The following is a 56174-nucleotide window of genomic DNA, read 5'->3' as shown; positions in this document are numbered from 1 at the left end:
ATATAAATAGGAATTAATTAAAAGGAAACTTTCATGTAGAGAAGGTGAATTCTTCGTAAACCTAAGGTGGGGTCCGCTGAATCTTGTTGAGGAAAAAATTTGCAAGGTTTACAGGGGTCGTAAGTCTGTTGTTACTGGTCGAGCTGCAGAAATCCCCTAGGGCGTCACTCCACTGCTGGTATGTGTGGCGAATTCGGCGTAGAAAAGGGCAGACATTTTAGGGGCAGCTCTCTAAACTGAGATGCGGATCACCCGAGTGGAGACGCTGTATTTCAGCGCCTTCCGAGTTGAAAGGAACACAGAAGTGGCTAATCCCGCGCTTCCATCGTTCAAAAAGATTCTGGTAGCCAACCGTGGCGAAATTGCCGTGCGCGCATTCCGTGCTGCCTTTGAGACTGGGGCTAAGACCGTCGCGGTCTACCCTCGTGAGGACCGGAACTCCTTCCACCGCGCCTTCGCTGATGAGGCTGTCCGTATCGGTACTGAGGGCCAGCCGGTGAAGGCTTATCTGGATATTGATGAAATCATTCGCGCCGCCAAGAAGTCCGGGGCGGATGCCATCTACCCAGGCTACGGTTTCCTTTCTGAACGCGCGGATCTCGCCCGTGCGTGTGAGGACAATGGCATTAAGTTTATTGGTCCAACGCCAAGCACGTTGGACCTAACCGGTGATAAGGCTGCTGCGGTCAGCGCGGCGAAAGAAGCTGGCCTGCCGACACTGCAGGACTCCGAGCCTTCCACGGACCCCGATGTACTGGCCGGTTACGCCAAGGACTTCACCTTCCCGGTATTTGTCAAGGCCGTCGCCGGTGGCGGCGGACGCGGCATGCGTTTCATCGAGAACGAGGCCGAGCTCAAGACCAAGTGTGCTGAGGCTTCCCGCGAGGCAGAGGCGGCTTTTGGCGACGGCCACGTCTACCTCGAGACGGCCGTCATCAAGCCCCAGCACATTGAGGTGCAGATTCTGGCGGACTCCCAGGGCAACGTCGTACACCTCTTCGAGCGTGACTGCTCCGTGCAGCGCCGTCACCAGAAGGTCGTCGAGATCGCTCCCGCCCCGACCCTGGATCCGCAGCTGCGCGACCGCATCTGTGCCGATGCCGTAAAGTTCTGCCAGCACATCAACTATGAAGGTGCCGGCACCGTTGAGTTCCTCGTGGATGAGAAGGGCAACCACGTCTTCATTGAGATGAACCCGCGCGTGCAGGTTGAGCACACCGTGACCGAGGAAGTCACCGGCGTGGACATTGTGAAGTCCCAGATGCAGATCGCCGCTGGTGTCTCCCTTGAGGAGCTCGGCCTGCGCCAAGAAGAGATCGCCCTTACCGGCGCTGCTCTTCAGTGCCGTATCACCACTGAGGACCCAGCCAACGGCTTTCGCCCAGACACCGGCACCCTGACCACCTACCGCTCTCCGGGCGGCGCAGGCGTACGTCTCGACGGCGCAACCGCAGTCGGTGCGGAGATTTCCCCGAACTTCGACTCCTTGCTGGTCAAGATGACCTGCCGTGGCGCTTCCTTCGAGCAAGCAGTTGCTCGTGCGCAGCGTGCGCTCAACGAGTTCACCGTCTCCGGCGTGGCCACCAACATCGGCTTCCTGCGCGCCCTGCTGCGCGAGCCTGACTTCGTAGCCACACGCGTGGACACCGGCTTCATCCCGGAGCACCCAGACCTGCTCAAGGCTCCGCCGGCAGTGGATGAGTCCGGCCGCATCATCGACTACATCGCTGATGTCACGGTCAATAAGCCAAACGGCGAGCGTCCGACCAAGCTGCGTCCTTTCGACAAGATTCCTACCTTCGACAAGTCCCAGTCACTGCCGCGCGGTTCCCGCGATGAGCTGCTGGAGCTCGGTCCGAAGAAGTGGGCTGAGAAGATTCGCGCCCAGTCCGCGCTGGCTGTCACCGACACCACTTTCCGCGATGCGCACCAGTCCCTGCTGGCCACCCGTGTGCGCGGTACCGACTTGGTCACCGCTGCAGAGGCCGTCGCTCGCATGACCCCGGAGCTCTTCTCCGTCGAGGCGTGGGGCGGCGCAACGTATGACGTCGCCATGCGCTTCCTCAAGGAGGACCCATGGGTCCGCCTGGATCTGCTGCGTGAGGCAATGCCGAACCAGAACATCCAGATGCTGCTGCGTGGCCGCAACACCGTCGGCTACTCCCCGTATGCAAACGACGTGTGCAACGCGTTCGTTCAGGAAGCTGCCAAGTCCGGAGTTGATGTCTTCCGCATCTTCGATGCGCTGAACGACGTCACCCAGATGCGCCCGGCTATCGACGCCGTCCTGGAGACCAACACCACCGTGGCCGAGGTTGCCATGGCCTACTCGGGCGACATGTGCTCGCCGGGGGAGAAGCTCTACACGCTGGACTACTACCTGAAGCTGGCTGAGGAAATCGTGAACACCGGTGCGCACGTGCTGGCCATTAAGGATATGGCTGGCCTGCTGCGTCCGGAGTCCGCTTCCAAGCTGGTCATGGCGCTACGCAAGGAATTCGACTTGCCGGTCCACGTCCACACTCACGACACCGCGGGCGGACAGCTGGCTACCTACTACGCTGCGGCGCTCTCTGGCGCGGACGTCGTCGACGGTGCTTCCGCACCGCTGGCTGGTACCACCTCGCAGCCTTCGCTGTCCGCCATCATCGCGGCGTTCTCCAACTCCTCGCGCGACACCGGCATCGATCTGAAAGCCGTTTCCGATCTCGAGCCTTACTGGGAGGCTGTCCGCCAGCTCTACCGTCCGTTTGAGAAGGGCATTCCTGGCCCGACCGGCCGTGTCTACCGCCACGAGATTCCGGGCGGCCAGCTGTCCAACCTGCGTGCGCAGGCTACGGCCTTGGGCTTGGAGGACCGCTTCGAGGTCATCGAGGACACCTATGCCGCCGTCAATGAGATGCTTGGCCGTCCGACCAAGGTCACTCCGTCCTCGAAGGTCGTCGGCGATCTCGCGCTGCACCTCGTGGGTGCGGGCGTCGACGCAGCAGACTTCGAGGCCGACCCGACCAAGTACGACATCCCAGATTCCGTCATCGCGTTCCTTCGCGGCGAGCTCGGTACCCCTCCAGGCGGTTGGCCACCGCTGCGCGACAAGGTCCTTGAGGGCCGCGCGCCTGGCGACGTCTCCGTCAAACCAGTACCGGAAGAGGAGAAAGCTAACCTGGTCTCCGACAACTCTGACGAGCGCCGTGCGTCCCTGAACCGACTGCTCTTCCCGAAGCAGTTCGAGGAGTTCAATGAGTTCCGCCGCACCTTTGGCAATACTGAGGCGCTCACGGACACCGTCTTCCTCTACGGCTTGGAAGAGGGCAACGAGTACATCGTCCACTACTTCCCGGATGGCTCCAACGATCGTGCGGATCTCAAGACGATCACGCTGCGTCTCGACGCCCTCGGCGAGCCGGATGAGAAGGGTATGCGCAACGTTGTGCTCAACGTCAATGGCCAGATTCGCCCGATGAAGGTCCGCGACAAAAACGTGGAGTCCTCGGTGGCCACCGTGGAGAAGGCCGACCCGTCCAACGACGGCCACGTGGCCGCGCCGTTCGCGGGCGTGGTCAACGCCACCGTGAAGGCTGGTGACGAGGTCAAGGCCGGCGACCAAGTCGCCGTCATCGAGGCCATGAAGATGGAAGCCTCCATCTCCGCAACCAAGGACGGCAAGGTCGAGCGCGTAGCCATCGGCCAGGCCACCAAGGTTGAAGGTGGCGACCTCATCGTGGTCATTAACTAATCAGCTAAAAGCTGGCAACAGAAGAGCGCCCCTTCCGCTGACCTTTGAAGCGTCGGCGGGAAGGGCGCTCTATTCTGCGCGGTTGCAACCTAGTGGGCGAAGTACTTGACCATGGTGGGCGCCTCCGAATCACCGGGGACAGTGATGTCTTCGAAGCCTTCGGATTCGTAGAGCTTGCGGGCACCAGGGTTCTCGGGGTCGACCCACAGTGCAATCGCGGGGGCCTCTTGGGCCTCAGCGAGGTCGCAAATGTTGCGCAGCAGGCGGCGGCCCACGCCTAAGCCACGGTAGCGGTTTTCCACCGCGATGAATAGCTCGGGGATTTCCTCCGGGGCAAAACGGGTTGCCCACTGGGATTCGTCGAAAGGCTCTGCTTCCGGGTTGCCCAGGTACGCCGCACCTTTGCGCGCACCGGTGTAGTAGCGCAGCCACGCACCGCCCATCGGTACGTTATGACTGGAAACGGCGATGCAGCCGCCGTCGACAAGCGGCGACCATTCGTCGATGTACAGGCCCACGTCTGCCGTGTGGAAGTCAGGGACGGCGGCCTCTTCGTCGCCTAAAACATCAGCGAGGAAGAGCAGACGAGACAGGTAGGTCCGGTCTGGCTCCTTGGCCAGCCGGACCACATACAAAGAGTCGTTGGCGGTCATTCCACCGACTCTAGTGTGCTATTTGATCTCCAGCAATGGGGCGCCCTTGTTGATCTGGGCGCCCTGCTCGACGCGGAGGCCAGTGACGGTGCCGGCCTTGTGGGCCTTGACTGGGTTTTCCATCTTCATGGCTTCGAGGATGAGCACGACGTCGCCTTCTGCGACTTCCTGTCCTTCTTCAACGCCAACCTTGATGACGGTGCCCTGCATCGGTGCTACGACGGCGTCGCCAGACGCGGCGGTCTTAGAACTAGAGCCGCGGCGCTTCTTGGACTTCTTGCGGGGTGCGCCGCCGCCCAGCAGGAGATTGCCTGGGAGTGCTACCTCGATGCGGCGACCGCCGACTTCGACGACGAACTTCTGGGAGGCTGCTGCCTCCTCTTCCTCTGGGGTTTCAACGTCGACGTAGGCAGGCAGCTCGCCCACCCACTCTTCCTCAATCCATTTGGTGTAGACATCGAAGGAACCGTTCTCGGCGCTAAACGCAGGGTCGTTGACGATGGCCTGGTGGAAAGGAATGACGGTCGGAAGGCCCTCGACGGTGTACTCAGCCAGGGCGCGGCGTGCACGGGCAAGCGCGGTCTCGCGGTCTGGACCCCAGACGATGAGCTTGGCCAGCATGGAGTCGAACTGGCCGCCGATGACGGTGTTCTCGCGCACGCCGGAATCCACGCGGACGCCTGGTCCGGAAGGCTCGCTGTAGGAAACGATGGTGCCCGGTGCTGGCATAAAGCCTGTTGCGGCGTCCTCGCCGTTGATGCGGAACTCGAAAGCATGGCCGCGCGGGGTGGGATCCTCGGTGATAGAAAGTTCACCGCCCTCTGCAATGTTGAACTGCTCGCGCACCAGGTCCAGGCCGGTGGTTTCCTCAGAGACTGGGTGTTCCACCTGCAGGCGGGTGTTGACCTCGAGGAAGGAGATCAGTCCATCGGAGCCGACCAAGTACTCGACGGTGCCAGCGCCAAAGTAGCCAGCCTCGCGGCAAATGCGCTTGGCCGACTCATGAATGGCGGTGCGCTGCTCATCGCTCAGGAATGGGGCAGGGGCTTCCTCCACCAGCTTTTGGAAGCGACGTTGCAGGGAGCAATCGCGGGTGCCGACGACGACTACGTTGCCGTGCTGGTCAGCCAGTACCTGTGCCTCGACGTGGCGAGCCTTGTCGAGATAGCGCTCGACAAAGCATTCGCCGCGGCCGAATGCGGCGGTGGCCTCGCGGGTAGCAGACTCGAAGAGCTCTGCTACTTCGTCACGCTCATAGGCGACCTTCATGCCGCGGCCGCCGCCACCGAAGGCGGCCTTGATGGCAATTGGCAGGCCGTGTTCGTCGGCGAAGGCTTCTACCTCGGCTGCATCCTTAACCGGGTCTGGAGTGCCCGGCGCCATCGGGGCGTCGGCACGCTCAGCGATGTGGCGAGCGGTGACCTTGTCGCCCAAGTCGCGGATGGATTGTGGGGAAGGGCCGATCCAGATAAGTCCGGCGTCGATGACCGCTTGCGCGAAGTCGGCGTTCTCAGACAGGAAGCCGTAGCCTGGGTGAATGGCGTTGGCGCCGGACTTGGCGGCGGCGTCGAGAATCTTGTCGAAGACAAGGTAGGACTCGGCGGAGTTTTGCCCACCTAGGGCGAAGGCTTCGTCGGCAAGCGCAACAAATGGTGCGTCGGCGTCTGGCTCTGCATAAACGGCGACGGAGGCGATGCCAGCGTCGCGCGCGGCACGGATGACGCGGACTGCAATCTCACCGCGGTTAGCAACAAGCACCTTGGTGATCTTCTTGGTTTCAACTGCCACGGCAGGAACCCTCCTGATAAAAATCGTATTGGACTGTTCACTATTCTTGCACACAAAAACATGAGTAAACCATCAAGTTCCGGTTTTGCTCTCAAAAATACTCCCGCACCAGCGAGGATACGGGAGTAAATCGGCGTGTTGAACGGAGAAGTTACTTCTCGATTGGCATGCGAACCATGTTTCCCCACTCGGCCCACGAACCGTCGTAGACCTTCGTGGACTTGAATCCCAGCAGGAAGGTCAGCACGAACCAAGTGTGGGCGGCCTGCGCGCCAACATGGGAGTAGAGGATGGTCTCGGTTTCTGGCTCGAGGTTGCCATAGTTGACGCTGAGCTCAGAAAGCGCGCGGAAACAGCCATTCGGGTAAACGGAGCGATCCCATTCCAAGTTGGCGGCGCCCGGAATGTGTCCGTGGCGCATGGTGGTGCCATATGTGGACTCGCCGGTGGAAGGCTCGCCGCCGTACTCCTCAGGCGTGCGGGTGTCGACGAGCTTTGCTGCGGTCTCGCGCATCTGGTCTACAAAGACGCGGGAGGTGGCGTCGTCGCGTTCTACCTCTGGGTAATCGGACTCTGGGAAGTCTGGAACCGTGAAAGAGGTATCGCGCTCTTCGGTAACCCACGCGTCGCGGCCGCCGTCGAGCAGGCGGACGTCAGGGTGGCCATAAAGTTCAAATACCCACAGGGCGTAGGCTGCCCACCAGTTGGCTTTGTCGCCGTAGATAACAACGGTGTCTTCCCGCTTAATGCCCTTGTCTCGCATGAGCTGGGAGAAGGAGGTTGCATCGACGACGTCGCGGGTGAGGGGATCGAGCAGCTCGGTTTGGAAATTAATGCGCGAGGCGGTCGGGATGTGTCCGATGTCGTAGAGGAGGGAATCCTCGTCTACTTCGATAACGCGCAGGCCCTTGGTGCCGAGCCTAGCGGAGAGCCAAGGTGCGGAAACGAGGCGCTCTGGGTGCGCATATTCCTGGAATGGGGGATGTGGATCGAACTCGGCCACGGTCCGGTTTCCTTTCTAAATGGGGTTTATAAAAGAGATCTCTCTAAACACAACAACTCTAACGCTTGAGCCCTTAAATTGGTCACCTTGAGCTGAACATTGTGGCGTTGCATACATTTTCTTGCCGATTGTCGTGCCTCACAATCACTGGTTATAACAAGCCTGCAGGTCAGGTGCCTAAAATGTGTCTTGAGCGGCGAAAACGTATCGGGGTTAATGCGGGGTTAACAACCCAGCGAGGAGGTGCAAACCTGCGTTATTTTTAAGGTGTGGTGCGGTACAAAACGCTTCGTAAATCGCTCAAATACTGTCTGAAACACGAAGTGTCCACAGAAAGCCGCTGGCGTACCGGACCATCACCCACAACCCCCAAACGAAAGGGAATTGCTGTGCACAAGGCAATCGTCGTCTTCGAGGTCGAGGGCGGATCTGACAAGCAGCTCAACGGCCACCGCAAGGACACCATGCCCATCGTCGAGTCCATCAAGGACGCAGGCTGGCACTCTGAGGTCGTCTTCTTCCGTCCAGAGTGGTCGGAGCGCATCTTCGAGTACGTCACCGAAAACTTCGACGCTTATATCTCCCGCGTGAACCCGGGTAATATCCCAGGCGGCGAGAAAGGCTACTTTGATCTGCTGACCAAGCTCTCTGAAGCTGGCCTGGTTGGCATGTCCACTCCGTATGAGATGATGGCCTACGGTGCCAAGGATGCATTGGTCAAGCTCAATGACACTGAGCTTGTACCTTCCGATACTGCGGCATATTACGACGTTGAGTCGTTCCACGACACTTTCCCCACCTCGCTGTCTTACGGCGAGCGCGTGCTGAAGCAAAACCGCGGTTCGACGGGCGAAGGCATCTGGCGTGTCCAGCTCGAGGACAAGTCCCTCGAGGTAGAACCTGGCACCGCACTGCCGCTAGAGACCAAGCTTAAGTGCACCGAGGCAGTGGATAACCACACCGAGGTTCGCGAGCTCGGCGAGTTCATGGATTTCTGTGACCAGTACATTATCGGTGACAACGGCATGCTCGTTGATATGCGCTTCATGCCGCGCATCGTCGAGGGAGAAATCCGTATCCTCCTAGTCGGCCCTGACCCAGTCTTCGTGGTGCACAAGAAGCCGGCTGAAGGCGGCGACAACTTCTCCGCCACATTGTTTTCCGGCGCTAAGTACACCTATGACAAGCCCGAAGCTTGGCAAGAACTTGTAGACATGTTTGCCGAGGTTCGTCCGGTCATTGCAGAAAAGCTTGGCGGTGACAACATCCCGCTGATCTGGACTGCTGATTTCATGCTTGCCGACGGCGAGAATGGCGAGGACACCTATGTCCTTGGCGAGATCAACTGCTCCTGCGTGGGCTTTGCTTCCGAGCTTGACATGGGCATTCAGCAGAAGGTTGCCGCTGAAGCCATCAAGCGCGTTGAGGCAAAACACGCTTAAGGTCTCCTCTTACATTTACAGACCCTGTTTCCCCGAAGGTGGTGGAAGCAGGGTTTTTATATGCCCCTTATAAAGGGAGTATTTCCCATTGGGCTGCCGAATCGTGCAGCGTGTTGTAGTTTCTTTTGTGCGTACTTAATAAATTGAAAGGAACGTCTCTCATATGACCAACCCAGACAAGTTCGGAGAAAACAACTCCGACCAGAATCCACAGCACGCTGCTGAGGACGCAATGAGCTCCTCTTCCTTCGGTAATTCCGACTTCGGCAACTCCGATTTTGGAAACTCTGATTTTGGCAAGTCTGACTTTGGCCAGTCCGATTTCGGTGCCTCTTCCTTCGGCGCTTCTGATTCCTCCGAGGCATCGAGCTTCGGCGGCGCGCACAGCACCGGCAGCGAAGAAACCGTGAACTTCGGTGAGACTTCCTCTGATTTCGGCCAGTCCGACTTCAACCGAGCCTCCTACAACAGCTCCGACTATGCCCAGGGCTTTGGCTCTGAGAACGCTCAGGCTGCCAGCGCTTCCGCCGAGCCCGCAAGCTCTGCATTGGGCTCCCACAGTCACAGCGCTGATAATGCAGGTAGCGCAAACGGCGTGAACAACACAGGCAATAACAATGCAGGCAATGGTTTTGGCCAATCCAGCTTTGGTCAGCCAGTTCCGCCGGCCGGCAACTTCAACCAGGGTGGCTTCAACCAGCAGTTCCAGCCGCAGAACCAGCCGCAGAACCAGCCGGGCCAGCAGAACCAGCAAGGCTTCGGTGGCTTCCAGCCACAGGGGCAGCCAGGTCAGCAGAACCAGCAAGGCTTTGGTGGCTTCCAGCCACAGGGCCAGCCAGGCCAGCCGGGCTACAACCCACAGATGCAGGGCTTCAACCAGTACCCGCAGGCGCCGAAGGATAACTTCTTTAAGTCCCTGTTTGACTTCAAGTTCTCCAGCTTCATCACCGTGAAGTTTGCATCCATCATCTACGTGATCGCAGTTGTGGTCGGTGTTCTGTCCTGGATTGGTGGCCTCATCGTGGCCGTCACGGGCGGCTCCTTAACCGGCATCATGGGCGATCTTGCAGGCTCGTCCTCTGCTGGCGGTGGCATGGCTGCAGTGATGATCCTGGGCCACCTCATCTTCGGCACCCTGGGTCTGCTGATTTACCTCATTCAGGTTCGCCTCGTGCTTGAGTTCTTCGTCTCCAACATCCAGACCACGGAGAACACCAAGAAGCTCGTCGAACTGGCAGAAGCGGATAAGTAAGCCCTTCACCTGCCAGCTAAAAAGCCTCGGCCTCATGTGCTCTTTTCAAGAGCCGAGACCGAGGCCTTTTAAGTTTTAGGTATTCGATTTAGTCGAGGAGGCGGGCTACGCAGTCTGGGTCGGCGTCGGAAAGCATTTGGCGGAGGCGGTCGTACTCGTCTTGCTCACCGATTGCCTGTGCAGCGTGCGCGAGAGCCGCGATGGCGCGCAGAACGCCCCGGTTTGGCTCGTGGGCAAAAGGAACTGGGCCCCAGCCCTTCCAGCCGTTGCCGCGCAAACGGTCGAGGCTGCGGTGGTAGCCCGTGCGTGCGTAGGCATAAGCGGTGATGTAGGCAATCGGCAGGGCCTCGTCCTCGCGCAGGCGGGTTAGCTCCTGCTCCGCCAGCAGCGCCCACAGCAGTGGGGAATTAGGGTGTGCGACGATTCCGGCCTGTAGGTCGGAAACGGAATCCGCGCCAGGATCGGCGGGCAACTGGATAGGGGCAGGGGCTAGCATGTCTTTCATTTCCATGCCCGCAACCCTACCGCCAATCCGTTTGGTGGTGCAGATGGCTAGGGAATCTAAGCCGCGTTCCAGAAGTCCGAGACGTGCAAATCAAAGGAATAGAGCGCGCGGCGGACTACCGGCAGGGAAAGCCCAATGACGGAGGAGGGATCGCCCTCGATGCGGTCAATGAACCAGCCGCCGAGAGCCTCTAAGGTGAAGGCGCCGGCGCATTCCAAGGGTTCGCCCGTTGCCGCATAGGCGGCTATGTCACGCTCGGTGGCAGATGCAAAGAAGACCTTGGTTCGGGAGGTCTCCACGTGGCGCTTTTCGCCATGAATGATGCAGTGACCGGTTAACAGCTCGGCGCAGTGGCCGGCTTGGGCGCGCCAGCGCTCCACGGTGGCCTTTTCGGTGTGTGGCTTGCCTTGCAGCTGGCCATCCAAAAGCAGCATCGAGTCGCCGCCGATGACAACGTCTGCGGGGTAATCGGGCGCTATCTTTTCAGCCTTTGCGGTGGCAAGGGCTGCGACGACGTCGGCAGGCGGGGCGCTGCTTAGCGACGCCTCGATGGCCTTTTCGTCGACGTGTGCTGGGGCTAAAACGGGCTCAACCCCGGCCCCGCGCAAGATGGAGGCGCGGGACGGGGATTGAGAAGCGAGGACAATTCGCATGAATTCGGCTTCAACCTTGGCGCTTAGTAGTAGCGCACGTTACGGAACGCGGACGGGTTATAGGTCTGTCCCGGCTGGCCCCAGAGATCGCGGGTAGCGCGGGTATCTGCGGCCTTGGCGCGGGCATCGGCATCCAGCTGGGTCAAAACTGCGGAAAGCGCTGCGACTTCTTCGTCAGAGGGGTTACCCTTGAGGACCTTAATCAGAGGAGCAGTCATGGTGTTCTCCTTATTACAAGACGATGTTGCCGTGCTTCTTCGGCAAAGTAGGGACAATTTTACGTTCCAGAAGACGCAGTGCTTCGATGATGGAAGCGCGGGTCGCGGCGGGAGTGATAACCGCATCCACCAGGCCGCGCTCGGCTGCCTGATACGGGCTTAGATACTCGGCTGCTTCTTCCTCAGAAATCTCGAGCTCCTGGGCCAATGCAGCGGCGTCAGCAACTGCGATTTCGGCGGTCGGCCAGGCGTAGGACAAGTCTGCGCCCAGGTCCTTGGACCCGAAAGCGATGTAGCCGGTACCGTGCGCGCGGCCCACGATGATGCTGAGCTTGCCGACGCTCGCGGCGGAGTAGGCATGCACGAACTTCGCCAGCGCTGCGGTTTCCAGCTGCAGGGCAGGAGCATCCACGAATTCGAGGATTGGCGTATTGAAGGCGTCGCAGAGGCGGACAAAACGTGCGGCCTTGGCGGAGGCGGCGGCGTCGAAAGTTGCACGGTTGGCGAGGATGCCCACGGTGCGGCCCTCGACGCGGCCGAAGCCGGTAAAGACGCCTTCAACTTTAGCTTCGAGCTCGAAGACATCGTCGCAGACAGCTTCGACGACTGCGTGCAGGTCAACTTCGCCGGAATCGCCGACGATGCTGTTGAGGGCTTCGTCATCCGCAGACATATTTTCTTCGACGGAGCCCACCATGAGCGGGGCATCCGTGCGGGGGGCCTCAGCGCGGTTATTCGCCGGCAGGTAGCTCAAAACCTGCTGGATCAAGGCGATCTCATTGGCTTCGGAGCTGGCGCTGAGATGACCGTCGGGTGCAATGGTGACGTCGGCAAGCGCGGCGACCAGCGAAGCATCCTTGGAATCGGCGTAGACCGCGGTGACCTGCGGGATAAGGCCAGACGCCGTGGTGGCGCGGGCCAGGATGCGCGCCTGCATTGCGGAGGAAACGATGCCTTCCTGGGCGCGGGGCTTATCACCGGCGATCATGGCTACGATGGGAACGCCGGTCTTAATGGCAAGGTCATAAAGCTTGGTGATCTTCTCGCCGTAAACCTCGCCCATGGTGCCGTCAAAGATGGTCGCGTCCTGTGCATAAGCGCATACCTTGCGGCCGCCTACCGTGCCATAGCCGGTGATAACGCCGTCGGTATAAGGGCGGTCATACTCGCGGCCGAAGTCGGTGGAGCGGTGACGCGCCAGTGCGTCAGTTTCGACGAAGGAGCCGGCATCGAATAACGCGGTAATCGCGCTACGTGCGGCAGGGACCTCGCCCTGTGGCGCTCGGGACTCGGTGAGTTTATTGCTCAGGTCCTCAATCTTGCCAGCGGTGGTCTTCATGTCAGTCATAGATATGCAGTCTACAAGCTTGGGCGCCATACGCTCACCTCGCGGTGAAGGCATGGCGCGAAATCATATGGCGCCCAGTGCTAGTCCCCAGTGCTAGTCCCCAGTGCTAGGAAGAACTCGAGCTTAGGCTAGAAAGCCCCCACGAAGATTGCGAAGATCCGTTTTCTTCAGGTTCGCCTGGGGAAGCGGAAGCATCATCGACTTCCGGAAGTTCCACGTATTCCGGAAGCGCCGCTGGTTCTTGAAGCGGCTGCTTGGCAGGGGCCATGTCAATTCCAATGTCCTTGGCAAAGATTACTCGGGTGCCGGTATAGACAGACTCAGCATTGGCGGAAAACTCAAACACGCGTGCGCCACGCAGTGAGTGCTGCGCTATTGTGCCGTCGCGGAGACCGTAGGCCCCAAAACCGGTGCCCGGGCCGTAGCCCAATTCGATGCCGTAATAGTTGCCCATGTAGGTGTTGATGTGGTCGTGGCCGCAGTAGATTCCGCGAATGTCGCCACGGGCCTGGGCCGCGGCATAAATACCAGAATTGAAGGCGCCTACATAGCAGTCTTCGTTCTTTTCTCCTTTGATTCCATGCTTCTCTACCGCTTTCGCGTGGTCAAGCAGACCGTTCTTGAGCGGGCCGCCGAACCACATGTCGCGGTGCTCATAGGTAGGAATATGGAAGAACATAAGCCCTTCGACCTGAGAACCTGTCGCCGCGGCCAGCGCATCCGACTGCTGTGCGTACCACGCAATCTGCTCTGGGTGAATGTAATCATAGGCCGGCAGATCTGCTGCATCTTGTCCACCGATGATCTCCGGGTGATAGCGGCCAGAATCGAGAAGCCAAAAGCTGAAGCGAGCAGTCGCGGCGTCGTAAAGCGCAAGATGCGTATTCGAAGCACCATAGCCGCCGGACGAGGCAGGCGCATTCCGGTTGTGGCGGTAGGAACGCACGAACTGTGTCATGTGCTGGTGGCGCACACCAGTGCCGCCCTCCTCTGCGGAATCTTCGTCGTGGTTGCCAAAGGTAACGGCCCACGGGATATCACGGCTTTCCATAGGCAGCACCACGTTATTGATGGCTTGGTAGACCTGCTTTGGGGTGGTTGGGCCGGCGGAAATGACATCGCCGTTGATAAGCACAAACCCTGGCTGTTCTGCGTCGAGAACGTGCTCCATGAACTCGATTGTGCGCTTATCGGTTAGGTGATCATCTTGAGTGTCATTGAACTGAATGACTTTAAAGGATCCGTCGGAATTGAATTCCAGACGAGATGGCTTTTGATCGTCTTGCGAGGGGCTATCCAAGGGAAGCGAAGCATCTTGCGCGACTGCTGTGCTCCGGTTTGAAGCTACGGCGCCAAGCCCGAGAAGAGAGGCACCTGAGAGGAAATTGCGGCGTTTAATCTTGGACATAGCGCTTTCCTAGTCTCCTTATTAAATAAGAAATTTTTGAAATACAGTTGGAGACTAGGGCGCTTTGGTATCCGGGCAATGGCCGCCAGATGAAGAATAGGAGAATGGAGAGAAACTATCTAGAGCGGGACGTTGCCGTGCTTGCGCGCCGGACGGGGGACGTTCTTGTCAGCGTAAAGGCGCAGGTTCCGAGTGATAGCACTGCGGGTTTCAGAAGGGAGGAGCACTGCGTCTATTAGTCCGCGTTCTGCCGCCTTGTAGGGGTTTAGCATGTGGTCTTCGTACTCGCGTTCAAAGGACTTGGCGAGCTCTTCGACGTCGAGGCCTTCTTCACGGGCCTTCTTGAGCTCCTTGCGGTAGATGAAGCCGATGGCGCCGGCGGCGCCCATGACCGCGATTTGGGCGGTCGGCCACGCGAGGTTGACGTCAGCACCAAGGCCCTTGGAGCCCATCACGCAATAAGCGCCGCCGTAGGCCTTGCGCATGGTGACAGTGATCTTTGGGACGGTGGCTTCGCCGTAGGCGTAGAGAAGCTTGGCGCCGCGGCGGAGGATGCCGTCGTGTTCTTGGGAGGCACCGGGCAGAAAACCCGGGACATCGACGAGCATGACGATGGGGATGTTGAAGGCGTCGCAGGCGCGGACGAAGCGCGCCGCCTTCTCGGAGGAGTCGATATCAAGGCAGCCAGCGAAGACCTGCGGCTGGTTGGCCACGAAACCGACGGTTTGGCCTTCGACGCGGCCGAAGGCTACGACGACGTTTTCGGCGCGTTCTGCCTGGATTTCGAGGAATTCGCCGTCGTCGGTGATGGCTTCGATGACGTGCTTGACGTCGTAGGGCTGGGTAGGGGAATCAGGGATGATCTCGTCGAGAATGAGGTCATCGGCGGTTTCATCGCCGAGTTCTTCATAGGGCTCAAAAGGTGCGCGCTGGCGGTTATTGGAGGGGAGATAGGTCAAAAGGTCGTGGACCCAGTCGAGGGCTTCTTCATCGGTGGCGGCGGTGAAATGGGAGTTACCGGCGGATTGCATGTGAGTGGAGGCGCCGCCGAGTTCCTCCTGGGTGATTTCTTCACCGGTGACGGTCTTGATGACGTCGGGGCCGGTGACGAACATCTTGGACTTTTCCTCGACCATAACGACGAAGTCAGTCAAGGCAGGGGAGTAGGCGTTGCCACCGGCACAAGCGCCCATGATGACGGAGATCTGTGGGACCACGCCGGAGGCCTTGACGTTTTGGTAGAAGGTGCGCGCGATCCAGTCGAGGGAGACTGCGCCATCTTGGATGCGGGCACCGGCACCTTCATAAAGGCCGATGAGCGGGCGGCCGGTGGTTACAGCAAGCTCCATGATTTTTACCATCTTCTCGCCATAAACCTCGCCGAGCGCGCCGCCGAAGACGGTGCCGTCTTGGGAGAAGATGCAGACCTCGCGGCCATCGATGGTTCCCCAGCCGGTAACGATTCCGTCGGTTAATGGTTTTTTCGCGCCCATGCCGAAATCGGAGGTGCGGTGCACGGCGAGCATATCGGTTTCGACGAATGAGCCTTCATCGAGCAGGTAGTCAAGGCGCTCGCGCGCCGTCAAACGGCCAGCGGCGTGGACTTTCTCGTAGGCCTTTTTGCTGAGCGGAGCGGCGGCTTGCTCGCGGCGTCGCTTAAGTTCGGCGATTTTTCCGGCAGTGGTGGCAGCTTGCTCATCCTCGAGGGAGGTCAAATGTGAGGAAATAGTCATGTTTTCAGAGTTTAAAGAATGCCCTCGTGGTTTTACACCTCGAAACACAGGTGATTTCCCTCACAAAACTAGTTTGTGCTGCTAAGTGATGTGGGGCAAAGAAAAGTGCCTAGCTTTCCTTCGTAGAAAAGCTAGGCACTTTACGGTTTGGGGCTGGGGGGATTTAGGCTGCGAGGCCGAAATCCATGAGGAAGAGCTCCACCTCGTAGACCTCTTCGGTGCGCGGTGCGCGGCCGGCGATGGAGTTGAATACGGAAATGATGTCATCCGTCGTGGCCGGTGTGGTGCCACGGTTGACGAGCTCCTCGGTGACGAGGGCTTCCATAGGGGTTGCGTCCAAGGCGTCAAGGCCCGTGCCGGTGGCGCTCTTGAATGTGGTTGCGAACGAGTTAATCAGTCCGTTGATGGTATTCATTGATGCTCACCTTCTTTCGATCTGGACAATGAATCTTCGGCCGCTAGGGGTAGGGAAAATAAATGTAGGTAAAAACAAAGAAACTAGCGGACGAGCTGATAAGTACTCGATGGTACGCTCGGTCCGCTAGTTTAGCAACCTTTAGTTCCGTGTTAGTTAACTTTTCGTTAACTTAACGCTTGAGGAACTTTGTTTTAAGTCCTGTCTTAATGCTTGCTGGAAAGACCCGGGAAGAGCTCAATTCCGAAGTAATTGTGAATCGAATCCTTAGCAATCCAAGAGATGGCAATCAGGATGATTACGCCCAAGACTGCGTAGACGGTCCAGCCCAAAACCTTCATCTGGGCGGAGGCCTCGGTGTCGCCGACGATGACGCCGTCGCTGTTGCGGATTGGGTCACCGGTCATACAACGCATGCCCAAGGCGAAAAGGAGCGGGATGCCAGCGCCGAAGGCTAGTGCCAAGCCGGCGACGCGGGTGATAGCGACGAGAATTTCCATTGCGGTCATGGCGATTCCTACTTTCCTTGGGAGACTTCGTGGGCGGAGCTGGAAGCGTCGTCGACGACGCCGTGTGCGCCATTCGCGGCGCCCGGAGCGTTGCCGGTGGCAACGCCGGCGGCAACCTTGTCGTGAGCCTGCATGGAGGAGTCAACAGACTCAGCGTCAGCGTCCCAGTCATCGTTGACGTTGGATGCATCCACTGGGTTGCGGCGAGCGCGCAGCAGGATTACGGCGACCATGGCGAGCAAAATGATGGCGTCGACGATGGCGCCAGTCAGGGTGTTGGTTGCACCGCTAACCAGGCGTGCAATCCACCAGGTGGCGAAGCCGACTGCAGCAGCGCAAGGCAGGGTGATTAGCCATGCGGAAACCATGCGCATTGCAACGCCCCAGCGGACCTGTGCGCCCTTCTTGCCCAGGCCGGTACCGAGGATGGAACCGGTGGAAACGTGGGTGGTAGACAGTGCCATGCCGCCAGCGGCGGAGGTGAGGATGATGGCTGCGGAAGAAGCCTCGGCGGCCATACCCTGTGGGGACTCGATTTCCACCAAGCCCTTGCCCAGGGTGCGGATGACGCGCCAGCCGCCAGACATGGTGCCGGCTGCGATTGCCACTGCACAGGCAATGATGACCCAGGTTGGGATGCGCTGATCGGCATTTGCCTCACCAGCTGCGACGAGGGCCAAGAAGATTACGCCCATGGTCTTCTGTGCGTCGCCTGCGCCGTGTGCCAGGGAAACTAGGCATGCGGTGACGATCTGGCCGTGGCGGAAGTGCTCGTTCTTTACGCGCTCCGGGATGGTGTTAGTAACCCAGTAGACCAGCGCGGTGCCGCAGGCCGAAACCATGGCGGCGATGAAAGGGGATGCGATTGCTGGGATGATGATTTTGCCGGCGATGGAAGACCATGCAACGCCGCCGCTGCCGAGGGCAGCAAAGGCTGCACCGATGAGGCCGCCGAAAAGGGCGTGGGAAGAAGAGGATGGCATTCCGAGGAGCCATGTAAATAGGTTCCAGAAGATGCCGCCAATGAGGCCGGTGAATACGACCATTAGGAGTGCTTCTCCATCGGTTGCGACAGAGAGATCGTAGGAATCAAGGTTGACGATGCCTTTTGCCACGGTTGCGGCAACATGAACGGAAAGAAAGGCGCCGAGCAGGTTGAGCAATGCGGAAATGGTGACTGCGGTAAATGGCTTTAGGGCGCCGGTGGCAATGGAGGTGGCCATTGCGTTAGCGGTGTCGTGGAAGCCGTTGGTGAAGTCAAAGGCAAGGGCAGTGACGATCACGATGGCCAAGATGATTAGTGTCGCTGTCACGGGCGCGACCCCTTTCCAAGGTTCTTCGGTTCTTCTCGAGCGAGGGAGCGTGGCGTGACGGCCGAGATCAAACTCGGCGACAGTGTCGCAACCGCGTTCCTAACTAACAACGGTATAGAGTAAACCCCTCATGGGATTGGGTCTAATCTCTCAATGGTTGCCATGACCTTGGGTTTTGCGCTTTATGTTCGGTATTTAAGTCATTAGATAGTCGGTCTTTGGTGAAGATTCCCGCTGTATACATATCGCGTTAACCTATTGTTTACCTAAGGCGGGGGAGTGCACCCCCGACTGATATTCATTTTCCGTTTAGGTCCTATTTATTCAGTCCTATTTATTCACTGGCTTATTGGTCCTCGATGGGCAGCCAAGCGTAGCCAAATGGCCCTAATTCCACCGGGCCCAGATCGACGGTGTCCGCGGTGAAGTTGTGCAGACACAGAAGGCCGCCCCGCTGGAACGCAAAGATGCCTGCTTCGCCCGTTTCAACCGCCTCGAAGGGGGCGCTTGCTAGCTCGGGGAAGGCCTTTCGCTGGGCAATGAGTTCGCGCACGGTATTGAGCAGCGATGTCGGATCCGTTTTTTGCTCTTCGACGTTGATCTTCGTGCCGCCCACGATTGGGCGGCGCGGGTGCGGGGCCGTGGTGAAGCCAGTGCCGTCGCCAGGGGCCCATTGCATAGGGGTGCGCACTGCGTCGCGGTCTGGAAGTGAAGGAGAATCCGCCATGCCGATTTCATCGCCGTAGTAGAAGAAAGGCGAACCCGGCATGGAAAGCAAAAGCGAGAAGAAAAGCTCAATCTTGCGCCGGTCATTTCCCAGAAGCGGAGCCAAGCGGCGGGCAATACCCACGTGGGCACGCATCTGCTCATCCGGAAGGTAATGGCGATACATTAGCTCGCGGCTGGCATTGTCGACCATTTCGAGCGTTAGCTCGTCATGGTTGCGCAGAAAGGTGCCCCACTGGCAGCCGGCAGGTAGCTCGGGGATTTCATCCATGATGGCGTAGAGGGGGGTGGCGTCGCCAAGCGCAAGTGCCTCATAGATACGCGGCATCAGGGGGAAGTTGAAGACCATGTGGACGCGATTGCCGGTGCCGAAGAACTCCATGGTTTCTTTCGGCGGCTGGTTGGCTTCGGCCACCATGACAGCCTCCGGATAGTTCTCATCCATGAAGGCACGTAGCTTCTCGACGAACGCGATGGTCTCCGGAAGAGATTCGCCTCCCTGGCCATCACGCTCATAGAGATAGGGGATGGCGTCCAAGCGGAAGCCGTCTAGGCCCTTGTCCATCCAGAAAGAAACGATGCGGAAGACTTCCTCGTGGACTGCAGGATTGTCATAGTTGAGATCCGGCTGGTGCGAGTAGAAGCGATGGAAGTAGTACTGCTCGCGCACCTCATCCCAGGCCCAAGTGGAATCTTCGACGTCGGTGAAGATGATGCGGATTTCGGGATACCGGTTCGGATCGTCTCCCCACACGTAGTAATCGCCGTAAGGGCCCGCAGGATCGCGGCGGGACGCTTGGAACCATTCGTGCTCGGTAGAAGTGTGATTGAGAGCGAGGTCCGTCATTAAACGCATGCCGCGCTTGTGGGTTTCGGCTACGAGCTGTTCGAAGTCTTCCATCGTGCCGTAATCGGGGTGGATGGCGTAGTAATCGGCGATGTCGTAGCCGTCATCCTTCAAAGGGGAGGCGTAGAAAGGCGAAAGCCAGAGACAATCGACGCCGAGCCACTGTAGATAGTCAAGCTTTTCGATGACGCCTTGGAGCGTGCCGACGCCTTGGCCGCCGCTGGGACCCGCGTCCTTAAAAGAGCCGACGAGGGCCTGGTAGAAGATGGCGTTTTCGTACCAATTCATGCGAGGTCCTTTCTTTTTGCGCGCCAGAGTAGATATTCAATGGTGCATAGGCCGCCGGCCAATAAACCGGGCCAGATGGCGGGAGAGACAGAGAAGAGATTGATTACTGCTTGGATTAAGGCAAGGAAGGCAAAGAAGCCAACAAAGCCTAGAGCAGTGTCCCACAATAAAGCCCGACGCATTAGCTGACTTTGAGGTTGAACGCGGTTCCGTCGGACAATTGGATGGCGGTAGCGCCTTCCTTTAATGCGCGAACGCTGGCGTTGTGTTCCGTGGCGCCATCAGTGTGTGCCGGGGAAAATTCAGCGACTTCGGGATTGCTAACCTCGGCATCGAGACCTGTGGACTCGGTGATGACGAGGAACTCATCGATTTTTAGGTCGATGGTCTGACCAGATAGCTCCTCTGTGCTCAAGATGAGTGGGGCAGGCATGCCCGCGGACTCAGCTTGGCTTGCTGCGACTTGTTCCTCCTCCGAAGGCGCGCACGCAGCGCTGGCCAAAGCTAGACAAGCAGAAATAGCGGCAAACCCTAAGTTTTTAAGCATTAGGCCTTCACACCTCCGGCGGTGAGACCGGCGACGATGCGATGCTGGAAGATGAGCACCATGATGATGAGCGGGATAGTGACAAGCGCGCCGGCGGCCATGGTAGCGGCATAAGGGTATTCGAACGCGGAAGGGCCGGAGAAGCGGGCGATGGCCACGGTGACCGGCTCAGTGGAATCATTCGAGAGCTGGCGCGCCAACATGAACTCATTCCACGTGGTGATGAAAGCAATGATGGCGGTGGTAAACAGTGCCGGTGCCGCGAGCGGGAGCAGAACCAGGCGGAAAGCCTGGCTGCGGGAAGCGCCGTCGACGCGGGCGGCTTCCTCTAGCTCCCAGGGCAGCTGCCGGAAGAAGCTTAGCAAGGTATAAACCGTCAGCGGCAGCGCGAAGGAAATATTCGGGATGATCATCGCGCGGTAGGTGCCGATCCAGTCGAGGTTGCCAAACATCTGGAAAAGCGGGGTAACCAAGGCGATGGCGGGGAACATGGAAGCCGCCAGAATTATGCCGGTAACGATGCCCTTGCCGGGGAAGTTATAGCGCGCCAAAGCATAAGCAGTGAATACGCCTACTGCGACCGCGATGGCGGTGGTGGCCAGCGAAATGACCATGGAATTTCCGAGAGCGGCAGGGAAGTTATTGCCCTTATCAGTAGCCAGTGCATCCTGGAAATTCTCCAAGGTGACATGGGTAGGCCACGGCGTGGTGTCGAAAGTGTGGTCTTTATTGCGAAGCGCAGTAATGACCATCCAGTAGAAGGGCGCAAGCCCCCAGAACATGATGAAGATGATGCCTGCGTAGTGTCCGAACTTTTTCATTACTTGGCCGCCTTCCTATTCGCACCGCGCTTACTGCCAGAAACATCGGCCCCCAAGAAGCGAACCAGAATGAAGGCCACGACGAAGATGAGCAAGAAGATGAGAGTGGACAGCGCAGAAGCCGAGTTGAAGTTGCCTTGGCGCATATCCTCAACCACTAGCTGGGAGATAGTGGCAGTAGGGGCGTTGGAAGAAGCCGAAATCATGATGACAGGAAGGTCGTACATGCGCAGTGCGTCGAGCGTGCGGAACAAAATCGCAACCATCAGCGCCGGGCGCACCAGCGGCAGCGTGATCTTGAAAAAGGTTTGTACTCGGCTTGCGCCGTCGACGCGGGCTGCGTCGTAGACATCCCGCGGAATCATCTGTAGGCCTGCCAAGATAAGCAGGGCCATGAAAGGGGCAGTCTTCCACACATCAGCGATGATGACTGCCAGACGTGCGTAGAAAGGATCGGTGGTCCAAGCGATGTCGGTGCCGAGCAGGGAGTTAACGATGCCATCTGGTGCGAACATGAACTGCCACAGCTTTGCTGTAACGGCAGTAGGAATAGCCCACGGCACTAGGACTGCGGCGCGCACTAGGCCGCGGCCCTTGTACTCGCCATTCATGATGATGGCCATGAACATACCGAGGATGGTCTCAAGCAGGACGGTGACCACGGTGAAAAACAGCGTGATCTTCAGCGCCGGCCAGAAATCCGTGGCAATCACGCCCGGAGGACATTGCGCTATCTGCCCAGTGCCGGAAACACACCGGTTATTGATCCAGTACAGGTAGTTCTCAAGGCCTGCAAAGCCGCCTTCTTCAAAGATTCCCGTCTTGGGGTTGAGGTGGCGGTTTCCCTGGAAAGAAAGCCAGATGGCACGCAAGATTGGGTAACCGATGACGACGGCGAGCACAAGGAGAGCCGGCGCGATAAGTCCCGCGGCATGCAAATTCTGCTTGCGCTTCATGGCGGTGGGCGTTGTTACTGCCACGCTGGGGACGCCTTTCTGCTGGAGATTAACTGGTTGGGTAAGAGTCTAACTGGTGTGCCTGACATCAAAGACAATGCGGGGCGTGCGCGAGCACACAAGCTCACCCACGCCCCGCATGGCACCTCCTTCTTGAGCCTTCCTACAAGAAGAAAGGAGCTGCAAGGAGCTTAAAATTTATCCCTGGGAAGCAGCCTCGATGGCGGCCTTCATGTCCTTGGTTGCATCGTCCACGGACTTGTCAGCGGTCAAAGCTGCATAAGCGTTATCCTGCACGGCCTTGGAAATAGCGGTGTAGAACGGGGAAACCGGACGCGGCGCTGCGTTCTCGAGGGATTCCTTGAGAGCTGGCAGGTACGGGAACTGCTCAATGAGGGCTGGGTCATCGTAGACGGAAGCCAGAACCGGCGGGAAGGAAGCCTCAGCGAAGGACTTCTGGTTTTCCTCGTTGATGATGAACTTCATGAAGTCCAGCGCGGTGGCCTTCTTCTCAGAGTTGATGTTGATGCCGTTGTTGTAGCCACCCAGGGTGGAACCACCGACGCCGTCCTTGCCCACCAGCGGCTGGACTTCGAACTTCACGCCCGCATCTTCAGCGTTGGTGTACATATAAGGCCAGTTGATTGCGAAAGCAGACTTGCCCTCGGTGAAGGCCAGATTGGTCTCCTCCTCGGTGGCGGCGGTGGAGTCCTTGGAGATGACGCCGTCCTTATAAGCGTCGACAAGCGCCTGCAGGCCGGCCTTGGACTCTGCGGAATCCACGGAAGGAGCGCCATCATCAGAAAGAACGGAGCCGCCCCAGCCCTCCATGAAGCCGGCGGTGTTAACGGTCAGTCCCTCGTACTGCTTGAGCTGGGTGGTCAGGCAGGAGGTGTCCTTCTTGAGCGCCTCACACGCGGACTTCAGATCAGCGAACTTCTCCGGAGCTTTGTCTGCCAAGTCGGTGTTACGGAACAGCAGCTGGCCGTTGGTGTTCTGCGGCAGTGCGTAGAGGGTGTCGTTGTAGGTTGCAGACTCAATGGTGGAATCCAGCAAACCATCGGTATCAACCTCAAGGTCATCGGTCAGCGGCGCGAGCCACTGGTTGGCTGCGAACTCTGCGGTCCAGACGACGTCGAGTGCCATGACGTCGTAGTCAGAGTTGCCTGCCTGCAGGGACTGAACCAAGGTGTCGCGCTGTGCGTCAGCCTCACCGGCCAGCTCCTTCAAGGTGACTTTTTCTTCTGGGTGCTCCTTGTTCCACTTTTCAATGATCGGCTGGATCTTGTCAGTGTCATTCTTACCCATCGCGAAGGTGATAGGGCCGCGGCCGTCGGCACCGTCTACGGAGCCCTGTGCGGCGGAATCGGATGAGCCTTCGTTGGAGGAGCAGCCTGCCAGAGCCAGCGCGAGAGCAGCGGTGGTTACGACGGCGCCCTTCTGGACGGTACGAAGTTGAGAGCGAAGTACGGACTTCTTCATGGGCAATAAACCTTTCGGAAAACTTCTTGTGCCTTAAAAATAAGTTACAGTGTCCACACTTCGTGGAATTTTTGACCTAATTCACTAGGTAGAAATGAGCCTTCCTGCAAAAGGCCTGCAGAAAAGGAAAAGTTGGGGGTGGCGAGTACCCCCAACAACTCTTTGCAGTTTGGATTAGCGCTCGATGCGTTCGCCCGTTTCGGGGTCGAAATGGTGTGCATTTTTCGCATCAAAGGAGAGAAGGACTTCCTCGCCGCGCTGTGGAGTGCGGCCCTTGTCAGCGCGGGCCACGAAGCGCTTCTCGCCCACATTGATATAGACGAAGGACTCGGCGCCGAGTTCCTCGACGATGTCGACGGTGCCGGGGATGCCGACCGGGCCGTCGATGATGCGCATGTCTTCTGGGCGAATACCGATGCGGCCACCGTCGTAGTCAAAGATATTCATCGCAGGCGATCCGATGAAGCCGGCGACGAATTCGTTGACCGGGGCGTCGTAAAGCTCACGCGGGGACGCCACCTGCTGCAGGACGCCATCTTTGAGCACAGCAACGCGATCACCCATGGTCATCGCTTCAACTTGGTCGTGCGTGACATAAACCGTGGTGGTGCCGAGGCGTTGCTGCAGGCTGGCTAGCTCCGAACGGGTCTGCACACGCAGCTTGGCGTCAAGGTTGGACAAAGGCTCATCCATCAAAAAGACCTTTGGATTACGCACGATGGCACGGCCCATGGCCACGCGCTGGCGCTGACCACCGGAAAGATCCTTCGGTTTGCGGTCCAGGTACTCGCTAAGGCCCAAGATATCGGCAGCTTCTTCTACCTTCTTCTTAATCTCATCCTTTGGCATCTTCGCCAGCTTTAGCGCGAAACCCATGTTCTCAGCCACGGTGAGGTGCGGATAAAGGGCGTAGTTCTGGAAGACCATTGCGATATCGCGATCGCCAGGTTCCAAACCGGTGACGTCTTTATCGTCGATCAAGATGCGGCCACTCGAGGTCGGCTCCAAACCTGCAAGCGAACGAAGCGTCGTGGACTTTCCGCAGCCTGAGGGGCCGACCAACACCAAGAATTCGCTGTCTGCGATTTCCAGGTCAAGGTCTTTGACCGTGGGGGCTGCGGCGTTGGGGTAGGTGATGTTGACCTTTTCAAAAGTGACCTTTGCCATGCGCCTACACTAGCACCCCCGCTAAATCACATATGCTGGTTGGCGCCATGAAAAAGCTTATTCCTCTCTTTGTCCCCCTTTTTGTTCTCCCCTTAGCCAGCTGCTCCGGCGCTGCTTCTGAGGACGTTGCCGCACCAATGACCACCGTCGCCGCATCCCAGACTTCTTCCGAATCCGATCAAACTTCTGCCGCGCCGAGTAGCGAGCCGACGAAAGAATCGGAAAAGCCTTCCAGCTCTGCGACACCCGCACCGCGCGATACCACTTTCAAAAAGATCTTCGGTGAGCAGGCTGACGCCAACGCTGCGCGCGGCTATTTGGAAGAAAACGGCCACTTCGATCGCGCCCTTATGAAGGACAGTCTTACTGCCGCGGGGCTTAACATCTCCGATTCTGAGGTCACTGAATATGGCCAGTGGGTTTGTGAATGGGTGGATCCTGAAATTCGCTACACCGTCGTCATGGAAGGCGATGGCCGCTCGCTGACGGGGGATAAGCGTTTTATCTACGACAAGCTCATTGTTGACACCGTGGAATGGCTGCCGGGCAACCGCGGCATAACCATCTCCCCGGAACAGGTGGAAAAGGCGCTGCCGCAGGCAGTCTTGACTAGCTGCTTGGATGAAAGGTCCGCGCAGGAAATCCTGCATAAGCCAAACTGGTTCTAGCCTTTGTGCTGCGTGTAAACTGCATGCGGCATAGTCGAGTACTCTCATAGGGCATGACAGCAGCACTTGATATTGAATGCATTCGTACCGCGCTGGCGGATGACTTTGCTCTAGTTGAATATGTTGAGCAGACCGGCTCAACCAACACCGATCTTATGAAGGCTGAAAACGTTGCCGATGGCACGGTGTTGCTGACCAACGAGCAGTTTTCCGGCAAGGGCCGGTTAGGTCGGACCTGGGTAAGCCCTGCCGGTTCGCAGCTTATTTTTTCTGTTCTTATCCTTCCGGATTCTCTCGAGCACCTAGGCACCCTGCCACTGGCATCGGGCCTGGCCGTCACCGACACCGTCGAGGGCTCCGTTCTGAAGTGGCCGAACGACGTTCACATCAATGGCAATAAGCTCTGCGGCATCCTTGCCGAGGCTGGCCCCGTGGGTGCCGCCTTCAAGTCCGCGCCCAAGATCGAAGTCAGCAAGGCTGAGGTAAACAAGGCGGAAGTAAACAAGGCTGAAGTCAATAAGGCTGAGGTCGCCCCGAAAACGCAGGCCGCGCCTGCGCCTTCCGCGCGCGTGGTTGTGGGCATGGGCCTGAACGTCACGCTTACTCGAGAGCAGCTGCCTATCGAAAAGGCCACCTCGCTCATGCTGGAAGGTCGCGATACGGATCGCACGAAATTGGCGATTGCCCTGCTCAAGAATCTGCGTCGTCGCATCACCCAGTGGGAGAACCAAGACCCACAGCTCATGGCGGATTACCGTGCGGTGTGCTCATCGATCGGCCAGGAAGTTCGCCTTGAAGCGCCGACTGGCGACGTCGTGGGTGTCGTCGAGGGCATTGGCGACGACGGCCGCATCAACGTCGGCGGCGAATATTACTCGGCAGGTGATGTCACCCACCTGCGTCCCGTGCAGTAGTGACTCGTTGCTGCGCTGAGTGGAGTGGCGGGGCGCTTTAAAGCACAATTTGCCAAATAGGGCCCGCCGCAGAGCGTGGTAGGCATTCCTATTTGGCAAATTGCGTCTATTTAGGGGCACTGTCCGCTCATCGGACCGCCGCCTATTCCCTGGGAGACCTCACCGGCAATCGCCTCAGCGACAGTGCCGCCGATGGTGACGGTGTAGGAATCGCCGTTGGTGATTTCAGCCGCGGAATAGGCCACGTTGCTGAAGTCCTTCGCCGTCTCCGGCGGGTATCATGCACCCCTATGGGACTGATGAAGATGGGGCGCGGCGAAGTAGTCCGCGTGGATATGACAGCGCCGTTTCGCGCGCTGATCTTTCCTTTCCTTGAGCTCATCCTCATTACCGGCGTGGCATGGATGGGCATCGGCTGGGCGGATGTCCACGGCCTAGATAGAAACCTGCGTAACGGCATCGTTTTAATCTGGGCGCTGCTATCGCTGTGGCGTTTCGGTATGCCGCTGTACCGCGCGCGCCGGCGCCGCTTCATCGTTACTAACCTGCGCGTTATCGCCCGCGAGGGAGGGCACATTGATTCCATCCCGCTGCAGGATATTCGCGGTGCTAGGCGGCGCCGCGGTGGGATCTCGCTGGCCATCCACGGTTATGAGCGGCCAATGTATTTCTCTTCCATCCCCAGGGCCAAACGCGTAGAAGAAATTCTCAACGAGGCTCCACTATTTTAAGCGGCCGTTGCTTTAAACGGCGGTTGCAGCCGGCTATTTGCGGATCTCGCCGTGAATCCTACTTCTTGACTTCGGTTGTATGCAGCTGTTGGTCAAGGTCAGCCGGGGCGAGGTTGGCTTGCTTGAATTCCTGGGTAAGCGGCAGCCGCATTTCAAGATCCGTGCCGGGGCAGAGCTCGATGGTGGCTTCGTCGACGACGTAGTCCAGTACGTGCCCGCCGGAGCAACGCGCGGCGTCGATAAAGTGAACGTGGCAGCCTGGCACCGAGATTCCCTTTTCAAACACTGGGGTGCGGAAACCACCGATGATGCCCTCGACGTTTTCAAAGTACAGCTCCTTATCGCCGCCCACCGCCTGCGCCATGGGCGGGTAGGGCTTGGACTGTTTGACCACGGTGCGCGTGCGCACTGACTCGAAGCGCCCCGTTATCCGCACCGCGTACATGTAGTTGGCGGAAGGCTCGACTTCATCGACGAAGGCCGAAAGCTCTTCGCGGCGCATTCCGCGCGGTGCTTGCACTTTGATGCGGGGTACGAAATTGGTGGCCACCGCAAAGGGCGTTCCCTGGTCCAGGTCCGCGATGGTGGCAGTTCCGTCGCCGCGCAGCTGGTAACAGATGCCGTCGAGAATCAACATTTCGCCGTCGAGCGCATCGAAGGTACCGATGCCAAAGTTGCCCTTGCCGAGCAGCTCACCAATGGTCATTTCGCCGTCATAAATGCCGTCCAACAGAGCGGCCAGGAGGGAGTTCTGGAAGATGGTATGCCTGACGATCATAAGGTTAAGGCTAGTATTGGATGGGTGAGTCATACAGCAAAGCCCATCGTTACCGTTTATGGCGACGGCCAGCTCGCACGCATGATGCAGCCGGCTGCCGCCGAGCTCGACATCCACCTGCGCATTCTTGCCTCCTCGCAGGAGCAGTCCGCAGCGCAGGTCATTCCAGACGTGGTCTTGGGTGATTACCATGCCTACGAGACGCTGGTTTCTGCAGCCAAAGATGCCGATGCGCTGACCTTCGAGCACGAGCACGTGCCCACCGAGCACGTGCAAGCGCTTATCGACGCCGGCTATAACGTCCAGCCGCAGCCTTCCGCGCTCCTGTATGCCCAGGACAAACTCTTTATGCGCCAAAAGCTGGCGGAGCTGGGCGCACCGGTTCCGCGTTTTGCACAAATCGCCTCTGTTGAGGATGCGCGTAATTTTGCCGAGCTTGTAGAAGGCCGCGTTTGCTTGAAGGCGCGTCGCGGTGGATACGACGGCCACGGCGTGTGGTTCCCCGCTGCAGAGGAGCTGGATTCCCTGGTCGCTGAGCTTCTGGAAGCCGGCACGCCTTTGATGGTAGAGGAGAAGGTTAACCTCACCCGCGAGCTCTCGGTTCTAGTCGCCCGCCGTCCTTCCGGTGAGGTGAAGGCTTGGCCGATTACCCAATCCGTGCAGCGTGATGGAATCTGCGCCGAGGCCTTCGCACCCGCGCCGGGCCTGAGCCCAGAGCTGGCGCAGCGCGCCGCCGAGGTCGGCGAGCTAGTGGCCACCCAGCTAGGAGTGACAGGCGTGCTGGCAGTTGAACTCTTTGCTTACTCCGTCGCTGAAGTGGACAACTGGGGTAGCGCGGCCTCGGCTGCCGCAGCCTCCGCTGCTGGTTTCCCAAGCGATGGGGCAGTAGAAGATATTGCTGTAAATGAGCTCGCGATGCGTCCGCACAACACGGGGCACTGGACCCAGGACGGTTCCGTTACCTCTCAGTTCGAGCAGCACCTACGCGCAGTCTTGGATCTGCCGCTCGGTGAGACCACAGCGCTTGCTCCCGTAACCGTCATGGCTAACGTCCTTGGTGGCCCGGAAGATCCAGAAATGCCAATGCCGCAACGCGTACGTGCCGTGATGGAGCGTTACCCGCAGGCCAAGATTCACCTTTATGGCAAGGATCACCGCGCCGGCCGTAAGATTGGCCACGTCAACGTCGTGGGTGAGGACGTCGAGCAAACCCGCCACATCGCGGCAGACGCTGCGCACTTCCTCGTGCACGCGGCCTGGCTCTAAAAGCTCTGCCTGCATAATTGTTCCGCAGATTCCCGCAACCTTCTTGCTGCCCCCAGTAACAACCACCTAGGAGAAGATATGGAACCGCTCGTTGGCCTCATCATGGGCTCTGATTCAGATTGGCCTACCGTAAAACCTGCTGCCGAAGTCTTGGCGGAGTTCGGCGTGCCTTTCGAGGTGGGCGTCGTCAGTGCACACCGCACTCCAGAAAAGATGCTCTCTTATGCCAAGGACGCGCATAAGCGTGGCCTGAAGGCCATCATCGCCTGCGCCGGCGGTGCTGCGCACCTGCCGGGCATGGTTGCTGCGGCGACTCCGCTTCCGGTCATCGGCATTCCGCGCGCGCTGAAGGACTTGGATGGCCTGGACTCTTTGCTGTCCATCGTGCAGATGCCCGGTGGCGTGCCGGTGGCGACCGTGTCTATCGGCGGCGCTAAGAACGCGGGCCTTCTTGCCGTTCGTATCCTCGGCGCAGGGGAACCCGAACTAACCGAGAAGATGGCGCAGTACCAAGAAAATATGGCCGCCGAGGTGGAGAAGAAGGACGCAAACCTGCGCGCCCAGCTGCTGGGGGAATAGGCGATTTCCTGGAGCTACCGCCCTTAGGAGAACTGCCGGGCGGTGGAAACGCGGGGGATATAAGAGGTAGGAATCTTTACCCCGGTCGGTGTTGTGTTATGCGTAATCGCCTTGGTCAGGTGCTGGACTGCTAGCCGGCCCAGCGCCGCCATGTCCTGGTCCACCACCGAGATCGGCACCGGTTGCAGGCGGAAGAGATTTAAGTCGTCGTAGCCCACCAACGCGATGTCTTCACTGATGGCCTTGCCGGCGTTATAGCAGGCGGCCAGCGCACCAGCCGTCATCATGGAATCACCCGCCACGATGGCGGTAACGCCCTTTTCAAAGAGCTCTAGTGCTCCCACGTAGCCGTCCTTGCGGCGGAAGCCGCCTTGTGCATAATGCGTGGAAAACTCGCTGCTTGCACCGCGGAAGACTTTCAGCCGCTGCCTGCCCGTAGAAGTTTGCTGCGGGCCTGGAATATAGCCGACCACGCGGTGACCCTTTTGACGCAGCTGCGTTAATGCCGCGAACATGCCCGGGCGCGGGTCTGAGGCAACGGCAGGGAAGGGCGGCAGCTCGCGGTCGATGAGCAGCAGCGGCCGGGATTTCGCGGCGTCTTTTAGCGCTGCTTCGGCGCCTTCAACCGGGACGGTGATGATGCCGTCTACCTGCCGCCATGTCAGTGCGTCGAGTGCTTTGGCTAAGTGCTTAGGTGACTCAGAGCAGGTGGTCATGATGGCGGCGATGCCAACGCGCTCGGCCTCGGCCTCAATCGCGGCAGCAATGAGTGCGAAATAAGGATCCGCCAGGTTCGGAATCACCACGCCGATAGCATCGGAGCGTGAACCGCGCAGCGCGCGTGCCTGCGCATTTGGGCGATAGCCCAGTTGCTCGGCCGCAGCCTTGACCTTTTGCGTGGTCGCCGGAGAAATCGCAGGGTGATTGGCCAGCGCGCGGGAGACGGTGGAGATGGAAACCCCCGTGGCCGCGGCGAGGTCCTTCAAAGTCGGTGTGGCCACGGAAGTCCTTTCTCAATTAGGCTTTTGCACTATGTTCGGCCCTAGCTTAGTCCCCATTTTGGTCCTTGGAGCCCGCGTGCAAGGCGGAGTGCCTGGCCCCATGCTTGAGCGCAGGCTCGAGCACGCATTTCGTATTTGGAGGGGACAAGACATCATCGTCTCCGGTTATGGCGAGGCCGAAGTCATGGCCGAGTATTTGGTGGGCAGGGGAGTCCCGCGCGAGAAGATAATCGTCGAGCCACGTGCCACGAGCACTAATGAGAACCTCGAAAATGCCTATGCGATGAGCAAGCCGCCTTACTTCGATGTAGTCACCAGTGATTTCCATGCACTGCGTACCAAGCTGTGGTCGTGGCACCTCGGAATCCCGATTCGCGTGCATCCTGCTTTCACGCCATGGGCGCTAAAACCAGAAAACTATTTGCGTGAGGTCCTTGCCACTCCGCACTCCGCGGCACGGATTATGTGGCGCCGTTTATTACCAGTCATCAGCGCTTTTGGACGTTAGCAAATTCATTATGCAAGTTTATGCAAACGTTTGACTAGCGTTTGAGCAGCGTCTTAACCTAAGCCACGTAGTGAGTTACACACGGAAAAGGAAGGCCTTAGGTTATGACCAGTCAGGCACCTACTTACCGGATAGCGCATGGCGCATACGAGGCGGAAATTGCCAGCTTCGGCGGCGGTATTAAATCGCTGACCTTCGTCGGCGAGCCGCTGGTGGAGACTTATCAGGATCTCCCGCCCATGTGCGCCGGCGTAGTTCTTGCCCCGTGGCCTAACCGCACTGCAGATGGTCGTTTTAACTGGCGGGGGAGCGTTTACTGTCTGCCCGTCAACGAGCCTGAGCGCAACAACGCCATCCATGGCTTTGTATGCGACAAGGCTTGGGAATTAAAGCGCTACTGCGTGAACCAAGTTCAGCTCACCACCCAGATCGAGGCCCCTTGGCCGTGGCCCATTCAGCTCACCGCCACTTACAGCCTCGATCAAACTGGGCTTCACGCCCGCTTTGAGGCCCGCGCGGAGCAGGATTGCCCCTTCGCGTTTGGCCTTCATACCTATCTTTCTGCCCGCGGCGCGGCTGCCGACGCCTCAATTCTTAGTCTCGGCGTCACCGAACACCACCTTCTTGATACCCGGAACTTGCCCACGGGCGTGGTGGAAAGCGTCGTCGTCAAGCAGCAGCGTATCGCTGACGTGGCTTGGGATGATTGCTTCCGCGGACAGGGGCCCCTCACGGCGGATTACGTTTCCGCAGGCAAAGGCGTTCGCCTTGCAATGGGGCCGGGCCTTGACTGGGTACAGATGTATACCCCGGACAACTACCCCGGCCGCGGCCGTGCACTCGCAGTGGAACCCATGAGCGCTCCACCGAACGCACTGCGCAGTGGCATCGACCTTGCCGAAATTAACGCACATCAACCGATTGCCTACGAGCTCCGCTTGAGCGCAATCTAGTAAAGAAAGCTCTCCACATGGAACCTTCAGTATTGAGACTCGACGCAACCTGGGTGGACTACCTGCTCGTTGCCTTGTACTTCCTCTTCGTCCTGGGAATCGGCTGGGCTGCCAAAGCCCGCGTTTCCTCCTCCATCGACTTCTTCCTCTCCGGCCGCGGACTGCCCGCATGGGTGACCGGCCTGGCATTCGTTTCGGCGAACTTGGGCGCGGTGGAGATCATCGGTATGTCCGCGAACGGCGTGGAGTATGGCTTCCAGACCATGCACTATTTCTGGATCGGCGCTATCCCGGCCATGGTGTTCCTGGGCATCGTGATGATGCCGTTCTACTACGGCTCCAAGGTGCGTTCCGTGCCAGAGTTCATGCGCAAGCGCTTCGGTAGCGCGGCGCACCTGGTCAATGCCATTTCTTTCGCCGTAGCCCAGCTGCTTATCGCAGGCGTGAACCTGTACCTGCTGGCCACCATCGTCGAGGCTCTGCTGGGCTGGCCTATGTGGGTCGCGCTCGTTGTTGCCGGCATCATCGTCCTGTCCTACATCACCCTGGGCGGCTTGTCCGCTGCCATCTACAACGAGGTGCTGCAGTTCTTCGTCATCATCGCTGCGCTGGCACCGCTGACGATTATCGGCCTGAACCGCGTCGGCGGCTGGCAGGGGCTGAAGGATTCCGTGGCGAACGATTCCCACTTCCACACCTGGCCGGGCACTGATATATCCGGCTTCGAGAATCCGGTCTGGTCCGTCATCGGCATCGTCCTGGGCCTAGGCTTCGTCCTTTCCTTCGGTTACTGGACCACCAACTTTGTCGAGGTCCAGCGCGCCATGGCATCGGAGTCGATCTCTGCAGCGCGCAAGACGCCAATCATTGGTGCTTTCCCGAAGATGTTCGTGCCCTTCCTCGTGGTTATCCCGGGCATGGTTGCCTCCGTCTCCGTCGCTGACTTGATGGAAGAGACCGCCAAGCCAAACGACGCCATCCTGCTGCTGATGCGCGACCTGCTCCCGAACGGCCTTTTGGGCGTCGCAATTGCGGGCCTGCTCGCTTCCTTCATGGCCGGAATGGCCGCCAACATCTCGGCCTTTAACACCGTTATCTCTTATGACATTTGGCAGACCTACGTGGTTAAGGAGCGCGAGGATGGCTACTACCTGAAGTTCGGCCGCATCGCGACCGTCGTCGCCACCGGCGTGGCCGTCTTTACCGCACTTTTGGCCCAGAACTTCGGCAACGTCATGGACTACCTGCAGACGCTGTTCGGCTTCTTCAACGCTCCGCTGTTCGCCACCTTCATCCTGGGCATGTTCTGGAAGCGCATGACCCCGCACGCAGGTTGGTCCGGCCTCGTTGCAGGTACCGCATCTGCAATTACCTTCTGGTACATCGCAACCTTTACTGACGCAACGGCTTCCATCTTCAACCTGCCAGGCCAGGGCACCGCATTCGTGGCCGCCGGCGTGGCATTTACGGTAGATATCATCGTCTCCATCATCGTCACCATGTTTACTCAGCCGAAGCCGGACGAGGAGCTCGTGGGCTTTGTTTCTTCCGTTACGCCGAAGGACCACTTCGAGGATTACACCGAGAAGAACCTTCCGTGGTACAAGCAGACCGTTCCGCTCGGCGTCATCTGTTTGGTCATTGCAATCGGCCTGAACGTCATCTTTGCCTAAAGGAGCAACCATCATGACTCAAAAGACTTCTCCTCAGCATGCAGGCGCTTTCGATCTCCGCAACGTTATCGGTGCCCTGCTTGGCCTCTACGGCATCGTGCTTATCATCTGCTCCTTTGCCCTCGACCCAGGCGTAAACCCGGAAACCGGTATGGCGAAGGATTCTTCCGACAACCTCTGGGCGGGCATCGCCATGGCAGCCGTAGCAGCAGGTTTCATGCTGTGGGCTAAGCTGCGCCCCATCATCGTTGACCCTTCCAAGATCGACGAGTCGAAGCTGACGGAGGCCAAGTAATGGTAGAGATCACCAAGGCGACGCTTGCCGACGGCCGCGAAATCATCTACTTCGACGACACCCCACACACCGATCGCGTCCTAGAAGACAGCCGCGATCTGCCGCAGGTCACTCCGGCCTCAGAGATGCGCCGCGATCCGCTCACTGGTGACTGGGTGGCTTTTGCCGCTCACCGCATGAACCGCACGTTCATGCCGCCAGCCAACGAGAACCCGCTCGCCCCAACGCTGCCGGGCCAGCTGCCTACGGAGATTCCCTCGCCTTCTTATGACGTCGTTGTCTTCGAAAACCGCTTCCCGTCCTTTGCCATGGGCATGGAGGATTACGAGGAAGACGTAGACGAGATGGGCCTGGTCCCGCGCAAGCCTGCCAAGGCGCGCTGCGAGGTGGTCTGCTTTACTTCTGACCCGGAGCTGAGCTTCAAGGATCTCCCGGTCAGCCGCATCCGCACCGTGATCGAGGCGTGGGCACACCGCACCTCTGCGCTGTCTGCGCTGCCTGAGGTGGCCCAGGTTTTCCCTTTTGAAAACCGCGGCGCCGAAATCGGCGTGACCCTGCAGCACCCACACGGTCAGATCTATTCCTACCCGTTCCTCTCGCCGCGCATGCAGGCTATCGTGGCCAGCTCCCAGGCCTACGAGGGCGATCTTTTCCAGGACATCTTGGACAAGGAACGCGAGGCGGGAACGCGCATCATTGCCGAGACCGAGCACTTCACCGCGTTCGTCCCAGCTGCCGCGAAGTGGCCGCTGGAGGCCATGGTCATGCCAAACGAGTACGCGGCTGATTTCACCGAGCTTTCCAGCGCGCAGCGCGACGACCTCGCCGCCCTGCTCAAGAAGCTGTATACCGCTGTGGACCGTTTCTTCGACGGCGTGGAAAAGACCCCGTACATCGCTGGTTGGAACCTCGCGCCGGCCGACCCTACGCTGCGCGGGGACGTGCGCATGCACCTGCAGCTGTTTTCGCTGATGCGCTCGCCGAACCGCATGAAGTACCTCGCCGGCTCGGAGTCCGCGCAGGCAGTGTGGATCAATGACACGACCCCGGAGCGCATCGCCGCCCGTTTCAAGGAGGTCTGGGATGCTTAACTGGATTTCCACTCGCTCCGACGCCGCGCTTGCCGACGCCGCGACCGCACTCTTCCGCTCCAACTTCGACGCTGCACCGGCTGGTGTGTGGGCCGCGCCGGGCCGCGTGAACCTCATCGGCGAGCACGTCGATTATGCCGGCGGCGCCTCGATTCCTTTCGCGCTGGAGCAGAACACGGCCGTGGCCGTGGCTCCGCGTTCGGATGGGCTCGTGCGCATCGCCTCGGAGTTTGGCGGCCAAGTCCGCCGCGTGGACGTTTTTCTGGATGAGGTTGGCCCGGGTTGGGCCAACGGTACCCCGGATGCCTGGGCGGGCTACGTCGCCGGCTCCGTGTGGGCGAGCCTCGAGGACGGCGTCATAGCCTCCTGCGAGGGCCTCGACATCGCGATTGTCTCTGACGTTCCGGTTGGCTCCGGTCTCTCCAGCTCCGCGGCGTTGGAGTGTTCGGTGGCGGTGGCGGCCTACGAGCTTTCGACAGGCCACGCGCCTGACGACGCCGCCCGCACCCGCCTGGTTCTCGCCTGCATGCGCGCGGAGAACGAAGTCGTGGGCGCCTCGACGGGTGGCTTGGACCAGAACGCGAGCCTCTTCGGGGAGAAGGGCAAAGCGCTCGTCTTGGACTTCTCCACGGGTGAGGTGCGCCGCGTGCCGTTCAACATTGCTGAGCGCGACATGGTGCTGCTGATTGCGGACACCAACGCCCCTCACTCTTTGAACGACGGCCAGTACGCTTCCCGCCGCGGCGTCATCGATGCGGTTCAGTCTGCATTGGCGGGCTCTGAGGCCCGCGGCGGAACTATCCGCGATATTCCCGATGCCGTTGCGGATGCCACCCGGTGGGCAAGGGAAGTTGGAGAGGATGAAGGCGTCGTTAAGCGCCGCGTCGCCCACGTCGTGGAGGAGACCGCCCGCACCTTGGAAGCTGCCTCCGACTTGGAGGCCGGCAACCTTGACCGTTTCCGGGAGCTCATGCGCGATAGCCACATCTCGCTGCGCGACCAGTACGAGGTCACCACGCCGGAGCTGGACTGCGCGTTCGTGGCGGCCGGTGAGGTGGGCGCGCGTATGACTGGGGGCGGTTTCGGTGGCGCGGTGATTGTGCTGGTCAAGCGTGCCGATGTGGAGTCGACGGCGGAGGCAATCGCTGCTGCCGCGGCTGAGCGCGGCTTCCCGGCGCCGACCTTCCTTGTGGCCAGCCCTGGCGACGGCGCGCGCCGAATCGCCGGTTAAGCCTCCTACTGGCGGCTGGAAAACCTTTCTGGTCGCCTGTAATAAACGCGGCGGTAGTGCAACTAACTAGGTGAACATCAACTTCCTAGTTAAGGAGTCATCATGAAAAAGACCCTCGTTGCTGCTACCGCCGCTTGCGCTATTTTGGCTGGTGGTGGCGCTGCAGTTGCTACCGGCTTCAACCCGTTCAGCGAGGATGCGAAGACCACCGCTGGCACCCAGCTGACCAGTACTGTTGACGGTCAGCTGGGGCCGGGCCAGGAGCTGCTTATCGCGGCAAACTGCCCGGGCACTCGCGCGAACCTGACCACGTCGTGGGGTGCGACGACGGTGATGTCGCCGGCAGCTGACCTTGGCCAACTGGTGGGCTACGTAACCGCGCCGGACAACATCGGCCCCGGTCCTGCCGACGGCTACCACACCTACACCGTGACCTGCGATTCCGGTGAGACCGATACCTTCACCTTCGCGTCCGGCGGAAACGGCGGTCACTAGCGCCCCGCGCGGCCTGGCCTCCGCTCTGACCTCCGCGGCCCCGCGCGGCCTGGCTTCCGCTCTGGCCTTCACTCTGACCCTCGCCTTCTGAGGTTTCCGCACGTCCCAGACTGGTCCCATTGGTTGGCTCCCATTGGTTGGGTTTCTTTAGGGGGTAATGAAACCCAATGGGCCGTATTCGTCGCCAACGCTTCTCGTAAAGGGACCATTAGAGGGAAACCCGTAGAGGGGGACCAACACGAAAGCGTCGAAAACAGCCCCGCAAACGCAGTCTTTCCAACCAGCGCCAGTAGACGAGCCAAGCGAAGCCGTACCAGCTCAAACCGAAGCTAACGAGCCAGAGTCAACAGAGGCGGATGGCAAGTTTTACCTATTTTCTTGGTGGAAAGCTGGCCTGTCAGCGTTTTCCTTTTAATCGGATTTACTGGCTTTAGCGCGGCCCCAGGAACCAGTCTCTTCTTTATTATCCCGTCGGCGTGGTACCTGTTAATGTCCGTCATCTATCGCGATAAGCTGCACGAACGCCGTTGGCTGTGGGCGGTGGCGTTTGCCTGCCTGATCATCTTTTGGCGGCTAAGCCTGAAGCTTGGCCAGCGCCTTGGTGATGCCCTCCTGCAGCGTGGCCCGCGACTGCTTCATCGGATGCGCAATCGCACGCAGCCCCATGTACGCAATCTGGTCCGCCGCGCGGTTGAGCGGATCGCCCGCATGGCCAAGCACGCGGCGGATTTCCACCTCGCATTCGCCCTCGACGTCGTTCCAGGCCTGCTGGAAACGCGACCGCGCACCTGACGTTACGCCGCGCCACGTCCGCCGCGAGCGCACCGCCTTCGACTGCTTATTGCGTAACTGCTCCACTGCTTCGAGCGCCGCGACCGAGTCGCTTTCAATAATCGCTTTCTTTGCACCCACCTTGAGCAGGTACTTCAGCGCTAAGGTCAGCGACTCCAGCTCGAGCTCGTCAGTACCCGCCTTAGTCTCGCGGGTGCGCAGCCGGTAGTCGCCATTGCCCGCCACGAAGCACATGGAGCCCTTGAACACGGTGTCGGAGGAGGCGTCGGTAGCAATGCGCACCGTGGCGCCCTCCGGCCATGATGACGCCTGCGAGAAGTTTGGCCACCAATGTGCCTTCGGGGTCTCTACCTGCGTGGACTCTTTCTTCCGCGGCGCCTCGCCCAACTTCTTGGCCTTACGCGCGGTCAGGCCCGCTTCTTTGCGGCGCACAGAGCTCGCGCTTTTCGACGCCCTATTTTCCTCCGCAAAGCTACCCGTCACCGTATAACCGCGCCGTTCCAGCGCCGACCGCAGCGCATTTTGCCGGCGCCCCGTGACAATCCAGACTCGGCCCTTCAGGTTCTTCGTGGCCTTCTCGAATTCGCGGATGGCAATCTCCACCACGTCGCCGCTCTTGGTCTGGCCCTTGCGTATGAAGCGCGTCTGCCTGGTGTTTACTGCGATGACCCAGCCATCAACAGTGCCGCCCGGCGCCGAGTCCCAGCGCTCGTCCCACAGTGCGATCGCCACATGGACCGGTGCGTTCACCATAGAGTCGGTGATCTTCCGGGTGCCATACGTACGGGACTGCGTGCCGGTGAGCGCGCTGAGTTCGAGCGGTTCCATCGTCTACTAGTAAACCATCTGCGCCCGACACCAAGCTGCTCGGACTCAACCCGGCGCTAGCGGTCGGCCTGCTAATGCTGATCCTCGCGAGTCAGCAGACCGACGTCGACGCTGCAGGCATGGCCGCCTCTCTGGTCAAGACAGTGCTGATTCCGGTTAAAGAAAAAGTCGCGCACTAGTCTGTAATAATTCCGAGCCTGCTGCAACATACTCTATGTGAAGTATGTTCCAGCAGGCTCGTGGAGTTTTATTTGTCCGTCTTAACCTTGCCCGGCGCGCGAAAGCGGGAGTTCTCCCGGCATTTTCGCGCGCATTATCCTGCCGTCTTGGCGTTCTTACGGCGTCGCGTGCCGCAGGAGTACGCTGAGGAGCTGGCTGCCGACGTCTTCGCGCGCGCCTGGGCCAACTTCGACACCCTGACAGGGGAGAACCCGCTGCCATGGCTCTATGGCATCGCCCGCAACGTGATGCGCGAGTTCTATCGCTCGCGCCGAGAGTTCGAAAACCTCGACGACTTCGACGGCGCCCTTTCCGACGAATCCGCCGCCGTTGACTTGTCCCTCGACATCAACCGCGCCCTGCTGCAGCTTCCTTATGCCGAGCGCGAGATCCTCACTCTCTTCGCCTGGGAGGAGCTCACGCAGGCCGAGATCGCCGAGGTCCTCGGCATCACCCCTAACAACGTCCGCGTGCGCCTGCACCGCGCCCGCACCCACCTTTCCGAGCTCACCGGAGGCCACGATGACTGATCCGCTTTCCCAATTGCGCGCCGCAAATCCGGTGCCAGACGCTGCGCTTGACGACGCCGCCCTTACCCGCTCCGAGGCGGTCCTCAGCGGCATCGTCGATTCGGGGTCACGCACGCCGTGGACGGCCGTGGCCGCGGGCGTCGGTGTCTTAGCTTTGGTCGGCGGGGTCATCCCGTTTGTGAACCGCAGCGAGCCGGTCGCCGTGGCGGAGGTGCTCACGCACGCGGGCGCGGCTGCCGCCGCGCAGCCCGACGCCGCGGACAAGGGCGTGACCTCAAAGGAGTACCTCAAGCGCGTGGACACCGATGGCTCGTCTACTGTCACGACCGAGTATTCGGTGGGCGTCGACGGCACCGTGAACATCTCCTCCCAAGGCGAGCTGCCAGGGTTCGACCCGCAGCCGGCCATCCCCGCAGAAGACCTCATGGCGGCCACCGACCGCGCTGGGCTAGAAGCTCTTGCGGATCGTTTCCCCAACCGCGCCCTCGGCGCGCTGCAGCTGCTGCTGCAGCCGGGTTTGAGCAGCGAGCAGCAGAAGATTGTCTACGACATCCTGGCCGCCACCGACGGCAACGACCTGGCTTCGACCTCGCAGGGCTCCGACGACGGCGTGGGGGAGGACGGACTCATCAGCGTCATTCGCGACGCTGACCACATCAGCTTCTCCATCCTTCCAGCAACCGGTCAGCTGGTCCGCGTGGTCGGTCTGGTCGGCCCCAACGTGACCACCACCGTGGAGGCCACAGCCATCTTGGGCTGCGTGTCCGTCACCGGCCTGGAAGGCCCCGACAGCATTTCGCTGGCCTGCGGTGATAACAACTACCTGGTCAATGACCTCAAGTGGTCCAACTGGGGCGCCGATGAGGCCACGGCTGAGGGTACGGCCGTGGAAAACGACTGCGACCCCTTCTGTGCGGAGGGCAAGTTTAAGCAGACGCCGGTGCGGGTGGTCGTCGACAAGCGTGAAGCGTGTGGCTACAACGCCAAGGTGTACTCGCGCATCCGTGTCATCTACCCGGACCACGAAGAGGTCGAGGAGATCGGCTGCGCGTAGCGGCTAGGTCAGCTGGCGGAGCGTGAACTGCCCGTACATGTCACCGAGCTCCTCGGCGGTGTACGGGCCATCGGGGCTAAACCACGTGGCCACGCCGATGCCCATGTCGATGAGCGCCCAGCAGGCAATCTTGAGGTTCTCGGCTTGGAAGCTGCCCTCGTCGACGACGTTCATCCAACGCGCCACATAGTCGCGGCGCAGCTGCAGGACCACGGACTTGTGGGGGTCTTCGAGGTTGTTGAGCTCGTTGTTGACCACGCGGACGCGCTTGGCGTGGGTGGCGTGGAAGATGACGTGTGCGCGCATCGTGGCGAGGATTTTTTCCTCGGAACCCGTGACCCCGGCGAGCGCCGCGGCGTTGGCACGAAGGAGTTCCTCCATGGCGGAGACGGTGACCTCGGCGAGCAGCTCTTGCTTGGACTTGTAGTGGTTGTAGAGGCTCGATGCCCGCATGCCCACTGCCTTTGCGATGTCTTCCATGCCGGTGCCGTGGAAGCCGCGCTGGTCAAAGAGGTCAAGGGCGGCGGTGGCGATTTGGTCGCGGCGCTTCTGGTTAGCCATGGTGGTGTGCCTTTCGCTGGGTACGTTCTCTTGACAGGCGGTGAGGCGTGTATCACAATAGCAGACTAATAGTGATTCGTTTCGGAGGCCCGCAATGTCCAATAATCTCTTTGATTCTACAACTGACTTTCTCGGCGCGTTCGACGGCATCAGTGCCCAAGACGCCGAGGTCTGGGCACGTGCTCGCTCGTTTCGTGAAGATTGCCTTCCGGTTATCAATGAGCATTGGGAGAAAAGCGAATACCCCCTCGAACTTGTGCGCCGCTTAGGCGAGCTCGACCTCATGACGGACGGCCTTGACGTTCCTGGCCACGAGTCCATGACCTCACTCGGCGCGGGTTTGGCGCTCATGGAGGTCACGCGTGCCGACGCCTCGATGGGCACTGTCGTTGCCGTGCAGGCCGGCCTGGCTATGCGCTCCATCGCGATGCTTGGCTCGGAGGAACAGCGCTCCCGCTACCTGCCAGCGATGGCGTCGTGTTCGCTGCTCGGCGCGTTTGGTCTGACGGAACCGTTGCACGGTTCTGACTCCATTGCACTGGAGACCACCGCGGTCCGCGACGGCGATTCCTGGGTTCTCAACGGCGAAAAGAAATGGATCGGCAACGGTGCTTCCGGTGGCGTGACCGTGATTTACGCCCGTATGGAGGACGGAAACGTGGGTGGCTTCATCGTTCCGCAGGACGCGCCGGGCTACTCGGCCACGGTGATTACCGGCAAGCTGTCACTGCGCGCTATCCACCAGGCGCACATCGTCTTGGAGGATTGCCGCATTCCTGCCTCCAACCGGTTGCCCGGCTGCCAAACGTTTAAGGACGTCTCCCGCGTGCTGACTGCAACGCGCATCGGCGTCTCGTGGATGGCGTTGGGCTCGGCCGTGGCTTGCTATGAAACCGCGCGCAACTACGTCATGGAGCGCGTCCAGTTCGGCCGTGAGCTGGCAAAAGCGCAGATCATCCAGCAGCGCTTGGCCAACATGGTGCTGGACCTCAACCAGATGATGCTGACCTGCCGCGAGGTTGCCGCCCGCGAGGAGGCCGGCACGCTCACCCCGCCGCAGGCTTCCGCGGCGAAGCTGCACAACACCCGCGCTGCGCGACGCATTGCTTCCGACGCCCGCGACATGCTCGGCGGCGTGGGCATCCTGCTAGAAAACGACATCGCGCGCCACTTTGCCGACATCGAGGCCATGCACACCTATGAGGGAACCGACACCGTGCAGAGCCTCATCATGGGCAAGGTCATTACGGGTTTCTCGGCCTACAAGTAGCAGCCTGCCCGCGCCCCGCTTGGCATGCGTGCCGCCTAGCGCTCTCGCACCTCGCTTGGCGCTCTCGCACCTCGCTTGGCGCTCGCTCCACCCCTTACCGGGTTTGGTCCCATTGGTTGGGTTTCTTTAGGGGGTAAAGAAACCCTTAGGAGCCATTGCGCGGGAGTCGGTTCTCGTAAAACTACCCAACCAATGGGACCGCTAGAGGAGGACCAAATCGCGGCAGCTGAAACCGCCCATTCGCCAGTAAGAGGCCAGCCGCTGAGGCACCAGCCGGCAGACGGCCTCGAAAGCGCCAACTCCCCCTAGGGAACACTGCTTCTATCTGCACAAATACAGAGTTATCCACAGGCAAAAAATTGACTCTAGACACGGGCGCACGCGCTTGGCGAACATTGTTGTATGACTCAAACACAACGACTCATTCACTTACGTCCACTGTCCAACGATCACCACGTGTGGGAGCAAATAGCCAATGGCGAGCTTCTGCGAATAGCGCCCTGGGTCGCAACCCCGCGGGATTACTTCGAGCAATTACCCACTTACGAACGCCAGCGCCTCAAAGTGATTGCCGCGGGCAAAAGCGTGCACAAAGCCATCATGATAGGAAAGTCAGCAGCCAGGCTATGGGGCCTTTGGGTCCTCCCGCCTTTCGACGAAAAGATTGAAATGGCCAGGCAGTCCAAATCTCTGCCAGTAAAGACGAAGATTCCAGCCGATTACGAATACCGCAAGACGCACCTGCCAGACAACATGATTTCCAAGCAGCTCGGCACCCGTTGCACAACTGTGGCACGAGCGTGCATCGACATCGCAAGGCACCATTCCTTCGAAGAGGGACTCGTTGCCATGGATTCGGCGCTCGCGAAGGAACTCACCACGAAGGACGAGCTGCGCCGCACGCTGATCGCCATGGGTCGCGTGCACGGTGCCCCGCAGGCGCGGAAGGCGATTGAGCACGCCATCGCGCATTCGGAATCGCCTTTCGAGTCCTACTTTCGAGGCATCGCCATCGCGGAGAAGCTGGGAGAGAAGGTGGTTGCGCAGTACTTCATTCCGCCGAACTTCCGCGCAGACACATGCATTGACGACGCCGTCGTGATCGAGATCGACGGTGCCGTCAAATACGACGGCTCGTCGTTTGGCAAGAGTGCCGAGCAAACAATCGTGGAGGAGCGACGACGCGAGAAGCTGATTCAGAACCGTGGCTTCATCGTGCTGCGATACAGCCCACGGGAGCTACTCACGGAGAGAGCCCGTGTCGTGCGGGAGGTGCGCCAGGCGCTGGAAGCTGCCCAACAGCGAGGATGGTCCCAGTCTACTGGTCCCTTTACGAGTAAGAAGGCCGGCTAAAACCCGCTAGGTGGTCCCTTTACCCCGTAAAGGGACCCAACCTATGGGACCAATCCGAAAGAATGGTTGGGACGGGCCCCGGCTGACCAGCGGCCCGACCGGTGGGGGACAGGTCCGCGGGCTAGTTGTGCAGCGGCTTACGCGTCGCCGCCATGTGCTTGGCGCGCTCGACGTTCGCGGGCAGTAACACCAGCGGCACGTCGAACTCCACCTCACGTTCGGCGAACTGGTTAAAGCTCAGCGAGCCCTCACCGGTGTACATCTGCGCCAACTTTGCTGCGATGACGTGGTCGTTTTCAGTGGCATTCTCCAGGGGCCACTCGCGGTCGAGGGCAGGGCCGGAGTAAAGGTCAATCGCGTCATCGGCAGGTGGGGCGTAGCCCTCAATGAGCGACTCCGTCTCCGCGATGGCACGCGCCAGGACGTGGTCAGGGGACATCAATACGACGTCGTCTGCCGCGAGGAAGCCCTGTTCCTTGGCCACGAAAGCGTTGGGGAAGGGCTTGGTCGAGGTGATGAAGTCGAAGGCTTTCTGGTGGTAGTCGGCCACGCCAGCTGCGCGGAGACGCTCCAGCGCGGATATGGTGCCCGACCAGCCCGGATAGAGACCCACGTTGAGCTCTGGGAAAGCCAGCTGGCTATCTGCGTGCGCCACGATTCGGTCGCAGGAAAGGGCTAGCTCTAAGCCGCCGCCCAGGGCAACACCGCGCACCGCCGCGACCACGGGAACCGACGCGAACTTCAGCTGGCGCAGCGTGTTTGAGCCGTCTGCAATGAGCTCTTTGACGCGTTCAGCAGAGCCGGACTCACCAGCCGCGGCAATCGAAGCCAAGTCCGCGCCCGCGCAGAACACCGGTGCATCGTTGCCCACGACTAGCGCCTGCAAGCCGTGTTCGTCTACCGCAGAGACCGCAGCACGAATGACCTCAAGAGCGGTGGAAGGCAACGAGTTCATCGGGGTATGGAAATCCACGATGCCGATTCGTCCCGCTTCGGTTTCTAAAGCATGCACCGCGCCGGCGGGCAACGACACCACGGTCTCCAGCGGCAGCGAACGCAGACTCTCGACGCCCTCGCGGGCAGGCAGTGGCTGCAGCTTGCCGTCAGCGCTAAGCACCTGACCGTCAGCAAAGAATCCACCTGCCTTGGCTGCCGCGTCTACCAACGCCGGCACGTCGTCACCGTAGGCGGAGGCAACCCACTCGATGCCGATGGCGTCGGCAAGCGCGAAGATGCCCTTCTTCCAGCCGAAGCCGAGGGTGAGGCCGTCGTCGATAAGCCCGACGTGCGCGGCGATTTCCGGCGCTACCTCGCAGCAATAGCGCAGCGTATCGAGGAAAACCGCGCGGGCAAAGCGGCCGCCCGGCGAATCTGTGTCCATGACCTCGCGCGGATCCTTGAGCCCTATGACTGGGTCGTCCGGTTGGGTGCGTGCCACGTACTCATAGTCGGAGTTGATGACCTCGTCGCGCCCGCGGTAGAAGCCGCCTTCGCCAGTGCGCCCGGTCAAACCGCGCTCGACCAGACCCGCGATGAAAGCATCCTTGCCGAGCGGAACCTTCAACATCGGGTCGTTGGCAGGCAGCGCGGTTTCTAATGAGTTCCAGATAGGCCCCACCAACTGCAGGCCGATGTAGTCGAGTAGCCCGAAGATGCCGGTGCGGGGGATGCCGAAGGCGCGGCCGAAGGAGGCGTCGGCAAGCTCGTAGCTCACGCCGAACTCGCGTGCAAGGGCAACGCCGGCTGCCATCCAATAGCAACCCACACGGTTGGCAATAAAACCCGGGGTATCGCGGCACTCGAGCGCAATCTTGCCCAGGGTTTGTTCGATAGTCGAGCGCAGCGTGGCCTCGGTCTCGCCGGAAGCGATGAGCTCGACTAAGCGCATGACCTTGGGCGGATTGAAAAAGTGAGTGATGGCGAAGCGCTCCTGGCGTGCGACCGGAACGCCGTCCTTGAGGCGAGCGAGCGGGAGGGTGGAGGTATTCGAGCTGAGAATCGCTGAAGGCTTCAGATGCGGCTCGATGGCTTGGTACAAGGAGTGCTTGGCTCCCAGGTCCTCGAAGATAGCCTCGATGATCCAATCGCGGTCTTCTAACAACGCATAGTCGGCGGAAACGCGCACGCGTTCGGTGTCTTGGGGGAGATAAAAGCCGCGGCGCTTCAACTGTATATCGACGCCTTTCTGCGCGGACTCGGCGTTTTGATCGAGCAGGACGACGTCGAGGCCTGCCGACGCACATAGCGCCGCGATGCCCGAGCCCATGGAACCCGCTCCGATGACGGCAACCTTTGTGATTGACATTTACTTCGCTCCTTCGTTCTCTATGATCAGCGCGATGCCTTGCCCGCCGCCGATACACATGGTGACCAGGCCATATCGCTTTTCTAGGCGGCGCAGCGCATAAGCCAAGCGGGTGACAAGTATGACGCCGGTGGCGCCAACCGGGTGGCCGTGGGCGACGGCACCGCCGTAGATGTTCGTCTTAGCCGGGTCGAAACCAAGCTCGTCCTGCACCGCGATGGCCTGGGCAGCAAAGGCTTCGTTGGACTCGATGAGATCGATATCGTCCAGCTTTAGGCCGGCTTTGTTCAGGGCCTTCGGCGCCGCGGCGATGGGCCCCAGGCCCATGCGGGTGGGGTCGACGCCGGCGATGGACCAGCTGACGATCTTCGCCAGTGGCGTCAGCGCCCGCGACTCCAGCTCCTCTTGGCCTGTGAGCACCACTGCGGCCGCGCCGTCGTTAATGCCGGAGGCATTGCCTGCGGTTACGGTCCCATCCTTGGCAAAGGCCGGCTTGAGACGCGCCAGCTTGTCGACGCTCGTCTGCCTCACGTGTTCATCAAAATCCAGGTCGCCTACGGGGACCAGTTCCTCGGCTTGGATGTTTTCTGCTTGCGCCGCCGCGGCGCGGCGCTGTGATTCCGCTGCGAACTCGTCCTGGCGCTCGCGGCTAATACCGTAGTCACGGGCAATATTTTCTGCCGTTACACCCATGTGGCCTGTCCCGAAAGGACAGGACAGCGCGCCGGTGAGCCAGTCGTAGAGTTTGCCGTCACCCATCTTCTTGCCGCTGCGCATTCCGTCGACGGAATAGGGCGCCTGGCTCATGGACTCGACGCCGGCGACTAGGGCGGTGGTGCCGTCACCAGATTGCAGAAGCTGGGCCGCGGAGATAATTGCCTGGACACCTGAGCCGCACAAACGGTTGACTCCGAGCGCGGTTGAGGAGTCCGGCATCCCAATGCCGAGGGCTATTTTGCGGCCGATGTAGAGATCGCTCGGAACTACCGGCAGGACGTTGGAAGCCACTGTCGTATCGATGTCTGCGGCCGGAATTCCCGAACGGTCAATCGCTTCGCGAGAAGCGAGCGTGCCGAGTTCCGTCAGTGATAGACGAGAGAGACTGCCACCGAATTTACCGATGGGCAAGCGTGCCGCGCTGGCGATGTAGACATTCTTGGTCATGTGTAGCCCCTAAGAATACGAATCACTATTAGTTAAAGATGAATCCTAGGTCACAATTCTGGAATGTGCAATGGTGTATTGGAAATAAAGTTGGTGGGCTGGGGTAGAGGGGGTACCTGCCCATAAGGCTGTGAACTGCAGATTTAGAGTGAATGACCGTTTTTCTTTCCAAATTGTTCAACAACACCTTAAGATGATGCACATCACATAACGATGCGACCCGCGTCACGAAAGGACAGTCTAGTGAGTGCTGAAACAGCTGCAGCCGTCAAAAACCCGCCCAAGGGTATTGGTGCCATGGCCGGCGCCATGTTCCTCATGGCCACTTCCTCCATTGGTCCAGGCTTTTTGACCCAGACCTCCGTCTTTACCGTCCAGATGGGCGCGGCCTTCGCCTTCGCCATTTTGTTGAGCATCGTCGTGGATATCGCGATTCAGCTCAACGTGTGGCGTGTCTTGTGCGTCTCCGGCATGCGTGCAAACGAACTGGGCAACACCGTTCTGCCAGGCCTCGGCTGGTTCCTTGCGGTGCTCGTCTTCTTGGGCGGCATCGTCTTCAACATCGGCAACATCGCCGGCACGGGTCTTGGCCTTAACGCGATGCTTGGCATCGATGCCCGAATCGGCGGCGTCATCGCAGCGGCGATTGCCGTCTTCGTCTTCCTGTCCAAGCGCGCCGGCATCGCGCTTGACCGCTTGGTGGCTGCCCTCGGCGCCATCATGATTCTGCTCATGCTCTACGTTGCCATCGTCTCCCAGCCACCAGTAGGCGAGGCGCTCAAAAACACTGTGATGCCAGAAGAGATTGACTTCTTCGTCATCACCACGCTGATCGGCGGTACAGTCGGCGGCTACATCACCTTCGCCGGTGCACACCGCCTCATCGACAGTGGAATGTCTGGTAGCGAGCACATCAAGAACATCACCACTACCTCCGTCATGGGCGTCATCATCACCGGCATCATGCGTGTGCTGCTCTTCCTGGCGGTCCTCGGCGTCGTCAGTACTGGCGTAGCACTGTCTGAGGACAACACCGCGGCAGATGCGTTCCGTCAGGCGGCCGGCGAGTTCGGCCTGCGTGCCTTCGGCGTGGTGCTCTTTGCGGCAGGCCTGTCCTCGGTCATCGGTGCGTCCTATACCTCGATCTCCTTCGTGACCACACAGAAGGTCGCCCCGCGTACCCGCAACTTCCTGACCGTTGGTTTCATTGCGGTCTGCACCTTGCTTTTCCTGCTTCTAAACTCCGCTCCGCAGAAGCTGCTGATTTTCGCCGGCGCATTCAACGGCATCATCTTGCCTATCGCGTTTGCGATGGTGATGTGGGTTGCTTACCGACGCCGCGACCTCCTCGGCGATTCCAAGTACCCCACCTGGTTGCTGGTGCTGGGAACCTTGGCCCTGCTCCTAGAGTTCTACATCGGTTTTAACTCTTTCTCCGGAATCATGAAGCTCTGGGCTTAGGGGCCATAGTCGATGTCTTACACAGCGCACTCTTCCTCGATGCAGCCTGCTAACGTACGGGCGCATGCACGGCAGAATCAGATGGTGACCACGGCAGGTTTCGCTGACGGCTTCATGCAGGCGAACCTGCTCGCCGTGCCGCAGGAATACGCATTCGACTTCCTGCTGTTTGCTCAGCGTAATCCGAAGGCGTGCCCGATTGTGGGCGTATTGGAGGCGGGCCAATACAGCTCGGAACTGCTCGCCGGTGGCGACATCCGCACTGACATTCCGGGCTACCGCATCTTCCGCGACGGTGAGCTGACCGATTCTGTGGAAGACGCCACCGAGTTCTGGACTGAGGACATGGTTGCGTTTCTCATCGGCTGCTCGTTCACTTTTGAGTCAGCGCTGCAGGAAAATGGCATCACGCTGGCCCATATCGAGCAAAGGCGCAACGTCGCGATGTACCGCACGAACATCGCGACTGTGCCGGCAGGCATTTTCAGCGGACCGCTGGTGGTCTCCATGCGGCCGATTCCCGCAGATCAGGTTGCCGACGCCGTGCGCATTACCTCGCGTTACCCGTCGGTGCACGGGGCGCCGGTGCATGTGGGCAACCCTGAGGCTATTGGCATTGAGGATCTTTCGCGGCCTGACTTCGGCGACGCCGTGGACATCCCAGAGGGTCACATCCCGGTGTTCTGGGCATGCGGCGTGACACCACAAGCAGTGGTGATGAACTCGAAGCCGCGCTTGGCGATTACCCACCAGCCCGGCAAGATGCTCGTCACCGACGCGCGTGACGTGGACTACCAGGTGCCTTAAGCCCGGTCTGCGGCTGCGCTTGCGGCTTCCTCCACAACTGCTACGACCGGCCGCGCGGTTTGGTTCCATTGGTTGGGTTTTATTGGTTGGGTTTCTTTACGAGTGGCCGGTGCCGGAAAACTCGGCTTACTGGTCCCTTTACCCCACAAAGGGACCCAACCTATGGGACCAAACTGCAATGGGGGGCAGGGAAGCCGCCCCGCCAAGCCACCCCAAGCTAGATGACCGCGAGCATCTTCTCGCAGGTGCGCAGCAAGCTGTCGTGCAAGAGCGCGGCAGCTTCTTCGCGTTTTCCTTCGGCAACGAGCTGGGACAAGCGAATGTTTCCCTCAATGTGCTCAGCATGCAAGGTGGGGTAACGCGGGATGACGAGCAAGAAGCTCAGCCGCATCCGTGCGAGCAGGTTGTTCATCTGCTCGTTAAGCGTCGGGGATTTAAGCGACGCCACCAGCGTGCGGTGAAAACGCTGGTTGATGTTGGATACTTCTTGGTCCTCACCGCGTTCCTGCGCGGCGCGAGCAGAAGTGACAAGCTCAATCAACGCTGCTGGGTCGGCGAATTCGCCCCACAGCACACCGGATGGCTCGATAGCGGCGCGTGCGATGAACAGGTCGCGCACGTAATCGGCATCCGGCGTCGCAATGAAGACGCCTCGGTTAGGGATGCGCTCCACGAGGCGCTGCGCAGCGAGCTCGGTGAAGGCCTCGCGGAGAGTATTGCGGGAACAAGAGAAGCGCTCAGCGGCTTTCACCTCGCTGAGCTGTTGGCCAGGCATGAACTCGCCGGCCGAGATGCCATCGCGAATTCTCGACGCCACGGACTGAGAAAGCATGCCAGACAGCTTAACTCATTGGGTGCGGAGGCCGCTCGAAAAAGAAGGTCACGGCCACTAGTCGATAGTCGCGATAACCTTCGACGGATCCAAGCGGTCGCCTTCCTTGGCCAACAGCTTGATGGTGCCGCCGCGTGGAGCCTTTACAACAGATTCCATCTTCATAGCCTCGATGGTGGCGATGTCATCGCCTTCTTCGACGGTGTCGCCGTCGGCAACGTTCCAGGCCACGAGGTTGGCGTCGTAAGGCGCGGTGACAGCACCCTCCGTGCTGTCGCCCTCACCGGCAGATTCTGCGTTGCCTGCCGCGCCAGATGGTGCAGCGCCGGCAGTCACACCGGAAAGCAGACGCTCTGGCAGACCAACGCTAACCAGCTTGCCGTCGATTTCGATGGCCACCTGGGTGCGCTTGGCATAGATGGCTTCCACCGGCGCGATGTGGCTCGTAGCCTCTGCAGAAGGGCGGTAGTTGTGGTCCAACCAGTCGGTGTAGATACCGGCTTGTGCCTCAGCATCGCCGTGATCGGCCAAGACCTGGGAGGAGACCATGTCGCGGTGGAAAGGCAGGACGGTGCGCACGCCTTCGATATCGAACTCCTCGAGCGCGTGCTTTGCACGAGCCAGGGCGATCTCACGAGTTGGGCCCCACACCAGCAGCTTGGCAATCAGTGAGTCGTAGTATGGCGGCACGATGGAGCCGGAGCGCACGCCGGCGTCAACGCGGATGCCAGGGCCCGTCGGCGGCTCAAAGCGCACGATGGTGCCAGGGCATGGCGCAAAGCCGTTCAGGATGTCCTCGGCGTTGATGCGGAATTCGAAAGCGTGGCCGGTGGATTCCGGATCAGTCGAGATAGAAAGTGGCTCACCCGCTGCGATGCGGAACTGCTCGGCAATGATGTCGACGCCGGTGACCACCTCAGTGACTGGGTGCTCAACCTGCACACGGGTGTTGACCTCGAGGAAGGAGATGGTGCCGTCCTCAGAAACGATGTACTCCACGGTTCCAGCGCCGGTGTAACCCACCTTGGCGCAGATGGCGCGTGCGCCTTCGTGGATGCCCTTGCGCTGTTCGTCGCTAAGCGCTGGGGCAGGGGCTTCCTCGATGAGCTTTTGGAAGCGGCGCTGCGTGGAGCAATCGCGGGTGCCGAGCACGGCGACGTTGCCGTGGGTATCGGCGAGGATTTGCGCCTCGACGTGGCGTGGGTGAGTCAGGAACTTTTCCACGTAGCACTCTGCGCGGCCGAAGGCTTCCTTAGCCTCGCGGCCTGCAGAGTTGAAGGCCGCCTCAATGTCTTCCAGGTTTTCCACGACCTTCAGGCCGCGTCCACCGCCACCATATGCAGCCTTGATGGCAATCGGCAGACCGTGCTTTTCAGCGAAGGCCCGGGCCTCCTGCCAGTCATCAATCGGATCCGAGGTGCCCGGTGCCAGAGGAGCACCGACCTCCTCGGCCACGCGGCGGGCCGCAATCTTGTCACCGAGCAGCTCGATGGATTCCGGGGTTGGGCCAATCCAGGTCAGGCCCGCACTGGCGACGGCGCGGGCAAAGTCAGCGTTTTCAGAAAGGAAGCCATAGCCCGGGTGGATGGCATCGGCGCCGGCGCGAACCGCAATGTCTAGCAATGCCGGGACGTTCATATAGGTATCGGCCGCGGTGTTGCCGGGCAGGGCGTAGGCCTCGTCGGCCACGCGGGTATGTAGGGCGCCTGCGTCTGCCTCGGAGTAGATGGCGATGGAGCGAATGCCCAGATCGCGGGCGGCGCGAGCGATGCGGACGGCGATTTCGCCGCGGTTTGCAATAAGGACTGCAGAAATCATGATTAACCTTTAAATAGTTGTAGCGAGTTCGAAGCGGACCGTGGCTCCCGGTGGAAGCTGTGCGGCGATATCAATGTCTTCTTCGAGGACGGTAGCAATAACGGGGTAGCCGCCGGTGACGGCGTGGTCACGCAGGAAGACTACCGGCTCACCCGATGGCGGAACCTGGACGGAGCCGGCGACCATTCCTTCGCTCGGGAGCTCGCCGGAGCGCGCACGTGACAAGGTCGCATCGTCGCTGGCCCTAAGACGCAGGCCGACGCGGTTGGACTGTGGAGTAACTTCCCATTCGGTATTTAAGAATTTCTCGAGGGATTCCTTGGTGAACCAGTCATCACGCGGGCCCAGCACGCAGCGCAGCACGCCCTCGGTCTGGCCACGGGACCCTTCGGTCACGCGCAGCGGGTTCGTTAGCTGCGCGTCGGTCATGGCGGTAGAACGCGGCAACACGCCGATGATGTCGCCTAGGCGCACCGGCGCCGGGCCCAGCCCGGAGAGCACGTCGGTGGACGCGGAGCTCAACTCGCTATCGGCAACGATGCCGCCGCGGATGGCGATGTACGAGCGCATGCCGTAGGTGGCGGGCTCGACGCGCACGGTGGAACCCGCGGTAACTAGCACGGGTCGCGCGAGGTGCACCGGCATCTCCTCGAGGACCACGCGGGCTTGGGCGCCGGTGACGCAAATGACGGTATCGGTGAGGGCACGCAAGCGAATACCGCCGATGTTTTCCAGCACCGTCGCACCGCGCGGGTTTCCCACCGCGACGTTGGCGGTGGCCGCTGCTGCCTGGTCAGCCGCGCCCGAAGGGGTAACGCCTAAGTTGCCACGGCCCGGGCGGCCTTGGTCCTGGAAGAGGGTGACAAGGCCTGGGTCGATGACTTCCATACGTGGCAGGCGCGCCGGGGTACGGCGGCCAAACGGGGTGGTGGACACGATGTCTGGCAGGGAGCTGACGGCACGGTAGCGCACGCGGTCGCCGGGCTGCACCAGCGCCGGCGGCTGCGCATCCGATTCCCACATCGGGGTCGAGGTGGTGCCTAGCAGCTGCCAGCCGCCGGGGGAGACGCGCGGGTAGACCGCGGAGAAGTTACCGGCGATGCCTACCGCACCATTTGGCACCGCGGTACGCGGGGTAGAGCGACGCGGGATGTCGACGCCGCGGGAGGCATCTGCCGGGGTGCAATACGTAAAGCCTGGGGCAAAGCCGCCGAAGGCAGCAAGCCACTCGGTCGAGGTATGCCAGTCGATGAGCCCCTCGCGGGACATACCGAGTAGGTCGGCAGCTTCGTCCAGATCCGCGCCGTCGTAAAGCACGTCGATCTCCACTAAGCGTGGCTCCTCCACGGAGCGTGCGGAAGGGTGGAAATCCTCCAAGAATTCGGCGGCGGCATGCGCTGAGTTCGGGGTATTAAAGGTGAGCAATAGGGTAGTCGCTGCGGCAATCGCATCGACTTGGTCTTTCAGTGGCTGCGCAGTAAGTGCCTCGTGCCAGGTCATGACCTGGGAAAGGTCATCCAACTCCACGAGCAACGCGCGGGTTCCTACGGGGTGAATGTGCATTAGATAAAGCTCCGGATCTCAATGCCACGGGCATCCAGCTCGGCTACCACGCCGCGCAGCATCTCCACGGCGCCCGGGGAGTCGCCGTGGGTGCAAACGGACTGCGCATCTACGCTAAGGACGCTGCCGTCGATGGCGGTGATGGCGCCGGTTTCTGCCACCTCGAGAACGCGCCTTACGACGTCGTCTGCCGAGTGCAGCACAGCATTGTCCTGTGTGCGCGAGACCAGGGTGCCGTCGGGGTTGTAGTTGCGGTCGGCGAAGGCCTCGCGGATTACAGTCAGGCCGCGTGCCTCGGCGACCTCGACTGCCACGCCGCCCGGCAGTAGCATGACCGGGATATCTCCAAAGGCCTTGATGCCGTCGATGACTGCCTTGGCCTGGGCCTCGTGGTAAACGATGGCGTTGTACATCGCGCCGTGCGGCTTGACGTAGCTCACGCGAGTGCCGTGTGCGCGGGCCAGCGCTTCAAGCGCGCCGATTTGATAGGTGACTTCGTCTGCCAACTCAGCCGGGTTGTAGTCGATGAAGCGACGGCCGAACGCGGCTGGGTCGTTGTAGCCCACGTGTGCACCAACGACGACGCCCGCCTCTTTGGCTGCGCGGACGGTGCCGGCGATGGAGTGCGGGTCACCCGCGTGGAAGCCGGTGGCGACGTTGGCAGAGGAGACCAGTTTGAGCATCGCTGCGTCGTCTGCGACTGGATTGCCTGCGGTGGTCTCGCCGAGGTCGGCATTGAGATCAATAAAGAGCTGGCTCATACACTCAAATCCCCTTTTAAAATTGTTCAACAATCTATAGGCGGATAGTGTATCGTGCGTCACGTCACTTTGTGAAGTGGGACGCCATTTTTAAGGAAAGGCGGGGGTAGTCACGGCGCGTCGATGTGCGTGACTACCCCCCGATGATGACGGTGGTGGGGTTGGCGGGGGATGCGGCGTCAAGAGTGCGTTCTCTGCAACCGGTGACCGGGCAGGCATAAGGTGAGATCTATGACGCAGCTGTATGAATCTTTGGAAACGTATCTGGAAAAGACCAAGGCGCAGCGTGAGGAGCTTTATAAGTGGTTCCACCAGCACCCAGAGCTCTCGCTGCAGGAGGCCGAAACCAAGGCACGGATTATCAAAGAGCTGGAGACGCTTGGCGACGTCGAGGTAGTCGACGTCGGAGCCGGCGTCGTCGGAATCCTGCGCAACGGCGATGGCCAAACCGTGGCGATGCGTGCCGATTTCGACGGCTTGCCAGTCAAGGAAGACTCCGGTGTTGAGTACGCCTCGACTGCCACTCAGGTCTCCGACAAGACTGGCCAGGAGGTGCCGGTCGGGCACATGTGCGGCCACGACATGCACACCACGTGGCTTTTGACCACCATCTCTTATCTGGCGGAAAACCGCGAGCAGTGGTCCGGCACTTTCGAGGCAGTCTTCCAGCCTGCCGAGGAGATTGCCGAGGGCGGCAAGGACATGGTTGCGGCGGGAATCACGGGCAAGATTCCGGTCCCCGATGTCATGCTGGGCCAGCACGTCATGGGCGCGCTGCCGCTGGGGCATGTTGCGACCAACGAGGGCATTAGCTTCTCCCAGGCTTCCACTGTGAAGGTAACTGTGCGCGGCGTCGGCTCGCATGGCTCCATGCCGGAGAAGGGCGTCGACCCAATCGTGCTTTCCTCCTCAATCATCATGCAGCTGCAGACAATTGTCTCCCGTGAGCTACCGGCCAGCGAGCGCGCGGTGGTCTCCGTGGGCACGATTCACGGCGGCACGAAGTCCAACGTGATTCCGGATAAAGTCGTGTTCGAGCTCAATACCCGCTGTTACTCGCAGGAAGTCGAAGACCACATTCATGCCTCGATCGAGCGCATCGTGAACAATCAGGCCGCCGCGGCGGGCGCGCCGGAGCCTTCCTTCGAATACTCCGATCGCTTCCCAGTGCTGGACAATGACCGCGATGTAACTGCCAAGGTCACCGAGTCTATGCAGACCTTGTTGGGGGAGGAGCGCACGGAGACCTTCGCGCCTCTCGTGGCCTCTGAGGATTTCCCGGATATCCCGAATGCCTTTGGCACACCGTATTGTTTCTGGGTTGTCGGCGGCTTCCCAACTCCGGAGAATGCACCGGGCAATCACTCTCCGCAGTTCGTCCCTGAGCTGCACCCCACCCTGGAAGCAGGTGCCGAGGCCACGGTTGCTGCGCTTTGCCCTTGGCTGGCGGTTTAAGGAAGCTGCGCTTTTAGATCCGGGTAGGAAGGCTGGGCGCCGCGGCCCAGCGCGGCGAAGGCGCCGACGCAGGCGGCGTGATGGGCGGCGTCGGTAAGCGTGGCCCCTTGTAGGAGCTTCGCCACGAGCGCGCCTGTGAACGCGTCGCCAGCGCCCGTTGTGTCCACCGCTTTGATCTGTGGGGTGGGAATCGGCGTGGTGCCCTCGGCATCCGCCACGATGGCCCCGTGCGGTCCAAGCGTTAACACCACCGCGGCAAAGCCTTCGGCGCGCAGGCATTCTACGAGTTCTTCTGGTTCATCGCCCGGCGTCTGCGCCCCCAGTTGCTTGAGCACCAACCCCGCCTCGTGTTCGTTAACCACGAGTGGGTCTGCCTGTAGGAGCGCCTGCTTATCGACGTCCACCACC

Annotated in this window: 53 protein-coding genes (1 of these 53 only partly in view); 22 read left to right on the top strand and 31 right to left on the bottom strand. The window is 60.2% G+C overall.

Translation table 11 applies throughout. From position 1 onward, the window contains the following. Positions 1–304 precede the first annotated feature (304 nt). Positions 305–3736, top strand: a complete 3432-nt coding sequence (locus tag HMPREF3169_RS02115; protein ID WP_070455563.1) for a pyruvate carboxylase — start codon at positions 305–307, stop codon at positions 3734–3736. Between the two features lie 89 nt (positions 3737–3825). Here HMPREF3169_RS02115 and HMPREF3169_RS02110 read toward each other — a convergent pair whose 3' ends face one another. From HMPREF3169_RS02110 to HMPREF3169_RS02100, 3 genes are all read right to left on the bottom strand, one after another. Next, positions 3826–4389, bottom strand: a complete 564-nt coding sequence (locus tag HMPREF3169_RS02110; RefSeq protein ID WP_070455562.1) for a GNAT family N-acetyltransferase — start codon at positions 4387–4389, stop codon at positions 3826–3828. A gap of 18 nt (positions 4390–4407) precedes the next feature. Then, positions 4408–6177, bottom strand: a complete 1770-nt coding sequence (locus HMPREF3169_RS02105) for an acetyl/propionyl/methylcrotonyl-CoA carboxylase subunit alpha (protein WP_070455561.1) — start codon at positions 6175–6177, stop codon at positions 4408–4410. Positions 6178–6328: 151 nt separating this feature from the next. Further along, entirely contained in the window at positions 6329–7180 is an 852-nt protein-coding gene (locus tag HMPREF3169_RS02100) for a sulfurtransferase (RefSeq protein ID WP_070455560.1), read from the bottom strand. A gap of 389 nt (positions 7181–7569) precedes the next feature. Between HMPREF3169_RS02100 and HMPREF3169_RS02095 the strand changes: the two genes are divergently transcribed. Together HMPREF3169_RS02095 and HMPREF3169_RS02090 are read left to right on the top strand one after the other, a co-directional pair. Beyond that, a complete protein-coding gene (locus HMPREF3169_RS02095) occupies positions 7570–8622 on the top strand; it encodes a Cj0069 family protein (RefSeq protein WP_070455559.1) in 1053 nt (350 codons plus the stop codon). A gap of 163 nt (positions 8623–8785) precedes the next feature. After that, on the top strand, positions 8786–9874 hold the full coding sequence (locus HMPREF3169_RS02090; RefSeq protein ID WP_070455558.1) for a DUF4282 domain-containing protein: 1089 nt from the start codon (positions 8786–8788) through the stop codon (positions 9872–9874). A gap of 88 nt (positions 9875–9962) precedes the next feature. Here HMPREF3169_RS02090 and HMPREF3169_RS02085 read toward each other — a convergent pair whose 3' ends face one another. The 16 genes from HMPREF3169_RS02085 to HMPREF3169_RS02010 all read right to left on the bottom strand — a co-directional run bounded on the left by HMPREF3169_RS02085 (position 9963) and on the right by HMPREF3169_RS02010 (position 24810). Beyond that, a complete protein-coding gene (locus tag HMPREF3169_RS02085) occupies positions 9963–10385 on the bottom strand; it encodes a DUF3151 domain-containing protein (protein WP_062035760.1) in 423 nt (140 codons plus the stop codon). A 50-nt stretch (positions 10386–10435) separates the two neighbouring features. Then, positions 10436–11032: a Maf family protein gene (locus HMPREF3169_RS02080; RefSeq protein WP_070455557.1), complete on the bottom strand. Its 597-nt coding sequence runs from the start codon at positions 11030–11032 to the stop codon at positions 10436–10438. A gap of 23 nt (positions 11033–11055) precedes the next feature. Then, a complete protein-coding gene (locus HMPREF3169_RS02075) occupies positions 11056–11250 on the bottom strand; it encodes an acyl-CoA carboxylase subunit epsilon (protein WP_061920746.1) in 195 nt (64 codons plus the stop codon). A 13-nt stretch (positions 11251–11263) separates the two neighbouring features. Then, positions 11264–12598, bottom strand: coding sequence for a carboxyl transferase domain-containing protein (locus HMPREF3169_RS02070; RefSeq protein ID WP_070455556.1), 1335 nt, complete (start codon positions 12596–12598; stop codon positions 11264–11266). A 106-nt stretch (positions 12599–12704) separates the two neighbouring features. After that, positions 12705–14006, bottom strand: coding sequence for a metallophosphoesterase family protein (locus HMPREF3169_RS02065; protein ID WP_070455555.1), 1302 nt, complete (start codon positions 14004–14006; stop codon positions 12705–12707). 119 nt (positions 14007–14125) lie between these two features. After that, on the bottom strand, positions 14126–15739 hold the full coding sequence (locus HMPREF3169_RS02060; RefSeq protein WP_070455554.1) for an acyl-CoA carboxylase subunit beta: 1614 nt from the start codon (positions 15737–15739) through the stop codon (positions 14126–14128). A 163-nt stretch (positions 15740–15902) separates the two neighbouring features. After that, positions 15903–16154, bottom strand: a complete 252-nt coding sequence (locus HMPREF3169_RS02055; protein WP_061920751.1) for a hypothetical protein — start codon at positions 16152–16154, stop codon at positions 15903–15905. A gap of 206 nt (positions 16155–16360) precedes the next feature. Continuing rightward, positions 16361–16663: a hypothetical protein gene (locus tag HMPREF3169_RS02050; RefSeq protein WP_061920753.1), complete on the bottom strand. Its 303-nt coding sequence runs from the start codon at positions 16661–16663 to the stop codon at positions 16361–16363. 8 nt (positions 16664–16671) lie between these two features. Beyond that, on the bottom strand, positions 16672–17976 hold the full coding sequence (locus HMPREF3169_RS02045; protein ID WP_061920756.1) for an inorganic phosphate transporter: 1305 nt from the start codon (positions 17974–17976) through the stop codon (positions 16672–16674). A 346-nt stretch (positions 17977–18322) separates the two neighbouring features. Beyond that, positions 18323–19837 (bottom strand): maltose alpha-D-glucosyltransferase, encoded by a 1515-nt coding sequence (gene treS, locus HMPREF3169_RS02040; protein WP_070455553.1) that lies wholly within the window; start codon positions 19835–19837, stop codon positions 18323–18325. Next, on the bottom strand, positions 19834–20019 hold the full coding sequence (locus HMPREF3169_RS13330; RefSeq protein WP_061920760.1) for a hypothetical protein: 186 nt from the start codon (positions 20017–20019) through the stop codon (positions 19834–19836). Before HMPREF3169_RS13330 ends, treS begins: the two co-directional genes overlap by 4 nt. Beyond that, positions 20019–20384 carry a hypothetical protein gene (locus tag HMPREF3169_RS02030; RefSeq protein ID WP_070455552.1) on the bottom strand — a complete coding sequence of 122 codons (366 nt, stop codon included), beginning with the start codon at positions 20382–20384 and terminating at the stop codon, positions 20019–20021. Before HMPREF3169_RS02030 ends, HMPREF3169_RS13330 begins: the two co-directional genes overlap by 1 nt. Continuing rightward, the gene (locus tag HMPREF3169_RS02025) at positions 20384–21205 is read right to left on the bottom strand and encodes a carbohydrate ABC transporter permease (protein ID WP_070455551.1); all 822 of its coding nucleotides are present in this window, start codon (positions 21203–21205) and stop codon (positions 20384–20386) included. Before HMPREF3169_RS02025 ends, HMPREF3169_RS02030 begins: the two co-directional genes overlap by 1 nt. Continuing rightward, positions 21205–22161, bottom strand: a complete 957-nt coding sequence (locus tag HMPREF3169_RS02020) for a carbohydrate ABC transporter permease (RefSeq protein ID WP_061920767.1) — start codon at positions 22159–22161, stop codon at positions 21205–21207. The genes HMPREF3169_RS02025 and HMPREF3169_RS02020 overlap by 1 nt, the downstream gene beginning before the upstream one ends. Positions 22162–22359: 198 nt before the next feature. Continuing rightward, the gene (locus HMPREF3169_RS02015) at positions 22360–23643 is read right to left on the bottom strand and encodes an ABC transporter substrate-binding protein (RefSeq protein ID WP_070455550.1); all 1284 of its coding nucleotides are present in this window, start codon (positions 23641–23643) and stop codon (positions 22360–22362) included. 174 nt (positions 23644–23817) lie between these two features. Beyond that, a complete protein-coding gene (locus tag HMPREF3169_RS02010) occupies positions 23818–24810 on the bottom strand; it encodes an ABC transporter ATP-binding protein (protein WP_070455549.1) in 993 nt (330 codons plus the stop codon). 47 nt (positions 24811–24857) lie between these two features. On the opposite strand from HMPREF3169_RS02010, the gene HMPREF3169_RS02005 reads away from it, so the two are divergent. Further along, a complete protein-coding gene (locus tag HMPREF3169_RS02005) occupies positions 24858–25478 on the top strand; it encodes a hypothetical protein (protein ID WP_070455573.1) in 621 nt (206 codons plus the stop codon). Between the two features lie 53 nt (positions 25479–25531). After that, positions 25532–26392, top strand: coding sequence for a biotin--[acetyl-CoA-carboxylase] ligase (locus HMPREF3169_RS02000; protein ID WP_070455548.1), 861 nt, complete (start codon positions 25532–25534; stop codon positions 26390–26392). A gap of 110 nt (positions 26393–26502) precedes the next feature. On the opposite strand, the gene HMPREF3169_RS13495 is transcribed toward HMPREF3169_RS02000, so the two are convergent. Further along, complete coding sequence (locus HMPREF3169_RS13495; RefSeq protein WP_256381211.1) at positions 26503–26637, bottom strand: hypothetical protein; 135 nt, start codon at positions 26635–26637, stop codon at positions 26503–26505. A 45-nt stretch (positions 26638–26682) separates the two neighbouring features. On the opposite strand from HMPREF3169_RS13495, the gene HMPREF3169_RS01995 reads away from it, so the two are divergent. Continuing rightward, the gene (locus HMPREF3169_RS01995; protein WP_061920775.1) at positions 26683–27123 is read left to right on the top strand and encodes a hypothetical protein; all 441 of its coding nucleotides are present in this window, start codon (positions 26683–26685) and stop codon (positions 27121–27123) included. 58 nt (positions 27124–27181) lie between these two features. On the opposite strand, the gene budA is transcribed toward HMPREF3169_RS01995, so the two are convergent. After that, the gene (gene budA, locus HMPREF3169_RS01990; protein ID WP_070432374.1) at positions 27182–27901 is read right to left on the bottom strand and encodes an acetolactate decarboxylase; all 720 of its coding nucleotides are present in this window, start codon (positions 27899–27901) and stop codon (positions 27182–27184) included. On the opposite strand from budA, the gene HMPREF3169_RS01985 reads away from it, so the two are divergent. After that, positions 27887–29167: a 5-(carboxyamino)imidazole ribonucleotide synthase gene (locus HMPREF3169_RS01985; RefSeq protein ID WP_070455547.1), complete on the top strand. Its 1281-nt coding sequence runs from the start codon at positions 27887–27889 to the stop codon at positions 29165–29167. The genes budA and HMPREF3169_RS01985 overlap by 15 nt on opposite strands. A 78-nt stretch (positions 29168–29245) precedes the next feature. Next, positions 29246–29746 (top strand): 5-(carboxyamino)imidazole ribonucleotide mutase, encoded by a 501-nt coding sequence (gene purE, locus HMPREF3169_RS01980; protein ID WP_061920781.1) that lies wholly within the window; start codon positions 29246–29248, stop codon positions 29744–29746. Positions 29747–29769: 23 nt separating this feature from the next. Here the strand turns inward: purE and HMPREF3169_RS01975 are convergent, their stop codons facing one another. Then, positions 29770–30747, bottom strand: coding sequence for a LacI family DNA-binding transcriptional regulator (locus HMPREF3169_RS01975; RefSeq protein WP_070455546.1), 978 nt, complete (start codon positions 30745–30747; stop codon positions 29770–29772). 31 nt (positions 30748–30778) lie between these two features. Here HMPREF3169_RS01975 and HMPREF3169_RS01970 point away from each other — a divergent pair, with 31 nt between their 5' ends. The 7 genes from HMPREF3169_RS01970 (at position 30779) to HMPREF3169_RS01940 (ending at position 36993) form a co-directional block, all read left to right on the top strand. After that, on the top strand, positions 30779–31255 hold the full coding sequence (locus tag HMPREF3169_RS01970) for a YdcF family protein (RefSeq protein ID WP_070455545.1): 477 nt from the start codon (positions 30779–30781) through the stop codon (positions 31253–31255). Positions 31256–31359: 104 nt separating this feature from the next. After that, positions 31360–32208 carry an aldose epimerase family protein gene (locus HMPREF3169_RS01965; RefSeq protein WP_070455544.1) on the top strand — a complete coding sequence of 283 codons (849 nt, stop codon included), beginning with the start codon at positions 31360–31362 and terminating at the stop codon, positions 32206–32208. 17 nt (positions 32209–32225) lie between these two features. Next, on the top strand, positions 32226–33881 hold the full coding sequence (locus tag HMPREF3169_RS01960) for a sodium:solute symporter family protein (protein ID WP_070455543.1): 1656 nt from the start codon (positions 32226–32228) through the stop codon (positions 33879–33881). Positions 33882–33894: 13 nt separating this feature from the next. Then, positions 33895–34176: an LPXTG cell wall anchor domain-containing protein gene (locus HMPREF3169_RS01955; RefSeq protein ID WP_061920792.1), complete on the top strand. Its 282-nt coding sequence runs from the start codon at positions 33895–33897 to the stop codon at positions 34174–34176. Continuing rightward, positions 34176–35267: a galactose-1-phosphate uridylyltransferase gene (galT, locus tag HMPREF3169_RS01950; protein ID WP_061920794.1), complete on the top strand. Its 1092-nt coding sequence runs from the start codon at positions 34176–34178 to the stop codon at positions 35265–35267. Before HMPREF3169_RS01955 ends, galT begins: the two co-directional genes overlap by 1 nt. After that, positions 35260–36498: a galactokinase gene (gene galK, locus HMPREF3169_RS01945; protein ID WP_070455542.1), complete on the top strand. Its 1239-nt coding sequence runs from the start codon at positions 35260–35262 to the stop codon at positions 36496–36498. Before galT ends, galK begins: the two co-directional genes overlap by 8 nt. Before the next feature lie 102 nt (positions 36499–36600). Beyond that, positions 36601–36993: a hypothetical protein gene (locus tag HMPREF3169_RS01940; protein WP_062035737.1), complete on the top strand. Its 393-nt coding sequence runs from the start codon at positions 36601–36603 to the stop codon at positions 36991–36993. Between the two features lie 573 nt (positions 36994–37566). Here HMPREF3169_RS01940 and HMPREF3169_RS01935 read toward each other — a convergent pair. Then, positions 37567–38613, bottom strand: a complete 1047-nt coding sequence (locus HMPREF3169_RS01935; protein WP_062035736.1) for a ribonuclease HI — start codon at positions 38611–38613, stop codon at positions 37567–37569. Between the two features lie 251 nt (positions 38614–38864). On the opposite strand from HMPREF3169_RS01935, the gene HMPREF3169_RS01930 reads away from it, so the two are divergent. Together HMPREF3169_RS01930 and HMPREF3169_RS01925 are read left to right on the top strand one after the other, a co-directional pair. After that, complete coding sequence (locus HMPREF3169_RS01930; RefSeq protein WP_070455541.1) at positions 38865–39362, top strand: RNA polymerase sigma factor; 498 nt, start codon at positions 38865–38867, stop codon at positions 39360–39362. Beyond that, on the top strand, positions 39355–40416 hold the full coding sequence (locus HMPREF3169_RS01925) for a hypothetical protein (RefSeq protein WP_061920853.1): 1062 nt from the start codon (positions 39355–39357) through the stop codon (positions 40414–40416). The genes HMPREF3169_RS01930 and HMPREF3169_RS01925 overlap by 8 nt, the downstream gene beginning before the upstream one ends. A gap of 3 nt (positions 40417–40419) precedes the next feature. On the opposite strand, the gene HMPREF3169_RS01920 is transcribed toward HMPREF3169_RS01925, so the two are convergent. Continuing rightward, positions 40420–40977, bottom strand: a complete 558-nt coding sequence (locus HMPREF3169_RS01920; protein WP_070455540.1) for a TetR/AcrR family transcriptional regulator — start codon at positions 40975–40977, stop codon at positions 40420–40422. A gap of 94 nt (positions 40978–41071) precedes the next feature. Between HMPREF3169_RS01920 and HMPREF3169_RS01915 the strand changes: the two genes are divergently transcribed. After that, a complete protein-coding gene (locus HMPREF3169_RS01915) occupies positions 41072–42247 on the top strand; it encodes an acyl-CoA dehydrogenase family protein (protein ID WP_070432380.1) in 1176 nt (391 codons plus the stop codon). Between the two features lie 402 nt (positions 42248–42649). Continuing rightward, the gene (locus HMPREF3169_RS01910; protein WP_070455539.1) at positions 42650–43600 is read left to right on the top strand and encodes a DUF559 domain-containing protein; all 951 of its coding nucleotides are present in this window, start codon (positions 42650–42652) and stop codon (positions 43598–43600) included. A 121-nt stretch (positions 43601–43721) separates the two neighbouring features. Here the strand turns inward: HMPREF3169_RS01910 and HMPREF3169_RS13550 are convergent, their stop codons facing one another. Continuing rightward, the gene (locus tag HMPREF3169_RS13550; RefSeq protein ID WP_070455538.1) at positions 43722–45905 is read right to left on the bottom strand and encodes a 3-hydroxyacyl-CoA dehydrogenase/enoyl-CoA hydratase family protein; all 2184 of its coding nucleotides are present in this window, start codon (positions 45903–45905) and stop codon (positions 43722–43724) included. Further along, complete coding sequence (locus tag HMPREF3169_RS01900) at positions 45906–47069, bottom strand: thiolase family protein (RefSeq protein ID WP_062035729.1); 1164 nt, start codon at positions 47067–47069, stop codon at positions 45906–45908. It lies immediately after the preceding gene. A gap of 297 nt (positions 47070–47366) precedes the next feature. Between HMPREF3169_RS01900 and HMPREF3169_RS01895 the strand changes: the two genes are divergently transcribed. Both HMPREF3169_RS01895 and HMPREF3169_RS01890 read left to right on the top strand, forming a co-directional pair. Then, a complete protein-coding gene (locus HMPREF3169_RS01895) occupies positions 47367–48530 on the top strand; it encodes an NRAMP family divalent metal transporter (protein WP_096336535.1) in 1164 nt (387 codons plus the stop codon). Positions 48531–48542: 12 nt separating this feature from the next. Then, complete coding sequence (locus HMPREF3169_RS01890; RefSeq protein ID WP_070455536.1) at positions 48543–49337, top strand: putative hydro-lyase; 795 nt, start codon at positions 48543–48545, stop codon at positions 49335–49337. Between the two features lie 217 nt (positions 49338–49554). Here HMPREF3169_RS01890 and HMPREF3169_RS01885 read toward each other — a convergent pair whose 3' ends face one another. The 4 genes from HMPREF3169_RS01885 to HMPREF3169_RS01870 are packed head-to-tail and all read right to left on the bottom strand — an operon-like array spanning position 49555 to position 54311. Then, entirely contained in the window at positions 49555–50169 is a 615-nt protein-coding gene (locus HMPREF3169_RS01885; RefSeq protein WP_070455535.1) for a GntR family transcriptional regulator, read from the bottom strand. 57 nt (positions 50170–50226) lie between these two features. Beyond that, positions 50227–51987, bottom strand: coding sequence for an acetyl/propionyl/methylcrotonyl-CoA carboxylase subunit alpha (locus HMPREF3169_RS01880; RefSeq protein WP_070455534.1), 1761 nt, complete (start codon positions 51985–51987; stop codon positions 50227–50229). A 9-nt stretch (positions 51988–51996) separates the two neighbouring features. Next, positions 51997–53550, bottom strand: coding sequence for a 5-oxoprolinase subunit B/C family protein (locus HMPREF3169_RS01875; protein WP_061920872.1), 1554 nt, complete (start codon positions 53548–53550; stop codon positions 51997–51999). Further along, entirely contained in the window at positions 53550–54311 is a 762-nt protein-coding gene (locus HMPREF3169_RS01870; protein WP_061920874.1) for a LamB/YcsF family protein, read from the bottom strand. The genes HMPREF3169_RS01875 and HMPREF3169_RS01870 overlap by 1 nt, the downstream gene beginning before the upstream one ends. A gap of 231 nt (positions 54312–54542) precedes the next feature. Here HMPREF3169_RS01870 and HMPREF3169_RS01865 point away from each other — a divergent pair, with 231 nt between their 5' ends. Then, entirely contained in the window at positions 54543–55766 is a 1224-nt protein-coding gene (locus tag HMPREF3169_RS01865) for an amidohydrolase (RefSeq protein ID WP_070455533.1), read from the top strand. Here HMPREF3169_RS01865 and HMPREF3169_RS01860 read toward each other — a convergent pair. Continuing rightward, positions 55763–56174: the end of a ribokinase gene (locus tag HMPREF3169_RS01860; RefSeq protein ID WP_061920878.1), read on the bottom strand. It continues 509 nt past the right edge of the window; the window shows 412 of its 921 coding nt (coding positions 510–921); its start codon lies beyond the right edge, outside the window — the gene reads right to left on this strand; it ends in the stop codon at positions 55763–55765. The genes HMPREF3169_RS01865 and HMPREF3169_RS01860 overlap by 4 nt on opposite strands.

Origin of the sequence: Corynebacterium sp. HMSC08C04 (assembly GCF_001807495.1) — a bacterium.
GTDB lineage: Bacteria > Actinomycetota > Actinomycetes > Mycobacteriales > Mycobacteriaceae > Corynebacterium > Corynebacterium simulans.
The sequence above is the reverse complement of the archived record's forward strand: the minus strand, read 5'-3'. Positions and strand labels throughout refer to the sequence as shown.

Bases quoted from the DNA above. Each gene is read 5' to 3' on its own strand.
- HMPREF3169_RS02110 (WP_070455562.1), bottom strand. From the start codon at position 4,389: ATGACCGCCAACGACTCTTTGTATGTGGTCCGGCTGGCCAAGGAGCCA.
- HMPREF3169_RS02090 (WP_070455558.1), top strand. From the start codon at position 8,786: ATGACCAACCCAGACAAGTTCGGAGAAAACAACTCCGACCAGAATCCA.
- HMPREF3169_RS02085 (WP_062035760.1), bottom strand. From the start codon at position 10,385: ATGGAAATGAAAGACATGCTAGCCCCTGCCCCTATCCAGTTGCCCGCC.
- HMPREF3169_RS02080 (WP_070455557.1), bottom strand. From the start codon at position 11,032: ATGCGAATTGTCCTCGCTTCTCAATCCCCGTCCCGCGCCTCCATCTTG.
- HMPREF3169_RS02075 (WP_061920746.1), bottom strand. From the start codon at position 11,250: ATGACTGCTCCTCTGATTAAGGTCCTCAAGGGTAACCCCTCTGACGAA.
- HMPREF3169_RS02070 (WP_070455556.1), bottom strand. From the start codon at position 12,598: ATGACTGACATGAAGACCACCGCTGGCAAGATTGAGGACCTGAGCAAT.
- HMPREF3169_RS02065 (WP_070455555.1), bottom strand. From the start codon at position 14,006: ATGTCCAAGATTAAACGCCGCAATTTCCTCTCAGGTGCCTCTCTTCTC.
- HMPREF3169_RS02060 (WP_070455554.1), bottom strand. From the start codon at position 15,739: ATGACTATTTCCTCACATTTGACCTCCCTCGAGGATGAGCAAGCTGCC.
- HMPREF3169_RS02055 (WP_061920751.1), bottom strand. From the start codon at position 16,154: ATGAATACCATCAACGGACTGATTAACTCGTTCGCAACCACATTCAAG.
- HMPREF3169_RS02050 (WP_061920753.1), bottom strand. From the start codon at position 16,663: ATGACCGCAATGGAAATTCTCGTCGCTATCACCCGCGTCGCCGGCTTG.
- treS (WP_070455553.1), bottom strand. From the start codon at position 19,837: ATGAATTGGTACGAAAACGCCATCTTCTACCAGGCCCTCGTCGGCTCT.
- HMPREF3169_RS13330 (WP_061920760.1), bottom strand. From the start codon at position 20,019: ATGCGTCGGGCTTTATTGTGGGACACTGCTCTAGGCTTTGTTGGCTTC.
- HMPREF3169_RS02030 (WP_070455552.1), bottom strand. From the start codon at position 20,384: ATGCTTAAAAACTTAGGGTTTGCCGCTATTTCTGCTTGTCTAGCTTTG.
- HMPREF3169_RS02025 (WP_070455551.1), bottom strand. From the start codon at position 21,205: ATGAAAAAGTTCGGACACTACGCAGGCATCATCTTCATCATGTTCTGG.
- HMPREF3169_RS02020 (WP_061920767.1), bottom strand. From the start codon at position 22,161: ATGAAGCGCAAGCAGAATTTGCATGCCGCGGGACTTATCGCGCCGGCT.
- HMPREF3169_RS02015 (WP_070455550.1), bottom strand. From the start codon at position 23,643: ATGAAGAAGTCCGTACTTCGCTCTCAACTTCGTACCGTCCAGAAGGGC.
- HMPREF3169_RS02010 (WP_070455549.1), bottom strand. From the start codon at position 24,810: ATGGCAAAGGTCACTTTTGAAAAGGTCAACATCACCTACCCCAACGCC.
- HMPREF3169_RS02005 (WP_070455573.1), top strand. From the start codon at position 24,858: ATGAAAAAGCTTATTCCTCTCTTTGTCCCCCTTTTTGTTCTCCCCTTA.
- HMPREF3169_RS02000 (WP_070455548.1), top strand. From the start codon at position 25,532: ATGACAGCAGCACTTGATATTGAATGCATTCGTACCGCGCTGGCGGAT.
- HMPREF3169_RS01995 (WP_061920775.1), top strand. From the start codon at position 26,683: ATGGGACTGATGAAGATGGGGCGCGGCGAAGTAGTCCGCGTGGATATG.
- HMPREF3169_RS01985 (WP_070455547.1), top strand. From the start codon at position 27,887: ATGCCTGACGATCATAAGGTTAAGGCTAGTATTGGATGGGTGAGTCAT.
- budA (WP_070432374.1), bottom strand. From the start codon at position 27,901: ATGATCGTCAGGCATACCATCTTCCAGAACTCCCTCCTGGCCGCTCTG.
- purE (WP_061920781.1), top strand. From the start codon at position 29,246: ATGGAACCGCTCGTTGGCCTCATCATGGGCTCTGATTCAGATTGGCCT.
- HMPREF3169_RS01970 (WP_070455545.1), top strand. From the start codon at position 30,779: ATGTTCGGCCCTAGCTTAGTCCCCATTTTGGTCCTTGGAGCCCGCGTG.
- HMPREF3169_RS01965 (WP_070455544.1), top strand. From the start codon at position 31,360: ATGACCAGTCAGGCACCTACTTACCGGATAGCGCATGGCGCATACGAG.
- HMPREF3169_RS01960 (WP_070455543.1), top strand. From the start codon at position 32,226: ATGGAACCTTCAGTATTGAGACTCGACGCAACCTGGGTGGACTACCTG.
- HMPREF3169_RS01955 (WP_061920792.1), top strand. From the start codon at position 33,895: ATGACTCAAAAGACTTCTCCTCAGCATGCAGGCGCTTTCGATCTCCGC.
- galT (WP_061920794.1), top strand. From the start codon at position 34,176: ATGGTAGAGATCACCAAGGCGACGCTTGCCGACGGCCGCGAAATCATC.
- galK (WP_070455542.1), top strand. From the start codon at position 35,260: ATGCTTAACTGGATTTCCACTCGCTCCGACGCCGCGCTTGCCGACGCC.
- HMPREF3169_RS01940 (WP_062035737.1), top strand. From the start codon at position 36,601: ATGAAAAAGACCCTCGTTGCTGCTACCGCCGCTTGCGCTATTTTGGCT.
- HMPREF3169_RS01935 (WP_062035736.1), bottom strand. From the start codon at position 38,613: ATGGAACCGCTCGAACTCAGCGCGCTCACCGGCACGCAGTCCCGTACG.
- HMPREF3169_RS01925 (WP_061920853.1), top strand. From the start codon at position 39,355: ATGACTGATCCGCTTTCCCAATTGCGCGCCGCAAATCCGGTGCCAGAC.
- HMPREF3169_RS01920 (WP_070455540.1), bottom strand. From the start codon at position 40,977: ATGGCTAACCAGAAGCGCCGCGACCAAATCGCCACCGCCGCCCTTGAC.
- HMPREF3169_RS01915 (WP_070432380.1), top strand. From the start codon at position 41,072: ATGTCCAATAATCTCTTTGATTCTACAACTGACTTTCTCGGCGCGTTC.
- HMPREF3169_RS01910 (WP_070455539.1), top strand. From the start codon at position 42,650: ATGACTCAAACACAACGACTCATTCACTTACGTCCACTGTCCAACGAT.
- HMPREF3169_RS13550 (WP_070455538.1), bottom strand. From the start codon at position 45,905: ATGTCAATCACAAAGGTTGCCGTCATCGGAGCGGGTTCCATGGGCTCG.
- HMPREF3169_RS01900 (WP_062035729.1), bottom strand. From the start codon at position 47,069: ATGACCAAGAATGTCTACATCGCCAGCGCGGCACGCTTGCCCATCGGT.
- HMPREF3169_RS01895 (WP_096336535.1), top strand. From the start codon at position 47,367: ATGGCCGGCGCCATGTTCCTCATGGCCACTTCCTCCATTGGTCCAGGC.
- HMPREF3169_RS01890 (WP_070455536.1), top strand. From the start codon at position 48,543: ATGTCTTACACAGCGCACTCTTCCTCGATGCAGCCTGCTAACGTACGG.
- HMPREF3169_RS01885 (WP_070455535.1), bottom strand. From the start codon at position 50,169: ATGCTTTCTCAGTCCGTGGCGTCGAGAATTCGCGATGGCATCTCGGCC.
- HMPREF3169_RS01880 (WP_070455534.1), bottom strand. From the start codon at position 51,987: ATGATTTCTGCAGTCCTTATTGCAAACCGCGGCGAAATCGCCGTCCGC.
- HMPREF3169_RS01875 (WP_061920872.1), bottom strand. From the start codon at position 53,550: ATGCACATTCACCCCGTAGGAACCCGCGCGTTGCTCGTGGAGTTGGAT.
- HMPREF3169_RS01870 (WP_061920874.1), bottom strand. From the start codon at position 54,311: ATGAGCCAGCTCTTTATTGATCTCAATGCCGACCTCGGCGAGACCACC.
- HMPREF3169_RS01865 (WP_070455533.1), top strand. From the start codon at position 54,543: ATGACGCAGCTGTATGAATCTTTGGAAACGTATCTGGAAAAGACCAAG.